A 57,671-nucleotide genomic window follows, 5' to 3' on the forward strand; every position below is an offset into this window, starting at 1 on the left:
GACCTGCTCGGCCGCGCCCGCAAGGTCGTCATCACCAAGGACGAGACCACCATCGTCGAGGGTGCCGGCGACGCGGACCAGATCGCGGGGCGGGTCAGCCAGATCCGCAACGAGATCGAGAAGTCCGACTCCGACTACGACCGCGAGAAGCTCCAGGAGCGCCTGGCCAAGCTCGCCGGCGGCGTCGCGGTCATCAAGGTCGGCGCGGCCACCGAGGTCGAGCTCAAGGAGAAGAAGCACCGCATCGAGGACGCCGTCTCGAACGCGAAGGCCGCGGTCGAGGAGGGCATCGTCGCCGGCGGTGGCGTCGCGCTCCTGCAGGCCGCGACCAGCGCCTTCGAGAAGCTCGACCTCTCCGGCGACGAGGCCACCGGTGCGAACATCGTCCGTCTCGCCCTGGAGGCGCCGATCAAGCAGATCGCGTTCAACAGCGGTCTCGAGGGCGGCGTCGTGGTCGAGAAGGTGCGCAACCTCCCGACCGGGCACGGCCTGAACGCGGCGACCGGCGAGTACGTCGACATGGTCGCCACCGGGATCATCGACCCGGCGAAGGTCACCCGCTCGGCGCTGCAGAACGCCGCGTCGATCGCCGGCCTCTTCCTCACCACCGAGGCCGTCATCGCGGACAAGCCGGAGAAGGACAAGGCCCCGGCCATGCCGGGCGGCGGCGGCGAGATGGACTTCTGAGTCCTCTCCCCCACGCTCTCTGGCGAGCACAGAAGGGCGGTTCCGGCCATGGCCGGGGCCGCCCTTCGGCGTTTCCGGGCAGCCCGGGGCCTCTTCCGCCGGCAGCCCGGAAGCTCGAGCGGGGACGGTGGTCCGGGGGCGTGGTGGTCCGGGGGGCGTGGTAGTCGGTCACCCAGCCGCCGGGTGGGAGGTGCCACGGCGGCGGGTGACCGCCCGCGGGATGCGCCGATTGGGGACGGAGCCGGCGCGGTCAGTTCCCGCGGTGCGAGGCGTCCCCCACGGAATCTCCCTCCAGCCGCTCCCAGGCGGCCGGAGAAGGGATACCGCAAAGAGTCGCCCCGGTCGGTCCCGGGCCGGATGAGCCAGCCCTGATCGACTGGACGTGAAGTTACCAGGGAGTAATTAGATCAACAAGAGGTCGGCGCTTCACCAGGACATAGATCACGGGTATGAAATCGACCTTTCTGGACTTAGGCCCCGTTATCGGACCGCTTCTCCCACACCGAAGGAGCCAGTGCGGCAAGCACCATCGGGTGCTCGGCGGTCCGAAGCGCCCGGCCCGGACGACCCGGACAATCCGTGGGCGTCCCAACCTCGCCGCGCGGCCGCAAGTCCGTCCACGGAGGATCATCGGGGGAGCACTGGCAGACGACAACCGGACGGCTGCGCCCCGGCGCGCCGACGTGCGTCATCGGCGGGTCGACACCCACACCTTCGACAGCGGACGGAGCAACAGGCACGATGAGCACTGTGGTTCAGGCTCCCACCCCACTGCGATCCCACCGCCCGACCCTTACGCTGCCGGCCCCACCGGTGTCCGTCGCGGATCTCGACGCGACGGCCCTGGAGGACGCGCGCGTCGAGGTGCTCGACGGGCTGTGTGTCACCCGCCCCTGGCCGACTCCGCTGCGGGCCCGGGTCACCGATCGGCTGCGGGCGCTGCTCGCCCAGGCGGCGACTTCGGGCGCACAGGTGTTCACCGGCGTCCAGGTCGAGCTGTCGCCCCGGTGCCTGCTCGTGCCGGACGTGGCCGTGGTCGCGGTCGGCGACCCCGACCGGCGGCGGATCACCGAGACGCCGTTCGGCGTGGTCGAGGTCGCCGACGCCAGCACCCGCCGCTATGACCGCACGCTGAAGCTCGACGTGTACCGGGAGCACGGGGTCCCCGTGTGCTGGCTCGTCGACCCGGATTCGGCGACGATCGAGGCGTTCGAACTGGTCGGCCGCGACTACGTGCCGGCCGGCATCGTGTGCGGCGACGAGGAGCTCAGCGTCCTGCGGCCGTTCCCGGTGACGGTGACCCCGGCCGAGCTCATCGACCCGCCCGACGACTGACCATCCCGGCCGTCAGGCCACGTCGGTCGGCCGACGTGGGTCAGGCCACGTCGTCGGCGTCGACGATGGTGTAGGCGTAGCCCTGCTCGGCCAGGAAGCGCTGACGGTGCGCGGCGTACTCCTGGTCGAGGGTGTCCCGGGAGACCACGGTGTAGAAGTGCGCGGAGCGGCCGTCCGCCTTGGGCCGCAGCACCCGGCCGAGGCGCTGGGCCTCCTCCTGGCGGGAACCGAAGGTGCCGCTGACCTGGATGGCCACCCCGGCCTCCGGCAGGTCGATGGAGACGTTGGCGACCTTCGACACGACCAGCGTCGTGATCTCGCCGGTCCGGAAGGCCTCGAAGAGCCGCTCGCGTTCCTTGTTGCGAGTGGAGCCCTGGATCACCGGCGCGTCGAGCAGGCGCCCCAGCTCGTCGAGCTGGTCCAGGTAGGCGCCGATGACCAGCACCCGGTCGTCGGCGTGGCGCTCGACGAGCCGGCGCACGACCAGGCTCTTGCTGTGCGCGGTGGAGCAGACCTTGTACCGCTCCTCCGGCTCGGCGACGGCGTAGGTCATCCGCTCGTCGTCGGTGAGGGTGACCCGGACCTCCGTGCACTCCGCCGGCGCGATCCAGCCCTGGGCCTCGATATCGCGCCACGGAGCGTCGTAGCGCTTCGGCCCGATGAGGGAGAACACGTCCCCCTCGCGGCCGTCCTCGCGGATGAGCGTGGCGGTCAGCCCCAGGCGACGGCGGGACTGGATGTCCGCCGTCATCCGGAAGACCGGGGCGGGCAGCAGGTGGACCTCGTCATAGACGATCAGGCCCCAGTCACGCGCGCCGAACAGCTCCAGGTGCAGGTACTCGCCCTTCCGGCGGGCCGTCATCACCTGGTACGTGGCGATGGTGACGGGACGGATCTCCTTACGCTCGCCGGAGTACTCGCCGATCTCGTCCTCGGTCAGCGTGGTCCGCCGCAGCAGCTCGGTGCGCCACTGCCGACCGGCGACGGTGTTGGTGACCAGGATCAGCGTGGTCGCGCCGGCGCGGGCCATCGCCGCGGCGCCGACGACCGTCTTGCCCGCGCCGCTGGGAAGGACCACGACACCGGAGCCGCCCTCCCAGAAGCCGGCCACCGCGCCCTTCTGGTAGTCCCGCAGGGACCACCCCTCCTCGCGCAGCACGATCTCGTGCTTCTCGCCGTCGACGTAGCCGGCGAGATCCTCGGCGGGCCAGCCGACCTTGAGCAGCGCCTGCTTGAGCCGGCCGCGCTCGGACGGGTGCACGATCACGGTGTCGTCGTCGACCCGGGCGCCGAGCATCGGGGCGACCCGCTTGGACCTGGTCACCTCGGTGAGGACGGCCCTGTCCAGCGCGCGCATCACCAGGCCGTGCACGGGGTCGTTCTCCAGCCGGAGGCGCCCGTAACGGTCCATCGTGTCGGCGACGTCGACCAGCAGCGCGTTCGGGACGGCGTACCTCGAGTAGCGGACGAGGGCGTCGACGACCTGCTCGGCGTCGTGCCCGGCCGCGCGGGCGTTCCACAGCGCGAGCGGCGTCACCCGGTAGGTGTGCACGTGCTCGGGCGAGCGCTCCAGCTCCGCGAACGGCGCGATCGACGCCCGTGCCTCCGGGGCGAGCGGGTGATCGACCTCCAGCAGGAGGGTCTTGTCCGACTGGACGATCAGGGGACCATCCGGCAAGCCGCCACCGCCTTCCGCGTGTTCCGCGCCACCGCGCCCGTCGGTACGACCGGCACCCGTCGATACAACCGGCGGCGGCAGGTACCCTCCGTCAGCCCGCCGCGCAGTCACCACGGGCCCGCCACCAGCGTACGGGTACGACCCGACCGGTCAGCGCGGGCCGGGCAGGTCGTCGGCCGCCGGCGGAACCACCCAGTCGCCGACGTCGGGCACCGGCGGGCCGCCGAACGGGTCGTCGATGTCGGCCACCCCGGTCACCCGGTGCAGGGCGAAGCGGCGGGGAGCCTCGCTGCGCTCGTCCCACGCGGTGAGCCAACCGCCCTCCAGCAGCGTCGGGCGCACGACCCGGTCGCTGGGAGTCCCCTGCTGGTTGACATAGCCGAGCAGGACGCGCCGGCGGTCCCGGACCGCGCCCTGCAGCATCACCAGGATCACCGGGGCGGAGCGTGCGAGCCCGAGCTGCGCCCCCGCGGCGTCCTGAGCCGCCCGCGCGGCGCGGGTGCTGTCGTCGCCCCGGCGCACCAGACGGACGACGTCGCGCAGCTGGTTCGACCTGGTCGGGACGGACTCCGCGGCGGGCGGGCGGGCGCGGGCGGGGGTGCGGTACGCCTCCGGGCGGGCCAGCACAATGCGCCCGTCCGGGGCCTCCGCCACCGGGGCGAAACCGGCCGCGCGCAGTCCTTCCAGCAGGTCGGACACCGGCAGGGAGGAGATGACGATCGTCGGGGCCACCCGGCGCATCGCGAGGGCCTGGGTGCGCCGGGACGCGACGACCTCGGTGAGCAGCGCGGTGTCGTCGCAGCGCAGGTAGGAGGCGGCCGGCCCGGACCGCAGCCGTCCGTGCCGGCGGGCCGTGTCGTCGATCAGGTAGGTCAGCGACTGCGGGACGCCGCCACGGGCGAGGTGGCCCAGCAGGTCGTGGAGGTCGTCGGCGGAGCTGCCGGCGTCCATCGCGCGCCGCAGCGAGCTCTCGGTGAAGCGGTACACGGTGGCCGCGCCCGCGGACTCGATGTCGGCCATCCGGGACAGTTCGGCGGCGACCCGCGGCACGAGCGGGCCGGGGGCGACGGCCGTCAGGTCGGTCTGGATGAGCAGTTCCTCGACGGGTTCGGGCAGCAGCGGGGCCATCGCGTCGGCGAGCAGGCGACACAGCCCCTCGTCGGCCGCCGGGGACCTGCCGGAGCCACGCCCCGGGTCGTCGGCCTCGGCGGCGGCGAGCCGGCGCGCGACGAGCCGCCCGAGGGTGCTGGGCGCGCCACGCCCGGTGAACCCGACCACCTCGGCCTCGGTGAGCGTCCCGCCGATCATCCCGTCGAGCAGCGGGCCCGTCCGGCGCGGGGAACGCCAGGCCAGGCGGGCGCGCACCGACTCGGGGGTGGGCGCGACGCCCTCCGCCGCGGCGGCGACGGCGCGCAGCACATCGGCGCGCAGGTCCGGGGCGCCGGGACGGCGGGCGTCGAGGGACATCGCGGCGATCTGCCGGCCGCGCTCGTCGCGCCCGCCGACCAGCCAGGCCGCCGACGGCGAGCGCAGCCACCCTTCGGCGAGGACGGCCCACCGCATGGCCACCGTCTCGGTGCACCACCGGTCGTAGACGTTGGTCGGCACGAACTGGACGTCGGTGCCGGGTGTCAGGTCGACCAGCCCGGCCGCGGCCGCCGCCTCGATGACGACGGCCGCCTCGGTCTCGGGGACGTCCATCAGCCGGGCGCTGTTCTTGAGGTCGCGCACGCTGAGCCCGCCGGTGCGCAGCGGGGTGACCGGGGTGCTCCCCCAGGCGGTGAGCAGCGTGGTGACCGCGCGGACCAGCGCGTCGGCGGCCAGCGCGGCGGCCGGGTCGACGGCGCCCGCCCCCACCTCGCGGCCGGTGACCTCAGGCGGCTCGGGATGCAGCGGCCCGGCCTGGTCGGCGCCGCGCAGCACCAGGCCGACCTCCCTGGGCAGCTCGACGGTGCCCGGCTCGATGCCGATGAGCAGCCCGCGGGCCAGCAGCTCCTCGACGGGGCTGCGGGCGGAGGACACACTCAGCAGACGTTCGGCGTCGCTGGTGGCACCCAGCGCCGGGCCGGCAGCGAGCCGTTCGGCCAGCCGCCGCGCCCGCGCCGAGCACCCGTCGAGCAGGGCGGCGACGCGGTGGGGGTCCGCGAAGGCGGCCGACACCATCTCGATCATGCTCTCGCGCCGGACGGGATGGCTGCCGGCACCAAGGTGGAATTCGGAGTCGAGATCGAGATCGGAGTCGTCCGAGTCGCCGAGGCCACCCGAGCTGGCGGACAACCCGTCGGACACCGCGTCGGGCAGCCCCACGGCCGCCGCCAGCCGGGCGAGCTGCGCCTGCCGGTAGCCGGCCAGGCACGCCCGCACCGGCCGCCCCAACCCGAGCGGACGCTCACCCAGCAGGTCGAAGGCGACGCCGACCAGGCGCAACGCCTCGTCCGGGCCCCAGACGACGAGTCGCTCCCGCAGGCTCTCGAGGGCGGCACGCAGGTCGAGCCCGCCGCAGAAGGCGGTCAGCTCGGCCACGGAGACCGGGCTCGGCAGCAGCGTCAGCGCCTGGACGACCTCGAGGGTGAAGGTGTCCAGCCGCTCCAGCGCCCGGCTCACGCTGCCGCGGATCTCCAGCCGCGCCGCGAGGATGTCGAAGTCCGGCGGGGGCGGGGTGGCGAGATCGGGCCGGAGTCTGAACAGCCGGACCAGGGTGTCGTCCGGCAGGGCGCGCAGCCAGTGGGCGAGCGTTCCGGGCGGGCCCGGGACCCGGCCTGTCGACGGGGACATCCTGATGACGGTAGCCGCCTCGCCGGACGGGGTGTAAGCGCGGACCTGCCCGGAGGCCGCCTGCCCGGAGCCTGGCGTGCCGACGGTTTCCCACAGCTCAGCGGCACTGTCGGTTGGATCGAGGGGGTCCGTTCGCGGATCGGTCACCGGAGGCGGTCGACCTGGTCCACGACGACCGAGAGGTGGTTGTCGCGGGCCCAGTCCGCCATGCGGGACAGGCTGCCCTGATCGCCGGGCAGCGCCAGCACACGGCCCACCGAGACACCGATGACGATCATCGCGCCGACCAGGACAATCTTGACCAGCGTCAGCACGGGGTTCCGGCGGCGCCGGGGGGCGGGCACGTCCGCCTCGTCGGGGTCGTGGTCGAACCGACGGGGCAGCTCGTGCAGTTCACCCGGCCGGCGGTAGCCCTCGTCCGGCACCCCGCGGTACCCCGCGCCCGGTACGGAGTACCCGTCGGGGAGATGATCGGCGACCCGCTCCTGGTAGCCCGTGGTGCTAACGGGCTCCAGCCCGGCCGCCCTCCGCGGCGCCGGCCCGGCCGCTCTCACGGGCCCCGGCCCGGCCGCTCTCACGGGCGCTGGTCCAGCCGCTCTCACGGGCGCTGGTCCAGCCGCTCTCACGGGCGCTGGTCCAGCCGCTCTCACGGGCGCTGGTCCAGCCGCTCTCACGGGCTCCAGCCCGGACGGCCTCGCGGGGCCCGGCGGCCGGCCCACCGACGGCCGCGTCGTGAGCTCGTCATCGTCCACCCCGGACGAGAAGGGCGGCGGCGTCCGGTCACGCCGGGGCCCGGGGGGCTGCGGCCTGACGGAGCGCGGGCCGGCGGGGGCCGGCCTTACCGGGCCGTCCGTAGCCGGCGCGGTCACCATGTCCGCGGGGTCGAATCCGGACGGATCGCCGCCGGTACGACCGGCTCCCGGAGAGCCGTAAACCGGCGGACCATAACCGACCGGACCGTGGCTTGGCGGGCCATCAGCCGGTGGGCCGTAACCCGGCGGGAAGCCGTCCGGCGAGAAGCGGGAAGAGCTCGGGGCGGCCGGTTGCGGCGGAACGGGCGGGGGTGCCGCGCCCGGGTCTGTTCGCGGGCCGCCGGTGCGCAGGTTCCCGAAGGTCACCAGGCGGGCGCCGGCCTGCCGCGGACGGCCCACCCCGACCGACTGCGTGGGATTACTGACAGCCCCCCCGGAACGGCCCGCCCCAGGCCGCGGATCGTCCTCGAAGGGGACGTGGTCCGTGCCGCCACCTGCACCAGCCCGGCCCGCACCGGGCTCGGCGGGAGAACCCCGGCCTTGAGCGACCACGCCCGCACCTTCCCGTCAGACGCCCCCCGACCTGGTCGATCCGTTCAACCTCGGCCGTGCCACGCCCACCACGCGAACCCGACAACGTAGCCACGACGACGAGACCGACGATGACGGCGACATCCACAACCATGACACTCAGGACAGGTTCTGCCGCACCCTGGGCAAGTCGAGCTACGCACGCCGTTGGTCGAGGTAGATCCGAGCAACCTCATCCCAGAGTAGCCCGGCCAATCACGCAATGGACAAGCGCCCAGGCAACAGCGAGTTACGGCCGGCGAAACCGGCGACGGAACCCGGCAGGGTCACCGCCGAAGTGAGCCGAAGTGAGTTGTCCGCTCAGTGGTCGCGGATTCGGCAGACGCGCTCGAGGACGAGCCCACCAGCCAGCAGGACCACCGTCGCGCCCAGGCCCAGGCCGGCGGCCAGCGCGTCCCCGCCCGCCGTGCCGAACTCGTCGGTCCGCGGGGCGGTGTAGGCGAGCAGGGCCGTCCACCCGCCGGCCAGCACCGCGGCGACGACCGACGTCGCCTTGGCGAGCGCCGCGAGGCGGGCGACGGTCAGCGGCAGGATCGGGCGGGTGCCCGGCCGGCCGGCGAGGCGGCGGCGGGTCAGCGACGCGGTCTGCAGCTCGATCAGCCCGACCAGCAGTACCGAGACGGACGCCGTCGCCGGCAGCTGCGGGAGCGACTGGTAGCTCCACCACAACAGCGCGTAGACGAGCGCCCCCACCGCCACCGCGATCGCGAGGAGATCACGGATGTGGGTCGGTCTCACCGACCGAGCCCGTGCGGGGTGCGCCGGAGCGCGGCCGCTCCCGGCACCGCTGAGAGGCGCGCGACCAGCTCCGCCACCCGGCCGTGCCCGGGCAGCATCGCGTCCGGTTCGACGTCCAGCCAGGGGACGCAGACGAACAGGCGTTCGTGCGCCCGCGGGTGCGGCAGCAGGATCTCCGGATCGTCGCTGAGGGTGTCGCCGCAGGCGATGATGTCGACGTCCAGCGTGCGGGGGCCCCAGCGGATGGTGCGCTCGCGCGCGGCGGTCCGCTCGGCGGCGCGGGCCGCGGCGAGCAGGTCGTGCGGCGGCGCGGCGCCGACCAGGACGATCGCGTTGAGGTAGTCGTCCTGCTCGGGGCCGCCGACCGGCTCGGTCTCGTACACGGCGGAGACGGCGAGCACGCCCAGCCCGGCGTCCAGGTCGCGGACGGCGCCCCGCAGGTGGGCGAGCCGGTCGCCGATGTTGGAACCGATGGCGACCACCGCGTGCCCCGCGCCCGCACCCGCACTCGCGCCCGCGGCGGACGGCCCGGCGGCCATGGCGACGTCCCGGGAGCGCGTCGCGGCCACCTCCCGGGAAGGGCCCGTGGTCACGGCGGCGTCCCGGGAGCGGGCCACCGTCACGGCGACGTCCGTGAACGCGACGGTGATCGGGGCGGCGGGCTTGTGCACGGTCACCTCGGCGGCGGCCACCCGCGGGTCGGCCGCCAGGCAGGCCCGGACCAGCCGGTGCGCCAGGGTCTCGATCAGCTCGACGGGCTCGCCGGCGACGATGTCGGCGAGGGCCTGCGCCAGCTCGCCGTAGTGCACGGTGAGGGTGAGGTCGTCGGTGGCCGCCGCCGGGCCGGTGTCCAGCCAGAGCGTGGCGTCGACGACGAAGAACTGCCCGAGCTCCCGTTCCGCGGGCAGCACCCCGTGCCGGCCGTGCACGCGCAGGCCGGTCAGGGCGATCCGGTCGAGCCGGGCCGCGTCTGCCGCTGCACCGCCCGCCGGGACACCGCCGGTCGGAGCGGTCATCGGGATGGTCCAGCCGCGGGGGCGCTACCGGACACGGCCGCGCGGGGCCGGCCGGCCCCGGAGGCGCGGGCGGCCTGCTGCCAGGCCCGCACCACGCGGACGGCGTCCACCGCGGGGCGGACCGCGTGCACCCGCACCGCCCAGACCCCGGCGTCCGCCAGCAGAGCGGTCGTGGCCTGGGTGGCGTCGTCGCGCTCGTCCGGCGGGCGGGGCAGCTCGCCCGGGCCGCTCACCGCCGCGCCGAGGAACGACTTGCGCGAGGTGCCGACGAGCAGCGGCCGGCCGAGGGAGGCGACGGCGCCGAGGTTCGCCAGCAGCGCCCAGTTGTGCGCCGGCGTCTTCGCGAACCCGATGCCCGGGTCGATGATCACCTTGTCCTCCGCCACGCCGGCCGCCAGGACGACGTCCAGCCGGGCGGCGAGCTCGCCCACCACGTCGGTCACCACATCGTTGTAGACCGCGTGGGCGGCCATGTCCGTGCTGGACCCGCGGGAGTGCATCAGCACGTAGTGGACGCCGCGGTCGGCGACGATGTGCAGCAGCTCCGCGTTCCGGCCGCAGGAGACGTCGTTGACCAGCAGGGCGCCGGCGTCCACGGCCGCGGAGGCGACCGAGGCGCGGCTCGTGTCCACGCTCACCGGGACGCCGGCCGAGGCGAGCTGGGCCACCACCGGGAGCACCCGGCGCAGCTCCTCGCTGGCCACCACGCGCGGCGCTCCGGGACGGGTCGACTCGCCGCCGACGTCGATGACGTCCGCACCCTGCTCGATCATGAGCTGCGCGGCCCGGACGGCGTCGTGCGGATCCGGGTAGGCGCCGCCGTCGGAGAACGAGTCCGGTGTGACGTTGACGACGCCCATCACCCGGGTCGGGGCGTCCGGGGCGAACAGGTTGTCATGGGGTCCGGTCATCGGCTGGCCGTCCCGCCGCCGGCTCGGCCGGCCGCAGGCCACGCCGATGCCACGTTTTCCGATGCCACGTTCTCCGTCGCCGCGCGGGGCGCCACGGCGCTGCGCTGGAGCCCGGACGGTGCCGGCAGTCGCCGGTAGCTGTACCCGTAGACGGGACGGAACCCGCGTCGGGCGTAGAGCCCGCGCGCCACCACGCTGTGCCGCTCGACCTGGAGGTAGGCGCGCTCGGCCCCCCGCGCCCCGGCCCAGTGCGCGAGCTCGGCGAGCGTGCGGCCGGCGACGCCCACGCCACGGGCGGCCGGGAGGGTGGCCATGCTGTAGATCCCGAGCCAGCTGCCGTCCAGGACCCCGCGCCCGACGCCGACCGGACGGCCGTCGACGAAGACCGTCACGTAGCGCTGGGGCAGCTCCATCGCGCGAACCACCGCGAGCGTGCCGACGCGCTGGCCGGCGAACGTGGCCAGGACGTCCCCCGCCACCGCGAGCCAGCGCTCGTCGGGCAGGTCGGCGGCGGCGGACTCGACGCGGCGGTCGGCGCCCGGCCCGCCCGCCGGCCCGGGGCGGTGCTCCGCGGCGTCCGGTCGGGGCGCGCGCAGGGCGGCCAGGGGAGCGACGCAGACGTCGGTCGGGCCGCCGTCGTCATAACCCGCGGCGTCCAGCGCGTCGAGCAGGCCGGCGGGCCGGACCACCGGGGTGATCTGGAACGTCGGCGGCAGGCCGGCCGCCGTGTAGAAGGAGTGGACCGCGCGCAGCGCCGCGGCCAGGTCGGGGACGTCGCCGCGGGCCCACACCGAGTTACCCCGGCGGGAGGAGCCCGCAGACTCCCGCAGCACCCACCCGCCGTGGGTCCGCTCGCGCAGCGGCGGCCAGGCGCGGTGTGCGACCTCCTCAAGCTCGCGGGCCAGCTCGACGTCCTCCGGGGGCAGCACGCGCTTCGGCGCGACCAGCGCATCGCCACCCGCGACACTCGCCGGATCAGCGGTCACGGGGCCCCCGGACGCGCAGCCACCCCGGCGCGCCCGCCACGCGACGGGTTCTCGTTTCCGGGTGGCCGGAGACACCGGACGGGCACGCCGGCACACCTCGGGGCCACCTCGCGGACACTTCGACCACGAGGATGAGGCTACCGAGCCGGCTCCCCCGAACGGGACCACCGCCGACGCGGACGGCATCATCGGCCCGCCGGCACGCCCCGGCGCCACGATGAGCGGCGACACGGCGACTCCGAGTGGCATCGCGGGGGTCCTGGACGGCACGAACGGCCTGGCAGGCCGCTCGGCCGGTGCCACCGAGCCCGCCCGCCCGCGCGAGGCCACCGGACCACGCGAAGTCGCCGCGCCGGCGGCCGCCGGCGCGGCGCGCGGGTCCGTCCGGAGACGACCGATCGCCATGCGTCCCACCCACACTCAGAAAACGGGAGCTTCGTCACTCCTGGACGAAAACGGGAGCTTCGTCACTCCTGGACACGCGCGAGCGGCCGGGGCGCCCAGTGGGCTCGACCGACCCGACCCAGCGACCGACCGACAGGCCGATCACGGACGAAGATAAAACGTTATAGATACCCCACAAGGGAAAGAACATCGCGCGGGGACCGATCCTCAGAGTAGATCCTTCGCCGGAAGCTTCCACGGCGGGCCAGCTCAACTCGCCCCACAAACTCCCATGTTTCGGACATTCCTCACACAAACTGACCAAGCCACATGTCTGTGACGCAAGGTCGTCACTTTCTGACACGCAAGCGCCGTAGCATCGGCATGTGCACCCGACAACCGCACCCGCCGTCCGGCGATGTCATCCGCACGACGCAATCGTTGGACGGCCATCCGCACGAGCATCGGCGTTCGCACGTGATGAGCACCAGCCCGCCGGCCACCCGGCCCCGGTTGATCGCGGCCCCGCACCAGGACGACGAGCACGATCACCGTGGTCCGTCCGGTGCCCTTGCATCGATGCCTCGCCGCGGTCGGTTTGCTGTCACTAGCTTGACAGTGCAAGGTCACGAACGCCCATCGTGACGCACAGGAGGGATCAGGGCATGCCGCAGTCGGACGGACTCCCACCGCTGGCAGCGCCGGCATTCGACGAGATCTTCATCCCCCCGGCCCGCACTCCCCCGGACGACCGGCCCGAGGACTACCCGGCCGAGCCCCCGCGCCGGCAGGTGCCGGAGGACACGACCGAGCACCCAGAGCACCCAGAGCTCCCCGGGCGCCTCCGCGCGGCCGCCCCGCCGCCCCCAACCCCCGCCCCAGCTGGCGATATCCGCTCCGCGGGCGAGGCCTGGTCCGCGGAGGAGATCCGCTCCGCGGGCGAGCGCGAGGTGGCGGGGGCCACCGCTGACCGCAGGCGGTTCCACCGGTGCGCGGGGGCCGCCGTCGTGGGCGCGCTGCTCGCCCAGAGCCAGATCATGGAGGTGGCGGACGTGCTCGCGGCCAGCCCGGTACAGCTCGCCCTCGAGCGCGCGAACGAGGCGCTGGGCGAGCTGGTCAACACCCACGAGGTGGTCCCCCCCGCCCACGTGCGCGCGCGCACGGCCCGGCTCCGGCGCGGCCTGGAGCGGCTCGGCCGCCGGTCCATGGCCACGGAGGACTCCCGCCGGCTGCTCGTGCTCGCCGGCCGGGTCGCGGTGCTCGGCGCCGACGCGGCCTTCAAGCAGGGCGACGTCGCCTCCGCCCGCCAGCTCACCGCCGACGGCTACGCGGCCGGCCTCGAGGCCGGCGACGGCCCGCTGTGCGGCTCCGCGCGCGAGGTCGGGGCCGTCAACGAGTTCTACGGCGGGCGTCCCGGCGAGGCCCTGCGCCTCGCCCGGGACGGCCTGCGGCACGTGGGCTCCGGCCCCGTCCGGGCCCGGCTGGTGTGCCAGGAGGCCCGCGCGCTGGCGGCGATGGGAGACGTCCGCGGCGCGGCCGGCAGCCTCGACCACGCCTACGACCTGGCCGACGCCATCCCGGCGGACCGCTGGGGCCGGCCTGGACCCAGCTTCGACACGTTCCACCCGGTCGAGGTCTCCTACAACGCGACCACCGCGCTCTGCCTGCTCGGCCGGCCGCGTGCCGCCCAGGAGCACGCCGAGCTGGCGCTGCCGAAGCTGGACGCGATGAACGCGCCCGGCTTCCGGTCGGTGATCCGGTTCGACCTCGCCCTGGCGATGGCCCGCCAGGGCCGGCTCGAGCTCGACGGCGTCTGCGAGCTCGCGACCGACGCGATCGGCATCTCCTGGGGGCGCACGGTCGCCTCGGTCTCCAGCCGGGCCGACCAACTGCTCGCCGCCACCACCCCGCACGGCGAGGTGCGCCAGGTCAGGGAGCTGGCCGCACTCGTGCGGGAATGGCAGCGCTCGGCATCGGGCCAGCGCCCTGATCCCGGCGCCGTCCCGGCACCGACACTGGATCTCTAGTACTGGTGCCGGGCGTGGCCGGCCCGCGCTCGGAGGCCGATCCGTGGATCCCGAACCAGGTGTCGCCGGGCGCTTCAGCGCGCAGCGGTCGCGGCGCGCGCTCGGTCGCATCTGTTCGAGCGTCGGCCTGGACGACCGCGACGCCGAGCCGATCAAGCTGACCGTGAACGCGGTGTACCGGCTGCCCCGCGAGGCGGCGGTCGTGCGCATCGCCAGCTCCACCGCGATGAACCACCGGGTCGAGAAGGTCGTGCGGGTCGCGCGCTGGCTCGCCGAGCACGAGATGCCGGCGGTCCGGCTGTTCCCCGGCCTGTCCGCCCCGATCACCGTGGACGGGCACGTCGCCACCGTCTGGGTCGACGCGGCCCCTCCCACCGGCGCGCCCGCGGCTCCCGGCGGGGCCGGTGGAGCCGCTGGCGCCCGGGATCTGGCGGCCATCCTGCGCCGGCTGCACGCCCTGCCACCGCCCGATCCGCCGCTGCCGGTGTGGGACCCGCTCGACGACGTCCGGCGGCGACTCTCCGACGCCGAGGGGCTCGGCGTCGACGACCGGCGGTTCCTGGAGAATCTCGCGCTGCGGGTGGACGAGGCGCTCGCGACCGTGCGGTACGCGTTGCCGCGCACCGTCGTCCACGGGGACGCGCACCTGGGCAACCTCATCCGGTCGGCGACGGGCGAGGTCGTGATCTGCGACTTCGACGCGACCTGCCAGGGGCCGGCGGAGTGGGATCTTGTCCCGGTGGCGGTGGGCACGCTGCGCTTCGGCCGCCCGCCCACGCCGCAGCTCGAGCTGGCCCGCGCCTACGGATTCGACGTCACCGCCTGGGAGGGGTTCGGGGTGCTGCGCTCCGTGCGCGAGCTGAAGCTGGTGACGAGCGTCGTCCCGATCCTCGCCAGCAGCCCGACGGCCGCGGCCCAGTTCGCGGTCAGGGTGGGCAGCCTCCGCTCGGGCTCCGACCAGACGGTCTGGACCCCTTATCGCTGACGTCAACGCCGGTGCCGGCGCTGGTGGAGGGCCTCGGAAGCGGCAACACGGCGCGGCCGCCCGCGGCCGACCGTCACCCGCAGCGGTCCGCCCCCGGCGGCGGACCGCTGCCCGCCGTTGCCCTGGCAGCATCGGCCCATGGACTCCGAACGCCTCCGGACGCTGCTGAAGGCCGTGTCGAGCGGCCAGGTCGATCCCGAGGATGCCGCCGCGGCGCTGATCGCGGGGCCGCTCGGCGGCGACGGCTCGGGTTTCGCCGACCTCGGCTACGCGCGCGTGGACACCCACCGCGGGATCCGCACCGGTGATCCTGAGGTGGTCTACGGCGCGGGCAAGACCGCGGCGGAGACGGTCGGCATCGTCGAGACGCTCCGCCGGGCCTCGGGAGTCGGGACGCCCACGCTGGTCACCCGGGCCGGAGCGGCCACCGTGGCGGCGCTGCGCGAACGCTGGCCCGACGCGCGGGTCAGCTCCTCGGCTTCGGCCTCGGCCTCGGCCTCGGGCGACGAGCGGCCGGCGACGGTGGTAGTCGGCCCGCTGCCGGAGCCCCGCGGCCGGGTCGTGATCGTCGCCGCCGGCACCTCGGACGCACCCGTCGCCGAGGAGGCCGCCATGACGGCGGAGGCCGCCGGCGCGGGTGTGGAGATGGTCCGCGACGTCGGTGTCGCCGGCCTGCACCGCGTCCTGGCCGCGCGGCCGGTCCTGGACAGCGCCGACTGCCTGGTCGTGATCGCCGGAATGGAGGGCGCCCTGCCGAGCGTGATCGGCGGGCTGGTCGGCGTACCCCTGGTGGCCGTGCCGACCAGCGTCGGGTACGGCGCGAGCTTCGGCGGGCTCGCGGCCCTGCTGGGAATGCTCACCTCCTGCGCACCAGGCATCGCGGTGTGCAACATCGACAACGGGTTCGGCGCGGGCCTGTTCGCCGCCCGGGTCGCCCGCCGGGCCTAGTACCGAGTCGGAACCGACTCGGCGCCACGACCACTCTCGCCTGTTCCTCTCGCCCCGGTGCCGAGCCGAGCCGCCGGGCCGGTGCCGAGGCCCAGGGCCGTCGGCAGCCCGCGGCCCGGACCCGGACCCGGACCCGGCGGGTGCGGCCCTGGGCAGGCGGGATACCGCCATCCGACGATGCGTGGCGGCTGGGTGAGTCCTGGCTGTCACTCAACCGCCGCGGTGGCTCGGCACCGTGCGCAGGGACCTGGCCGGCGTGCATATCTATCGCCTCCAGGGCCCCAGGACTCCTGCACACACCGCCGGCCCGACGACGCGGCCACCAACGGCGAGGCCCTTCGCAAATACCGACGCACTGCCGGCTCCCGAACGCGACCGTGACAGGCCGTGCCGTCACGACCCTCCGACTCATGTCATCCTGGACCGACTCTCGTCGTTGACGGCCCGAACGGAGGAGCCGGGCTGGACAGTGTGCCGGGGCAGGGTTGACCGTGTGATTTCGCCGCACGGCGGCCGTTCATCTCAGGCGGGATCATGAGTACTCGATCATGAACAGGACCGACGACATCGGTGGCGGGGACCGCCCGTCGCCTCGGGACGGCATGTCCGTTGTCGAGGTGACCGGCCCGCAGGACGCTCACCGACACGACGCCCACCGGCAGAGCGCTCACCGGCAGGACGCGGCCGCATCCTACGGAGGAGCCTCGTCCTACGACGTGTCGGCGATCCACTCACCGCCGCCCGGCAGCGGGCCGTACGACGGCGGACCGCACGACGGAGCGGCCCGGCACAGATCGCCGTACGGCAACCACTCGCGTGACGCCCGGCCGCAGGGGTGGTCCGTTGGTGGTCCGGACGACGCCATCGAGGTCGGAGGCCCGGAAGGCTTCAACGATCCGCCGCCGTGGGCACAGCGCCAGCACCAGACACCGGGCTCGCCGCAACACCAGACACCGGGCCCGCCGCCCGCCGTCGATCCCGGGCGACAGATCTGGGCCGGCGACCCGCCGCCGCCCGCGGCGGTGCCCGTCGATCCCTGGCGGGACGGCGCCGCTCCCGCGCCGTCGTACGGCCGGGAGCGCCCCGGATCATGGCAGCAGGCCCGCGGCGACCGCCCGGCGGCACCCATGCCGCCCGTGCCACCGCCCACCGAGGCCATGCGGCCCCCGCCTCCGCCCACCGAAGCGATGGGGCCCTCACCCGCGCCCACAGAGGCGGTGCGGCACTCGCCCCCGCCCACGGAGGCCATGCGGCCGCCACCCCCGCCCACCGAGGCCATGTCGCTCGGGCCGGCGACCGAGGCCATGTCGCTCCCGCCCCCCACGGGAGGACTGCCGCTCGGGTCGCTCCCCGGGCCGCCGGCGCCGGGGATCGACACCTGGCCGTCGATCCGCCCGGCCTTCCGCGACCCGACTCCTCCACCGCCCCCGGCGGAGCAGCCGCCCCGGCCGGGCCACGTGATCGACGGCGTGGCCACCCGGACGTTCGACCCGATCCACGACCGGTTTCCCCCGGCCCCCGGCACCGCTTCCCGACCCGGCCCCACCCCGGTCGAGACGACCGGGGAGTACCGACCGTCCACGCTCTACCCGGCTCCGCCCCCGCCGCCGGGCGCCACCGGGGCCTCGCCGATCCCGCGAACCGACCCGCACACCTCCGGCCGGGTCGCGTCCTGGTTGCGCGATCCGGTGGGGCCACCCGCGCTGCCGCCGGCGCGCCCGCAGTCGGCCCCGCCGCCCGGCCCGGCGGGCACCGGCCCCGGGCTGTACCACGACGACGCCCCGGACCAAGCCGGCCGCGGCTGGGGCCACGGGTTCCACAGCGGCCCGGCCTACGGTGCCGGGATGCCCGGCTCCGAGATCCACGGCTCCGAGATCGACAGCGCCGGGATCAACAGCGCCGGAATGCGCGGCGTCGACGTGCGCAGTGCCGAAATGCACGCTGCCGAAATGCACGCTGCCGAGATGCACGCTGCCGAGATGCACGGCATCGAGGTGCGCCATGACCCGATGCCTGGTGACCGGGTCGACGCGGACGACGTCCACGACAGGTCCTGGCCGCGGGAGCAGACCTGGCCACCCGACGAGTACGGGCCGCGCGGTGACCCGCGCTACGACGACCCGCGGTCCGGCACGGGGCTGCCCCCCGCCGCCCTGTTGCCGGCGTCGCCGGACACCGCGTCCCGTGGCTGGCGGCGACTGGTCTACCAGGTGTCGGCCGGCGCGCTCAATCCCGGCCCGTCCCCGGACGAGGCCCGCTACCGGCGTCTGCTCGCCCGGATCCGCACCCCCCTCGACGACTGCCACCGCATCGCGGTGCTGTCCCTCAAGGGCGGCGTCGGCAAGACCACGACGACGGTCTCGCTCGGGTCCACCCTGGCCAGCCTGCGCGGCGACCGGGTCGTGGCGATCGACGCGAACCCCGATCGGGGGACGCTCGGCGTCCGGGTCGAGCGGACGACCCGGCACACCGTCCGCGATCTGCTCGCCGACGCCGATCAGCTGCACCGTTACGTGGACGTCCGCCGGTACCTGTCGCAGTCGGCGTCACGGCTGGAGGTGCTCGCCTCCGCCAGCGATCCGGAGATCTCGGACGCCTTCGCAGACGAGGACTACCGGGCGGTCGACGACCTGCTGCAGCGGCATTACTCGATCCTGCTGACCGACTGCGGCACCGGCATGCTGCACAGCGCGATGCACGGGGTGCTGGAGCTCGCCGACACGCTGGTGATCGTGAGCAACGCGAGCGCGGACGGCGGCGCGAGCGCCAGCGGCACCCTGGACTGGCTCGACGCGCACGGCTACAACGACCACGTCAGCGAAGCCGTGACCGTGATCTCGATGTTCCCCCAGCAGGGTGAGACGGTGGACGTCGACGCGCTCGAGGACCACTTCGCGTCACGGACCCGCCAGGTCGTCCGGGTGCCGTTCGACCCGCATCTCGCCAGCGGCGGGCACATCGTCCTCGACGAGCTCCGGCGGGAGACCCGCCGGGCCTACGAGGAGATCGCCGGAGCGGTGGCCGAGCGCTTCGGCTGACCCGTCCGGTGGCGGGCCACCCGGAAGCCGTCCGGAGCGCCGCCGGGTGGGGGCCACCGTGAGAGCCGCCGGTCAGGCCCGCCGCCGTCGTGACGGGCACCGTGTGGGACGCCCTGCCGGGCGTCAGCGGCCCAGCGCAGCGATGACGGCGGCCATGCCGGGCCGGCGCAGCTGGCGGGCGATCGTGGAGCGGCCCTCGATGATCCGGCCGAACAGCCCGAACGTGCCCGGTACCCGGGTCATCATCGTGTGCATGAGCGCCGGACGGCGGGTGAACACCGCCAGCACCGACCTGCCCGCGGCGATCTCCGGCCCGAACACGCCCTCGATCCGCGCCGGGTACCGGTCGAGGGCCGTCGGGTCACCGGCCGCGCCGGCGGCGGCGCTGATGCCCGCGAGCCGGCCGGAGCGCAGCGCGAAGGAGATCCCTTCCCTGGTCCACGGGTCGAGCAGGCCCGCCGCGTCGCCGGCGAGAAGCACCCGGCCGCGCCGCAACGGTGAGCCGGCGGCCCGCACCCGCGTCAGGTGGCCGGAGTCGTGCAGCCGGGGGGCGGCGGTGAGGCCGAGCCGCTCGACGAGCGCGTCGTAGTAGCGGCGCAGTGCGGGCCCGTGCTCCCGGGCGCCGATGACCCCGACCGTGAGCACGTCGCCCTTCGGGAAGACCCACCCGTACGATCCGGGCACCGGGCCCCAGTCGAGCAGCATCCGGCCGGACCACTCGCCGGCCACCGGGGCGGGCACCTCGAACTCGCCCTCGAGGCCGACGTCCACCTGGTCGCAGGTGACGCCGACGTGCGTGCCGGCCCGGCCCGAGGTGCCGTCGGCGCCGACCACCACCCGCGCCCGCACCGCCGGCCCGGACCGCACCTGGACGACCACCTCACCACGCCCGGGCTCGGCCGTGCCCTCCTCGCGCAGCCCGGTCACGTGCACACCGGTGCGGACCTCCGCACCGGCCGCCTTCGCCGAGTCGAGCAGCGCCGCGTCCAGCTCCGAGCGCATCACCATCGACAGCAGCGGACGGCCGTCCTTGCTGCGCCGGGTGACCGGGTGCCGGCCGTCGAGGGTCATCGTGAGCGCGTCCACCCGCGACCGGACGAGTGGAGCGAGATCGATCCCGGCGTGGTCGACGGACAGGCCGACCAGGCCGCCGCCGCAGGTCTTGTACCGCGGCACGGCCATCCGCTCGAGCACGCACACCCGGGCGCCGGCCTCGGCGGCCGCGCGCGCCGCGCTCGTGCCGGCCGGCCCGGCACCCAGCACGACCACGTCAAAGACCGGCGATGGTGGCTCCGGTGGCACGGCCGTCCTATCGGAGGGTGAGCGTGCGCCCGACCACGCCGGCGCGGACCCGCCGCTCCTGCGCGGTCAGTTCCCGCTGATCGTCGAGGGTCTCGCGCAGCGCCGTCCACAGCTGGGCCGCGGGCTTCTCGCAGGAGTCGGCGTCGGCGCCCGGCGCGAGATCCCACACCGGGACCACAAGACCGTCGGCGCGGAACGACCCGACGAACCGCGAGCCCTCGCCGACGCTGAGGCTGCCGGCGGCGGCGAGACGGGCGAGGGCGTCGAGGAGGGCCTCCTCCGTCCGGTCGGCGTCGAGCGGCAGCACCCAGCGCAGGTGCAGCCGGTCGCCGGGGCTGCACCAGTAGGCGGCCGGGACGGAGGCCAACCGGGTCGTCGGCACGACCGTCGCGTTCGCCCGATCCAGGGTCGCCACGACGTCGGCGCTCGGCTCGGCGTCCTCCGACGACGGCACCCACCAGGTGAACCCGGGATGCACGGTGATCTCGAGCGGCGCCGGGTCGAGCAGGTCGGCGAGGCGGGGCAGGTCCGCCAGGCCCCCGGGCAGCCGCTCCACCGCCTGCGGCGCGGACGCCGGCCCGCCGTCCACCACCGTGCCGGGCTTCGCCTCGAGCGCGGCGATCAGCGCGCCGGCGACGTCCGCCGAGGCGTCGAGACCGCCGACGAGGGTCTGCATCGCCAGCAGGATCTCGCCGTCGTCACGGACCACCGCGGGCGCGGCCTGCGGCAGCAGCGTGCCCAGGATGATCCGCCGGTCCGCGTGGCCGGGATGGGCGGCCAGGTGCTCCGCCGACAGGGTCAGGGGCGCGGTCGCGCTGGGGACGAACTCGCGCAGCGCGACCAGGTCCGGCTCGTCCGCGCGGCCCGCGAACGGGCGCAGCACCGGGGCCGCCCGGCGGCGCTCCCCATGGCAGGCCTTGTACCGGCGGCCGGAGCCGCACGGGCAGGGCTGGCGGGGGCCGACCGCCGGTACGTCAGCGAGAGCGGTGGCGGTGGCGGATCCGGGACGGCTGGGTGTCGTTCGGCGGGCGATCGCGAGCCTCCGGGGTCGGGCCCGAGGCGCCGAGCGCCGTGCGGGGCGGGTCGATGACGATGTCGGTGCGTTTGCCTGGTGCGTTTGCCTGCACCTGGCGCTTGCGCCTGGTGCGTGTGTGCTGGTGCGTGTGTCGGCGCGAGCGCCGGCGCGGCCGGCGCGGCCGGCGCGGCCGGCGGCGAGGATCGCCGACGGTTATTCGTGCGGTAAGGCTAGGGCATGCACGGCCGGTGTCACGTTCGACATGCGCCGCCGGTGCGCGACTCCCACCCAGCAGCCATCACCGGCGACATTCCGTGTGCGTGCCGACGCGTTCACGCAGACAGGCCCGCTGCGCTGACGTTCCACCCGAACGGCATCAATCCAGGTATTCAACTGGTCGCTTTAGGTGACCAACATGGGGGTTCAACCCCTACTCCTCCGAGTTAACCCTCTCCGACCTGGGAGTTTTCCCTTCGATCAGCATGCGTGGAGGTGGTTGCGAGGTCTCGGGCCGGCCCGGTGAGGGCACGATGGAGGCACAGGCCCTCCAACGCGGATCGCCGGACCGGACGACCAGCGTCCATATGAGGCACACAGGCGAACCACACAGGGCGGTTGACGGGTGGCGAAGGTCATCGTTGCAGGTGGCGGGATCGCGGGTGTCGCGTGCGCGCGCGAGCTGCGGGCGCGGGGCATCAGTGTCGAGGTGCGCGACCGCGGCCGGGTGATCGGCGGCCGGATGGCCTCGCGCTGGATCGACGGCCGGATCGTCGACGCCGGGGCGTCGTACTTCACCGCGCGCAGCCCAGAGTTCATCGAGGTCGTCGACGATTGGCTCATCCGTGGTCTCGTCCGCCCCTGGACGCACCGCTTCCCGGTGATCGACGGCCCGTCGGCGACGCTGTCCGAGCCGGTGCCGGGCCCGCTGCGGTACGCCGCCCCGCACGGCATCCGCTCGCTGGTCGCCGACCTCGCCACCCGCGGCGGCCTGCGGGTCTCGCAGTCGTCCCCGATCAGCATGGTGCGCCCGGGGCCGGTGGTGGACGGCGAACCGGTGGACGCCGTCGTCCTGGCGATGCCCGATCCGCAGGCCCTGCGCCACCTCGACCCCGATCTCGACACGGAGCGCACGGAGCTCATCGGACGGCGGTGGTCCCCGGCGCTCGCCCTGCTCGCGGGCTGGGAGGCCCGAGGGTGGCCCCCACTGGACGGCGCCTTCGTCCACGGCGACCCGACCCTCGCCTGGATCGCCGACGACGGCCGCCGGCGCGGCGACAACGCGCCCGTTCTGGTGGCGCACTCCACCGCGGAGTTCGCCGCCGGCCGGCTGACGGACCCGCGAGCGGCCGCCGGCGACCTCACCGCGGCCCGCCGCCGGCTCCTCGGCATCCCCACCGACCCGGCCTGGACATACGTCCAACGCTGGACGTTCGCTCGCCCCGAGCAACCACGGGAGCGGACCTACTTCCTCGGCCAGGCTCGGGTGGGGCTGGCCGGCGACGGCTGGGGCGAGCCCCGGGTCGAGTCCGCCTGGCGGTCGGGCACCGAGCTCGCCCGGGCGATCGCCGAGGAGGTCGGATGATCCCGCGTGACGCCCGGCCGGGTCGCGCCGGCGGAATGCCTCCGATTGATGTCCGGTAGGCGGGGTACACCGAGCGATATGGAGATCAAACTCAGTCTGTCGCTCCCCCGTGATGAGATCTCCATTCCGATCGTCCGCCGTATTTGCACACAGGCACTGAAGGTTCTCGGTGTTTCACAAGAATGCATCGACGATGTCGAGCTTGCATTGACCGAAGCGTGTGCGAACGTGCTCCTCCACGCCACGGCGGACGACGAGTACGAGGTGTCGGTCGGCGTGGACAACCAGGTCGCGGCGATCGAGGTCGTCGACCACGGCGGGGGCTTCGACGCCCTGGCGGCCTTCGACGGCAGCGGAATCCCTGTCCGGGAGGATGTCGACGTCGCGTTTCACAACGGCGTTGACCCGGATGAGGCGAATCCCGGCGACGCGAATCCGGACGGGGCGGTTTCACGCACCGGTGCCTGGGTAACGCGCACCAGTCCCGGCCAGCCGCGGCAGGACCAGTCGAATCCCGACCAGCCGTATTCCGACCAGCAGTGGCTCGAACAGGTGCCCACCGACGCCGTCCCGGAACAGGGCCGTGGGATCTTCCTGATGCGCGCGCTCATGGATCACGTGCAGTTCCACACCGTGGACGGACCACACCCGGGCACCCGGGTGCATCTTGAGAAATTGCTTACCTGGGATGAGAGCGCCCCCGGCGCCCAGCTCGGCCAGGTGCGCTCGAGCCGTGGGCCCTGGTCGGGCCAGCACCGCGACCCCGCCCCGGACGGCGCCTGAGGAGGCACGCTGCCGGTAGGTTGAGACCCCGGCCGCGGCGCGGATCGCGCGGCACCAGGCGCGCGCCACGGCAGATCATCGCGGTGCGTCACCGCGGCTGCCTGGCGGGCGGGTCGAGGACGGTGGTGGGCAGATGGTGGGAGCAGCTGCCGGCGGCGGCGGCGCGGCACGCGCCCCGCGAGTCGGTGTGGTGACCTTCCCGGGTTCGTTGGACGACCGGGACGCCGCGGCGGCCGTGCGCCTCGCCGGCGCCGAGCCGGTGCCGCTCTGGCACGGCGACGACGAGCTGTCCGGGGTGGACGCGGTCGTCCTCCCCGGCGGTTTCTCCTACGGCGACTACCTGCGGGCCGGGGCGATCGCCCGGTTCTCGCCGGTCGTCGGCGCCGTCGTCGAGGCGGCCCGCGCGGGCCTGCCCGTCCTGGGGATCTGCAACGGGTTCCAGGTGCTGTGCGAGGCCGGGCTGCTGCCGGGCGCGCTGACCCGCAATGCGGGGTTGCACTTCGTGTGCCGTGACCAGCGGCTGCGGGTCGCGACCACCAGCACCGCCTGGACCAGCGCCTACTCCCCCGGCGAGGAGATCGTCGTCCCGGTCAAGCACGGCGAGGGCCGCTACGTCGCCGACGCCGCGACCCTGGCCCAGCTCGCCGCGCAGGACAGGGTGGTCGTCCGCTACGTGGGTGGCAACCCGAACGGCTCGGTGGACGACATCGCCGGAGTGTGCAGCGAGAACCGGCGGGTGGTCGGCCTGATGCCACATCCGGAGCACGCCGTCGAGGAGCTCACCGGTCCGGGCACAGACGGCCTGCGGATGTTCACCTCGGTACTCGGCGCGCTGCTCCGCCCCGCCGCCTAGCCCGCCGGCCCCGGCTGGCGGCCCGACTCCTCAACCGTTCTCCTGATCGGCGGCCAGCGAACGCCGCAGGGCGGCGTGCAGGGTGGATGGGGTGAGCACGCCGACCGGCGTGCCGCGCTCCCGTACCTCGACTCTGCCGTCCCCGGTGGCGAGCATCACCGCGAGCGCCTCCCGCAGCGAGGCACCGACCTCCACCCCCGCCAGGGCGTTGGCCCACTCCGCCGGATCGGCCGGATCCGTCAGGTCGGCGCGGCGCAGCGGGGTGACGGACAGGCGCAGCAGCATGCGGTCCGCGCCGGTGAAGTCGGCGACGAACGGGCTGGCCGGGGCACCCAGCACCTGGGCCGGGGTGTCCAACTGCTCCAGGCGGCCGCCCTGGCCGAGCACCGCGACCCGATCACCCAGCCGGACGGCCTCGGCCAGGTCATGGGTGACGAACACGACCGTCTTGCGGATCTCCCGCTGCAGGCGGAGGAACTCCACCTGCAGCCGGTCGCGGGCAATCGGGTCGATCGCGGAGAACGGCTCGTCCATGAGCAGGACGGGCGGGTCGGCCGCGAGCGCCCGGGCGACCCCGACCCGCTGCTGCTGACCGCCGGACAGCTCCCGCGGATAACGCACCGATACGGTGCCGGGATCGAGCCCGACCAGCTCGAGCAGTGCCCGGACCCGCTCCCGGGTCCGCGACCGGCTCCAGCCCAGCAGCCGCGGCACCGTCGCCACGTTGGCGAAGACGGTCTGGTGCGGGAACAGCCCGACCTGCTGGATCACGTAGCCGATCCGCCGCCGCAGCCGCACCGGGTCCGAACGGACGACGTCCTCGCCGTCGACGGTGATCCGCCCGGACGTCGGCTCCACCAGACGGTTGATCATCCGAATGACGGTTGTCTTGCCGCACCCCGACGGCCCTACCAGGCACATCAGCTCGCCGGTGGCGACCGCGAAGGACAGGTCCGCGACGGCGACCGTGCCGTCCGGGTAGCGCTTGCCGACCCCGTCCAAGGTGATCATCGGTCGGGCCGTCGTCTCCACACGCGCTCCGTCCCACAGCCCCCACCGTGTCACCGGAGCAAACAGCGCCGCTCCCGCACCTCATCCCGCTCCCCCGGGTTTTCTACCGGTGGACGGCTACCGTGCAGTGGTGGCACTCCTCGCGGACGGCTGCCTGGAACGCAACGCGTGGATCTGTGGCGACTACGTGTCGTCCCGCTTGGACGAGATCATGGCCGCGTTACGCGAGCACGTCGGCCTCACCGTGAGCGCGGTCGGCTACGGCACGCTGATCGCCGCCCCGCTCGTTCTGGCCGCCCGCCGCCGGCCGGCGCTGGCCGCCTGGATCAGCGCCGCCACCAGCGCCCTGTACACGGTGCCGTCGCTGGCGTTCTTCGCCATCCTGCTGCCGTTCACCGGCCTGTCCCGGACGAGTGTGCTGATCGGCCTGGTCGCCTACACCCTGGTGATCCTCTTCCGCGGGTTCCTCACCGGGCTGGGCTCCGTCCCGCCCGAGGTGCGGGCGGCGGCGGTCGGGATGGGGTACGGGCCGGCCCGGCTGCTGGTCACCGTGGAGCTGCCGCTCGCGCTGCCGTCCATCATGGCCGCGCTGCGCGTCGCCACGGTGTCGACGATCGCCCTCACGACGGTCGGGGCGACGATCGGGCACGGCGGGCTCGGCGACCTCATCTACGACGGGCTGGGCAGCACGTTCAGGGCCGAGGTGCTGACCGCGTCCGTGCTCTGCGTTGCCCTGGCCGTCACCGCGGACCTGCTGTTCGTCGCGGCGCAGTGGCTGCTCACCCCGTGGCGGCACGGCGCGCACGGGGCACACACGGCACACGGAGCACACAGGACGCACAGGACGCACGGGCCGCGCGGCGGATGAGCCCGACATGAGCATGATCACCAAGACGGCGTCGTGGCTGTCGGACGGCGCCAACTGGTCCGGCCCCGAGGGGATCCTCGCCCGGCTCGGCGAGCACCTCGTGCTCAGCGGCGCGTCTGTCGGGATCGCCGCCGCCCTGGCGCTGCCACTCGGAGCGGCCCTCGGCCACGCCGGCCGCGGCGGCACCCTGGCGATCAACATCTCGAACATCGGACGCGCGGTGCCCACCTTCGCCGTGCTCGTGCTGCTGGCGATCGGACCGCTCGGCATCGGCGACACGACGACGATCGCGGCGCTCACCCTCTTCGCGCTCGCCCCGCTGGTCACGAACAGCTACGTGGGCGTCCGGGAGATCGACGGTGACGCCCGCGAGGCCGCCCGTGGGATGGGCATGTCCGGCTGGCAGATCCTGCGCGGTGTCGAGCTCCCGCTGGCCGCGCCGATGATCATAATCGGGCTGCGGCTGGCGGCGGTGCAGGTCGTCGGGACGGCGACCATCGCCGCGCTGATCGGCGGCGGCGGCCTCGGCCGGTTCGTGGTGGACGGCCTGGCCCAGCACGACGATCCCAAGGTCGTCGGCGGCGCGGTGCTGGTGGCCGTGCTCGCGCTGGCGGTGGACGCCGTCCTGCTGTGCGCGCAGCGGCTCGTGGCCCCCCGCGGCGGCTCCACCGGGCGGGTCCGCGCCGGAGCGTGACGGCCCTGGCCCACACGGACGTCCGGCAGGTCGCCGTCGGCCGGGGTTTCCGAGTTGCGGTCGTCCTGGTGACAACGGCCGGTCTGGGTTGCACTGGCAACTGGTCGCACGGCAGGGTGACCCGGGGCGGGGCCGGGCCGCACGCCAACGACAACGGCGACAGGACGAGGGATGGGGTCGGCGAACGTGAGCGAACCAACGTCGGTGGCGGCAGAGGCTGGGCAGGCCGTGCGCCGGCGCACCCGGCGCACCCGACGGATCCGCCCGTGTCCGCGCCGTGCCGGCCGGCGCCGGGTGGGTGCCGCGGCGGCGGCCATGCTGGCTCTCGCGCTGACCACTGCGGCCTGCGGCGACGGCTCCGGCGGCGCCAGCCTTGGTTCACTCACCGTCGCCGACGCCGGCTTCACCGAGAGCAAGATCCTCGCCGACATGTACGGCGAACTGCTCACCAACGCCGGCTACAAGGTCGAGCGGACCTCGGTGCAGAGCACCGAGATCGCCCAGTCCTCCCTGGAGAGCGGGCAGATCGACGCCATGCCGCAGTATGTGGCGACCTACGCCGACCTGCTGAACTCCCAGGTCAACGGCTCCGGAGCCGCCTCGGTCTCGTCGTCGGACCTGAACGCGTCGCTGGCCGGGCTGCGCCGCCTCGCGAAGGGGCTGGGCCTGAGCGTGCTCGAGCCGGCCGACGCGGTCGACCAGAATGCCTTCGCGGTGAGCAGGTCCTTTGCCGCGGAGCACCACCTGACGACCCTGACCGACCTGGGTGCCAGTGGCCTGACAGTGAAGCTCGCTGCGGGCGCCGAGTGCGCGACCCGCCCGTTCTGCCAGCCCGGGTTGGAGAAGACCTACGGGATCGAGATCTCCGAGATCGTCGAAACCGGTGTGGCGACCGCCCAGACCAAGGCCGCGGTACGGGACAACACCGCGCAGCTCGGCCTGGTGCTCACCACCGACGCCACCGTCAACGACTACAACCTGGTCGTGCTGACCGACGACAAGAAGCTCCAGAACGCCGACAACCTGGTGCCGATCGTGAACACCGACTCGCTCGCCCCGGAGATCACCTCGGCACTGAACGCGCTGGCGCCGGTGCTCACGACGGCGGACCTGGCCGAGCTGAACAAGAGGGTGGACGCGGAGCGGGAGAAGTCCGAGGAGGTCGCGCACGACTTCCTGGCCGAGAAGGGCCTGCTGGACAGCTGACCGGTCACCGACCAGCGGCCGACCAGCCGCGCGCCCAGCCGGGCCTCGGCGGGACGAGCCGCCGTCCCTTCGGTGGGCTCTGTGGTGGGCCGGGGGTGGCGCCCGCGGCGTCGCCGCCACCCGACCGGCGCGCATCCGCCAGGATGGGGGCGTGACCGGAACGCCTTCCGCCCCCACGACCAGCCCCGACGACCAGGCCGACGGCCCGGGCGAGGGCACCGTCGACCGCCAGCCCTACCGCGAGCTGGGCCTGACCGACGACGAGTACGAGCGGATCGTCGCCACCCTCGGCCGGGTCCCCACCGACGCCGAGCTGGCCATGTACTCGGTGATGTGGAGCGAGCACTGCTCGTACAAGTCGTCCAAGGTGCACCTGCGCCAGTTCCGGGACACTCCGGCCACAGACCGGCTCCTGGTCGGCATGGGTGAGAACGCCGGCGTGGTGGACGTCGGCGAGGGCCTGGCCGTCACCTTCAAGGTCGAGTCGCACAACCACCCGAGCTTCGTCGAGCCGTACCAGGGCGCGGCGACCGGTGTCGGCGGCATCGTCCGCGACATCCTGACCATGGGGGCCCGGCCGATCGGGATCCTCGACCCGCTGCGCTTCGGCGCCGCCGACGCCCCCGACACCGCCCGGGTGCTGCCCGGCGTGGTCGCCGGCATCGGCGGCTACGGCAACTGCCTGGGCCTGCCGACCATCGGCGGCGAAGTCGTCTTCGACCCGGTGTACGGCGGGAACCCGCTGGTCAACGCCCTGTGCGTCGGCGTGATGCCGGTCGGGCGGGTGCAGACCTCCGCCGCCACCGGGGTCGGCAACGCCGTGGTGCTGCTCGGCGCGAAAACCGGCCGGGACGGCATCGGCGGCGTCTCGGTGCTCGCCTCAGCCACCTTCGACGAGGGCGGCGGCCCGGCCCGGCGGCCGTCCGTGCAGGTCGGGGACCCGTTCACTGAGAAGATCCTCATCGAGTGCTGCCTGGAGCTGTTCGACCGCGGCCTGGTCACCGGCATCCAGGACCTCGGCGGGGCCGGCCTGACCTGCGCGCTCACCGAGACGACCGCCGCCGGCATCGCCACCGGCCAGCCCGGCGGCATGGAGGTCGACCTCGACCTCGTACCGCTGCGCGAGGCGTCGATGGCGGCGCACGAGGTCCTGGCCAGCGAGTCCCAGGAGCGGATGCTGGCCATCGTCACCCCGGACGCGCTGCCCGAGGTGCTGGCGCTCGCCGAGCGGTGGGGCGTGATCGCCACCAACATCGGCACGGTGACCGACAGCGGCCGCCTCGTCGTCCGCTGGCACGGCGAGGTCGTCGTGGACGTCCCGCCGGGCTCGCTCGCCGACGACGGGCCGGTCTACGAACGCCCGATGCGCCGCCCGGTCGACCTTGACGTGCTGCGGGCGGACACGCCGTCCGCCCTGGAACGGCCGCGCACCGGCGACGCGCTGCGGGCGACCCTGCTGCGGATGATCGCCTCCCCGAACCTGTGCTCGCGGGCCTGGGTGACCGAGCAGTACGACCGGTACGTGCAGGCCAACACGGTGCTGGCCCAGCCCGAGGACGCCGGCGTCCTGCGGCTGTCGGCCTCCGGGCTCGGCATCGCGCTGGCCACCGACGGCAACGGCCGCTACGCCCGGCTGGACCCGTTCGCCGGGGCGCAGCTCGCCCTGGCCGAAGCGTGCCGCAACGTCACCGCGGCCGGCGCCGAGCCGATCGCGGTGACCAACTGCCTGAACTTCGGCTCCCCCGAGGACCCGGAGGTCATGTGGCAGTTCGCCCAGGCCTGCGCCGGGCTCGCCGACGCCTGCCGGCGGCTCGGCCTGCCGGTCACCGGCGGGAACGTGTCCTTCTACAACCAGACCGGCTCGGCGCCGATCCATCCGACGCCGGTCGTCGGCGTGCTCGGCCTGTTCGACGACGTCACTCGCCGCACCCCCATCGGCTTCACGGACGAGGGCGACGCGCTGCTCCTGCTGGGCGACACCCGGGACGAGTTCGGCGGCTCCGAGTGGGCCTGGGCGACCCACGGCCATCTCGGCGGGACGCCGCCGGCCGTCGACCTGGAACGGGAGAAGCTGCTCGGCGAGATCCTCGTCGGGGGCTCCCGCGAAGGGCTGCTCACCGCGGCCCACGACCTCTCCGAGGGCGGGCTCGCCCAGGCGCTGGTCGAGTCCTGCCTGCGAGGCGGGCACGGGGCACGGATCGAGCTGCCCGCCGGGGCGGACGCGTTCGTCGAGCTGTTCAGCGAATCGGCCGGACGGGCGGTCGTCGCCGTCCCCGCCGCCGAGCAGGACCGTTTCGCGCGGCTGTGCGCGGACCGGGGCCTGCCGTGCCGGCAGATCGGCGTCGTGACCGACGGCGAAGCCGACCGCGGCAGCGGAAACGGCGTTGGCAACGGCAACGGCGGAGGCGGAAGCCTGAACGTCGCCGGCGAGTTCGCCATACCGCTGGACGAGCTGCGGGCGGCCCACGAGGGCACGCTGCCCCGCCTGTTCGGCCGCGGAGCCTGAGGCCACGGAGCCTGAGGCCACGGCCCGAACGCGGGTCGGTGCGGGCCCGGACGCGGCGCGGTCGATGTCCGGTTAAACAATTGAATTGAGCCTTACAAAACAATCAGAAACGCGCCCACAAGCCCCTTCCTGGCGACCAACAGCCGCCACCCACACCCAAGCCAAGCCAGCCCGACAAATCATCGGCTTCCGGACACCCAAAAACAACCGTGGCGATTGAGTGAGTCCATGGACTCACTCAATCGCCACACATCATTTCGCCCGGCCCGACAGCAGGTGCCCGACCAGATCAGGAGTGGCCGTAGGGCTCCGGGCCGGCGTCGGCGTCGGCGGTGCCGGGGGGCTGGTCCGGGACTGAGCCCGGGGAGTGCGCGGCCACCCCGACCAGCTCGATGTCGGTCGGAGTCAGGTCGGAGGGGTCCTCGTCGAAGGGGACCGGCTCCGGATGCGCCGAGGGCGCGATCAGCGCCTCCGAATGGGCTCCGCAGCCGTGGTCGACGGCTGTGACCCGGCCGTCATCCGGGGCGAGCTCGTTCGCGCACACCCCGAACAGGCGGCCGAGCGCACCGACGAGCCGGACATGGAAGCCGCAGGTCAGGCAGGCCGCCGGCGCGACCTTGGCGATGGACGCGTCCGGCCCGGAGTCACCGCCGTACCAGCGCTCGGCGGCTTCCTCCCGGCCGAAGGTCGACAGCATCCGGGGGCGGCCGATCCCGAGCCCCATCCAGGCCTCGGGGTCGTCGATCTCCTCCGCGTCACTCGCCCGCAGCGCCAGCCGGGGGTCGTCCACGGCCGTCGGGAGCAGGTCGCCCACGCCGACGTCACCCGGCCGCAGGCGCTCGGACCAGGGCACCCAGGCCGGGGCGAGCACCGCGCCCTCGCCCGGCGTCAGTATGACGTCGTTGACGGTCGCCTTCCGGATGCGCGACGCACGCGCGACGACGACGGTCCAGGTCCAGCCGACGTAGGCGCGGGAGAGGCACTCGAACCGGTGCAGGACGAGCCGCTCCGCCTCGGCCTCGACACCGAGGTGCCTGCCGACCTCTGCGGGCGAATCGGCCTCCTCCTCGGCCGCGGCACGGGCGAGGTCCACCGCGCCGGCGCACACCGCGTCGAGGACGGGCTCCCGCAGCAGACGTCCCGTCCGCGCGATCCGCGCCCGCACCGCCGGCGCGGGGGTTTCGGGCTCGGATGTCCCGGGCACCGCCCTTTCGTGCCCCGACACCGCACCAGCCGGAACGTCGACGGACGCATCAGCCGGCCCACCGGCGGGCGGCCCACCGGCGGGCGGGTCACCGGCGGGCGGGTCACCCGATGCGTCGGCGGCGGAGGCTGGCGCGTCAGGTGACGTCGGGGGAGTGGGCTCGGCCGCTGCCGCCCGCGTACGGCGCGACGACCGGCGCACGGGCCGGCGTGGCTTCTCGTCCGCGGGGGACGGCGCCGTGGCCTCACTGTGATCCGTCGCAGTGTCAGCGGGGGGAACGCCGGCACCATCCGACGAACCCCGGGACCCACGGGCCCCAGCCGACTCGGAACGAACTTCTAGTGCTTCCACGGCACGTATTCTCACCCAACGACGGTCGCCCCGCCCGATGTGGTCGTGGTCTCGAGCGGTACTGGCGAGGACACTCGGCAGAGTGAAGCCGGGAAGCACGCTCACCGAAGGACTCAACCGCCTGCGTGCGACCATTCGCCGCGACGGCGCGCAACAGTCCGGGCTGTCCTCGCTGACCGAGTTGTCTTTCGTCAACGCGGCGGGCGACGCGCTCGTCACGGTGGCGCTGGCCGGCTCGCTGTTCTTCGCGGTGCCGACCGGCGAGGCCCGGTCCAAGGTGGCACTTTACCTACTGATCACGATGGTGCCGTTCGCCCTGCTGGCCCCGGTCGTGGGGCCGCTGCTGGACAGGGTGGCCTACGGGCGGCGCACCGCGCTCGCGGCCATCTGCCTCGGGCGGTGCCTGCTGGCCTGGCAGCTGGCCGGCGCGCTGGACGGGCTCGCGGTCTACCCGCTCGCCCTCGGGCTGCTCGTCCTGTCGCGGGCGTTCGGCGTCGCCCGCAGCGCCGTCGTGCCGCGAGTCACGCCGCCGGAGATGACCCTGGTCAAGGTCAACTCCCGGATCTCCCTGGTCAACATCGTCGCCGGCGCGATCGTCGCCCCGGTCGGCCTCGGGCTGGCCAACATCCCGTTCGTCGGCTATCCGTGGGTCCTGCGGGTGTGCGCGCTGATCTACATGGCCGGGGTGCTGCTGGCCTTCAACCTGCCCGGCCACGTCGACTCCGCGGCCGGTGAGCGGACGCTGCGCGAGCTCACCGGCCCGCGCCGGCGGGGCAACCTGCGCACCCGGTTCGCCGCGGCGCTCGGCGCGCTGCCCGTCGCGTTGCGGGCGACGCTGGTCCTGCGCGGACTGGTGGGCTTCCTCACCTTTTACCTGGCATTCCTGCTGCGGACGAACGGCGGCAACAACCTGTGGCTCGGCGCCCTCGCGGCGACGGCGGGATTCGGCAGCGGAATCGGCGTCCTCATCGGCGGGCGGCTCGGGCGCCGGCGTCCCGAGGGAATTCTCATGCTGGGCCTGCTGCTGGCGGCGAGCGGATGCCTCGTCGCCGCGGTGACGTACACCCGGTTCACCTCGCTGGTCGCGGCCCTGCTGGCGATGACGGCGGGCTCGATGGCCAAGCTGGCGCTGGACGCCATAATCCAGCGCGACATCGTCGAGGACACCCGGGGCTCGGCCTTCGCCCGCTCCGAGACTGCGCTGCAGCTCGGCTGGGTGACCGGCGGCGCGTTCGGGCTGATCGAGATGCCGGGCACGCTCGGCTTCGCGCTCGCCGCGGCGGCGGTCGGGCTGGCCCTCGTCCTGCAGTCCCGGGCGCTGCGGGAGGCCCGCCGCCAGGCCCGCGAGCGCCACCGGCCCACGGCCCGGGAGACCACCGGCGCCAAGCCGCCGTGGGCGGGCCCGCAGGCACCGGCGCAGCCGTCCGCGCCCGTCGCCGACACCGTTCCCGCGCCGGCCGGCTACGCGACAACCGACCACGCTGTCGCCGATCCCACAGCGACCGACCCCACCGCGGTCGGTCCCCCACCGGTCAGCCCCGCACCCGCGGGTGCAGTGCCCACGGGTTCCATGAACGGCTGGTACGCCCCCGATCCGCGGGCTGACGTCCCGGTCAGTTGGCGGGGGCCCGTCGGCGGCGGGCAGTGGGCCGGCGGCGATCCCGACGCTACGAACCCGCTGGGGCACCCGCTCGTCCCCGGGCCGGCGGCGGCCGAGGGCACGGGCGGCGCGTACGGCCCGGCACCGCAGCTGCACCATGCCTACCAGCAGCCCTACCATCTGGACTCCGGGCAACCGGGCCACCAGCAGAACGGCTACCGGCAGGGCCGACAGCAGTCGTACCAGCAGGAACCGGTCCAGGACAGGCCGCCGGGGCCGGACGCGGGCGGGACACCCGGGCCGGGTACGGCGGGGCAGGAGCAGCCCGGTGTGCCCACCCCCGCGGTGCCGCGGACGCTGGAGGATCCCGACCCTCCGGACGGCTCCGCCCGCCGTGGCCGCTGGCGCCGCGACCGGCCACGATAGCTCCCACAGGGCAGGCCGCCCGCCACGCCTGGAGATAACCGTGAGCGCCAGATCACAGCGGGTGCTCGGAACCACGGAGGGTCGATCGCGGTGCTAGGGTCCGTCAACTAAGTCCGGTTTGCACCACATCACAGGGATCGTGCCGTCACTGCGCCGTCCGGCACGGTGGCCTGGTCGCAGACCGGCGCCCCAACGGCGCGACGGAAGACGAGGACACGTCCAAACCATGATCTTGAGCAGGTCATGACCCGCACCCTCATCGTCACCGCGGTGAACGCCGAGGCGGACGCGGTGTGCGCCGGTCTGATGGGGAGTTGGTCGCGCGGCCGCTCGCGCACTCCGTCCGGGCCCGGCGGCCTGGTCTCGCCCGACTGGGACCGGCAGTTGCTGACCACCTCGACCCTCGGGCCCTACGTCGGGCGCCGGCGCGGTCCGGTGACCGTTCTCGCCGCCGGCCCGGCTGGTCCGGCGTCCGCGGCCGGGACGGCCGTCGCCCTGGCGGTCGCGAGCGCGGCCGGCGAGCCGTTCGGGCTGGTCATCTCGATGGGGATCGCAGGCGGTTTCCGCGGCTGGGCTGAGGTCGGCGACCTGGTGATCGCCGACCGGATGGTCGCCGCGGACCTCGGTGCCGAGTCCGGACTCGACGAGCCGGCCGAGCCGGCAGCCCCGGTCCGGATCAACGAGATGGACCGCAACCTGGGCTTCCACCCCACCGGGGCACCCCCGTACCAGCCCGGCCCGCCACCGGGCCCGGTGGCGGCGGGCGCGTTCCTGACCATGGACGACCTGGGCCTCGGCTCGTCGACCCTGCAGCCCGACGCCGACCTCGTCCGGCGGCTGACGACCGTTCTCGACATCACCGGGCGCAGAATCGTGAGTGGCACCGTCCTCACTGTGTCGACCGTGACCGGGACGGAGCGGCGGGCCGCGGCGCTCACAGCACGGCTGGACCCGGTCGCCGAGGCGATGGAGGGGTACGCCGTCGGGATTGCCGCGGGCGCGTTCGGTGTTCCGGTGACGGAGATCCGCGCGGTCAGCAACCCGGTCGGCCGGCGGGACCGCGCGGCGTGGAACACGCAGGCCGCGCTGAGCAGCCTGCGCACCGCGGCGGCGGCGCTCGTGGCACACCCGGAGGGCCTGGTACCCGCCCCCCGCGCGGAGAAGGAGTCGGGGCCGACGGGCTAGCCCGGGCCCTCGGGAGGCAACGGACCAGGAGGTCGCGCATGAGTACACCGCCGATCGGAAGCGAGGGCGGAGCCCCGGCGCCGGACCAGCTGACGCTCGCCATCTCACCGTGCCCGAACGACACCTTCGCCTTCCACGCGCTCATCCACGGGTTGGTCCCGGGTGCCCCGGCGGTGTCGACGACCTTCGCCGACATCGACGTGCTGAACGCCCGCGCCGCCGACGGCCGGGACGACCTGGTCAAGGTCTCCTACGCGGCCCTGCCGTGGCTGCTCGACCGCTACTCGCTGCTCACCGCCGGCGGCGCGCTCGGCCGCGGGTGCGGACCGCTCGTCCTGACCGCCGGGCAGACGGACCTGCGCGGCGCCTCGGTCGCCATCCCGGGCACCCGCACCACCGCCTACCTGCTGTTCCGGCTGTGGGCCGAGCAGCTCGGCATCGGCTCGATCAACGTCGTGCCGTTCGACCGGATCATGCCCGCCGTCCGGGACGGCCAGTACGACGCCGGGCTGGTCATCCACGAGTCGCGGTTCACCTACCCGTCCTACGGACTGACCGCGGTGGCGGACCTCGGTGACTGGTGGGAGGGCCGGACGGGGCTCCCGATTCCGCTCGGCGCCATCGTGGCCCGCCGCGGGCTCGACACCGCCGCGTTGTCGGCCGCCGTGCGGGCCAGCGTGGCCGCGGCCTTCGCCGACCGGGCCGCCAGCGCGACCTTCGTGATCGAGCACGCGCAGGAGATGGCCCCCGAGGTCGCGAACGCCCACATCGAGCTCTACGTCAACGACTTCACTCTCGATCTGGGGGACGAGGGCTTCGCCGCCGTCCGGGAGCTGCTCGGGCGCGCCGCCGCCGCCGGCCTCGTCCCGGAGCTGCCCGCCGGCGCCCTGACCGCCACCGCCCCGACCGCCAGCACTCTGACCACCGGCGCGTAGCCAGAGCCGCGCCGGGCCCGTTAGCAGGGCCGGGAGTGTCACACTGACGTTCATGCCGGCGACGAGGTCGGCCAGCTCCACGAGGCCGTCACCGGCGTGCTGCGCGATGCGGAGCGTGCCGCGCAGGGCCTGGCCGCCGGCGACCTCAAGGCGGAGAAGAAGCTCGGGCTGAACGTGCACGGCCAGGCCGGGCTACCCTGCCCGCGCTGCGGGGACACCGTCCGGGAGGTGTCGTTCACCGATCGCTCGCTGCAGTACTGCCCCACCTGCCAGACCGGCGGGCGGGTTCTGGCCGACCGGCGGATGTCAAGGTTGCTCAGGTGAGCGCCACGCCGCATCCGCCCAGCCCCGCGGCGGGTGGCAGGATGGCACTGTGAGTCCCCAGCAGATACCGACCGTGAACGTGACGGAGCTTCCCGTCCACCTGCCCGCCGAGGGTGGCCCGCTGCTCGTCGACGTACGCGAGCCCGACGAGTGGGCCGCCGGTCACATCGACGGCGCGGTCCACATCCCGATGGGCGACTTCCTGGCCCGCATCAGCGAGGTCCCCCGGGAGCGGGAGATCGTCGTGGTGTGCCGCTCCGGCAGCCGGTCGGCCGCCGTCACCGCGCACCTGGCCCGTGAGGGCTGGCAGGCCCGCAACCTCGTGAACGGGATGATCGGCTGGCAGGCCGCCGGCCGCCCCATGATCAGCGAGACCCCGCTCGCCCCCACCGTGCTCTGACCGTGCTCTGACCGCCGCCGCCGCGGCTCACCGCGGCGGCGCGGCTCCGCCTAGTCGGCTTCCACCCGCGCTGGTTCCACCCGGACGACATAGTCCTCGATCACCGGGTTCGCCAGCAGCGTCGACGCGAGGTGCTCGATGCGCGCCAGCGCCTCGGCGTCGGCCTCGCCGTCCAGGTCCAGCTCGAAACGCTTGCCCTGGCGAACGCCGCTGATCCCGGCCACGCCGAGGCGCGGCAGCGCCGTGAGCACCGCCTGGCCCTGCGGGTCGAGGATCTCCGGCTTGAGCATCACATCCACCACAACCCTGGTCACACCCGCGGACCTTACCGGCTTTCGGCGGCCCGTCCGCCTGGCTGGTTAGGCTCGCCGGGTGTCCCCCTGGAGAACATCCACCCTGGTCGTCGGTTTCGACCTGGACATGACCCTGCTGGACGCCCGCCGCGGGATCGTCGCCACCTTCGCCGAGCTGGCCACCGAGACCGGCGTCACGATCGATGGCGAGGCCGCCGTGCGCCGGCTCGGCCCCCCACTCGAGGACGAGATCGCCCGCTGGTTCCCGGCGGACGAGGTGGCCCGGCGGGCCGCCCGCTATCGCGAGCTCTACGCGGTGCACGCGGTGCCCGTCTCCGTCGCGATGCCGCACGCCACCGAGGCCGTCGAGGCGGTCCGCAGCGCCGGTGGGCGGGTCGTGGTCGTGACCGCGAAGAGCGAGCCGCTGGCCCGGGCCAGCCTGGAGCACATCGGGATCACAGCGGACCACGTCGCGGGCTGGCTGTTCGCCGAGACCAAGGGCGCGGCGATCGAGGAGCACGGCGTGGACGTCTTCGTCGGCGACCACGTCGGGGACGTCCACGGCGCGCGCGCGGGCGGGGCGGCCTCCGTCGCGGTGCCCACCGGCCCCTGCCCGCCGGACGACCTGACCGCGGCCGGGGCGGACGTCGTCCTGCCCGACCTGGCGGCCTTCCCGGCCTGGCTGGCGGACGAGGTGCTCCGCCGGCGCCTGGACACGCTCAGCGCACGGCTGGGTGAGCTCGGATCGGTGCTGGTCGCCTTCTCGGGCGGCGCGGACTCCGCCTTCCTGCTGGCCGCCGCCGCGCGGGAACTCGGCCCCGACGCCGTGGTCGCGGCCACGGCCGTGTCGGCGTCCCTGCCCGCGGCCGAACTCGACGCGGCCCGCCGCTTCGCCACCGGCCTCGGGGTGCGCCACCTGTTCCCGGCGACCGACGAGATGAGCCACGAGGGCTACCGCGCCAACAGCTCCAACCGTTGCTACTTCTGCAAGTCCGAGCTCGTCGACACACTCGCGCCGCTGGCCGTCGAGCTGGGTCTGGCGCACGTGGTCACCGGAACCAACGCCGACGACGCGCGTGCGGGGTTCCGGCCCGGCATCGGCGCGGCGGCCAGCCGGGGCGCGCGCACGCCGTTGCTGGACGCCGGTCTGACCAAGGCCCAGGTGCGCGCCGCGTCCCGGGCCTGGGGGCTGCCCACCTGGGACAAGCCGGCGGCGGCCTGCCTGGCGAGCCGGATCGCCTACGGGGTGCGGGTCAGCCCGGCCCGGCTCGCCCGGGTGGAGCGTGCCGAGACGGCGCTGCGGGTGGCCACGGCAGCGGCCGGCCTGCACATCCGCGACCTGCGCGTGCGCGATCTCGGGGACGTCGCCCGGATCGAGGTGGATGCCGACCACGTGGCCGGACTGGTGGCCCGTCCCGATCTGGTCTCGGTGGTCGTCGAGTCCGGTTTCGCCCACGCGGAGGTCGATCCCCGGGGCTTCCGGTCCGGCTCGATGAACGAGCTCCTTCCCGCCCCCGGGCGCCAGACCGAGCCGGCCTGACACCCGGATCGGGATCAGCGCCTCAGAAGGTCGGGGCGCCCTCGCCCTGCTGCCGGGCGCCCCGCTCGACGTGCTCGCGGTAGGCGGCGGCCTCACTCGGCGTCGCCGAGAGGCCGTCGGCCTCCCGCATCGCCGCGGCGTCGGCGGTACCTCCGTCGGCGTGCGCGTTCTCGTCGCGGCGACGGCTGTCCTCGGCCTCGGCGAAAGCGTCCGCGTCGCGGAAGTCGAGATCACGGTCGGGCTTCGACATGGAGCTCACTCCTCCGAACGATCGATTCTTTCTGGTTGCGCGTTGTGTGCTCCTGCTGGTGCGTCCGCTGGTGCGCGCCGTGTGCGCTTGTGTCCTGCAGCGCGACCGTTCCGCGTCACGCGCACGGCGGTCCTGCCCCGGATGCGTCTTCTGTAACGTCCTTGGGCTCCGGAAGAACTCGCCTTACCGGACAGACGCTCCATATTCCGCAGTCAGCCACGAAGTGTCCGGTGTCGGACGAACATCGGCGTGGTCATCCGGGGACGATGTCGGGCCCCGGCCACGCGGTGTCATCGTCCGCGAAGGGGCTACACATGAGGCGGGCGCCGGATAGCCTGGGAATCCGTCACCGCGTGTCAATCCGCCGATCCGCAACGCAGAACGAGGTCGCCCGTGCCCACCGGCAAAGTCAAGTGGTTCGACGTCGACAGGGGTTTCGGTTTTCTCAGCCGTGATGACGGCGACGCCGACGTCTTCGTCCACAAGGCCGCTCTGCCGTCCGGTGTGGATCGCCTCAAGCCCGGCGATCGGGTCGAGTTCGGCATTGCCGCCGGCCGGAAGGGCGATCAGGCGCTCTCGCTGCGCATTCTGAGTGCTCCTCCGTCCGTTGCCAAGGCCGCCGCGAACGCCTCACGGCGCAGCCCCGACGAGCTCCACAGCATGGTCGAAGACATGATCAAGGTCCTCGACGACGTCCAACGCGACCTGCGCCGCGGGCGCTACCCCGACCGCAGGGCGGCCCAGAAGGTGGCCAAGGTCGTCCACGCGGTCGCCAACGAGCTCGAGCGCTGACAGGCGCGACCCCCGGTCAGGCCCGGGGGTCGTCCGGCGGGGTGATCGTCACCCGGCGTCCGCAGCCCGCGCAGACCGCGACCACGGCGCCGGGCTCCTCGTCCGAGGGCACCAGGTGCGCCAGCGGCACCTGCCCACCGCACCAGGGGCAGGCCAGCCACGGCCCGGCGGTCTCGGTCATCAGCGGTGCTCCCGTCCGGGGTGTCGCGATGCGGACTGGTCCGGGGCGCACCGCTGCGCCGTCCGCTCTGGTATCGACGACTCTGACACCGACGACACCGACCCGCCGGGCGTTCCGCGCCGTGGCCGGAGAATCCGGCCATAGCTTCGGCACGCGCGGAGCCGTCGCCACGTTGGTGCAGACTGCGAACAGGCGTAGAGCCGCGACCCCGGGCACCGAAGGTGGAACATCATCGTGGATCACAACGGGGAACGCGTCGCTCCGGCGGCGCGCGGGCAGCCGGGTGGCATGGCGCCACCCGGTGAGGTCCTGCACCCGCACGAACCCCGGGCGATCGGCCCGTACCGCCTGCTGCGCCGCCTGGGCGCGGGCGGGATGGGCACGGTGTACCTCGCCGAGTCCGCCGGCCGCCGGGTCGCGGTGAAGGTCGTCCGGCCGGACCTGGCCGCCGACGAGGAGTTCCGGCGGCGGTTCCGGCAGGAGGTCGACGCCGCCCGCCGGGTCGCGCCGTTCTGCACCGCCGAGGTGCTGGACGCCGACCCCGACGCGGCCGCCCCCTACCTGGTGACCGAGTTCATTGAAGGCGTCCGGCTCGACCACGCGGTGGAGAACGGCCCGATCAGCGGTTCCACGCTGACCGGGCTCGCCGTCGGCGTGGCCACCGCGCTGACCGCGATCCACGGCTCCGGTCTCGTCCACCGTGATCTCAAGCCGAGCAACGTGCTGCTGTCGATGTCCGGCCCCCGGGTGATCGACTTCGGCATCGCGCAGGCGCTCGAGGGCGCCAAGGCGAAACCCACCGCGTGGGGCTTCGGGTCCGCCGGCTGGATGGCCCCCGAGCAGGTGAACGGCCAGGCCATCGGCCCGGAGGCCGACGTGTTCACCTGGGGCATCCTGGTCGCCTACGCGGGCACCGGCCACCACCCGTTCGGCACCGGGACGGACCTGGAGCTCAGCACCCGTATCGTCGGCTCCCGCCCGGCCCTGGACGGCCTGCCGCACGATCTGAAGGCGCTGGTCGCGGCCGCCCTCGCCAAGAACCCCGACGACCGCCCGAGCGCCCGGGACCTCCTGCTGAACCTGATCGCGCTGCCCCCCACCCGGTCCGACGACGGCACCGGGCAGCCGAGCGCCAGCGCCGTCGGCCAGGCCGAGGAACTGCTGAACCTCACCAGGGGCACGACCCTGCCCGGCCTCGCGCCGACCCGGGTCGCCCCGGGGACGTCCGGTGAGCGGGCCCCGGCCAGCCACGGCGGCCCCCCAGGTCACGGTGGCGGGGCGGGGCCGTCCGGTGTCGCTGTTCCGGCGCCGGCGGGCGCGCCGGCCTTCTCCGGGGCCCCCGGAGTGGCACGCGGGCCGGCTCCCGGCGGCGGCCCCGCGGGATTCGGGCCCTCCGGCTTCCGCCCCGCCGGTGCTGGCGCGGCACCGCACCCACCCACGCACGGGCCAAACCCGCCGGTGCAGGGCCCGTACCCGCCCGTCCCCTCTGGGACCAGCCAGCCTCGCTCCACGTGGCACCGCGTGCTCCTGTTCGGCGCTGCCGCGCTCGCAGTCGTCCTGGCCGCCTGGCTGATCAGCTCGGTCGCCGGCGGCTCGGACGATCCGGGAGCAGCCTCGGGAGCCGGCGACCGGCCCGCGGCGTCCCAGCAGCCGACGACTCCGCGCAGCGGGGGCCTGAACACACCCGTCCGCGACGACCAGCTCGAGTTCACCGCGAGCAAGATCAGCTGTGGCGCCGACCGCGTCGGCGACGGGTTTCTGGCCCGCCGCCCGAACGGCCAGTTCTGCCTGGTGGACATGAAGATCACTAATGTGGGAACGGCCGAGCGTGTTCTGAGCAACTCCAACCAGTACCTGCACACCTCGGACGGCGGCCGCCATGCCGCCGACTTCCTGGCCCGCTACTGGATCAACGACGGGATCTGGGACACGATCTCCCCCGGCGCCACGGTCACGGGCACCTTCGTCTTCGACATCCCCGTGGACGCGGAGGCCGAGGAGCTCGAGCTGCACGAGCGGCCGGAAAGCCAGGGCGTCACGATCCAGCCGTAACGACCCGGGCCAGCTGCGACGGCCCCCGGGGGCGTCAGACGAGCGGCCTGGCCGCCGCCGAGATCGCGAGCGCGTCGAACGGCATCGGCCCGACGTCGAGGACGGCGTTGCCGGAACAGGGCCGCAGGCCGTCAAGCAGGAGATCGAGATGGCGCCGCCAGACCTCGGGTGCGAAACCGTCGGTCAGGTCCAGCACGACCCGCATCGACCGGACCAGCACGATCAGGTCGGAGAGCACGACGTCCGACCGCACCGCCCCGGCCTGCTGCGCCCGGGTGAACATCTCGCCGATCAGCGGGACCACATCGGCGAACAGCAGCTTGTTGGTCCGCCCGCTCCACAGCCGGCTCGACAGGAAGGCCCACTGGCAGACCTCGGTCGTGATCGACCGGATGAAGAACGACCGCAGCGCCACCGTCGGTGGCTCGGTGGCCAGCACGTCCTCGGCGATCGAGCGCAGATGATCGACGACCGTGCCGAGGATCGCCTCGATGAGCGCGTCCTTGTTCGGGAACCGCCGGTACAGCGTGCCCATCCCGACCCCGGCCCGCTTCGCGATCTCGTCGACGCCGACGTCGAGGCCCTGCTCGACGAACAGCTCACGGGCGGCGGCGAGCACCCGCTCACGGTTGCGCTCGGCGTCGCGGCGCAGCGGCCGCGGCGAGCCGGGCGGCCGGGAGACCGGCCTCGCCCGCGCCGGCCCGGGTGGCACCGGGATCGAGCTCAGGTGCCGGGCGGGCGCGGTCTCCGCACCGGCCCGGCGCGAGAACACCGGCTCGGCACGCGGCCGGCCCAGATCATGGTCAGTCGTCCCGCCACCGGTTGGCCCGCCGTACATGCCAGAACACTGTATGGGCATCGGCCCGCCCATCCGGCCATTTCCCGGAGCCCAGCCGACGGGACCGGACACGGATCCGCATCGACGCAGGCTACGGTGGCCGTCACGGACGCAAACGGCCGTAGACGGACGAAACCGGACGTGCGAAGCGGGCCGGCCACGCCGAGCAGATCGGGGACAACAGTGGGCGAGAGCACGGCCGGCGCGGGGCCCACGAGCGCCACTGGCGCCAGGCGCCGCCGCGGAACGGGCCGTGGCGGAGCCGGCCTCGGCGGCGCGGGACGCGGGCGACTGGTCCGCGCCGCCGGCGCCCTGTGCGCGGTCGCGATCATCCTGCTGGTCGGCGGGTGCGACGAGGTCCTCGACGCCACGGCGGGAGACCCGACCGCCGCGCCCGCACCCGGCGGCGGGGTGAGCGGCGCGGGCGCCCCGCCCGGCGCAGGCTCGGCCCTCCAGGTGCTCGGCACGCTGTCGATCCGCGCCGAGGACAACTCCCCGCCCTACAAACGCAACGAGTTCGGGACGGCCTGGAGCGATGTCGACCACAACGGCTGCGACACCCGCAACGACATCCTGCACCGCGACCTGCGCAGCATCACCACCCGCAGCAACGACGACTGCATCGTCCTGACCGGCGAGCTGCGCGACCCGTACACCACCCGAATCATCCGGTTCGACCGCGGGCGCAACTCGTCGGCCGTCCAGATCGACCACGTGATCCCGCTGGCCGACGCCTGGCGCACCGGCGCACTGGAATGGACCGCGAAGGAACGCCTCGGCTTCGCGAACGACCCGGAGAACCTGCTGGCCGTCGACGGCCCGATCAACCAGCAGAAAAGCGACCAGGACGCCTCCGAATGGCTCCCACCGAGCCCCGGAATCCGCTGCGCCTACATCGCGCGCCAGGTCGGATTGAAATCCCGCTACGGCCTCTGGGTCGAACAGGCCGAGGCGGATGCCATGCGGCAGGTGCTGCAATCCTGCCCGCAGCAGCCACCGCTCGGAATGGCCGCGGCCTCCGGCTGAACACCGAACACCCGTCCGGCCGGCGACCCGCCACTGCGCGGGCCACCGGCCGGACGGCGAACGACTCCGGTCAACGCACCGGCGGGTACCCGGCGCGCCCGTCCACGTCATAGTCCGCCGGGACGTCCACCTGCCGGGTGGTGCGGCGGTGCACCCGCAGGGCCTGGGCCGGGGGCTCCTCGTACGCCCCGGCCTCGGGGTAGACGTCCACATCCGACCGCGTCACGAGGGCGCGCCGCCGCCGGGGCGCGAACACCGCGAGCTCCAGGACGAGCCCGACCGCCCCGGCCAGCATGAGGATGATCCCGACGACCGCGATGTCGAGCCCGGAGATCGTCACGTCGACCGCGAACGTGAGGATCGCGCCGAGCGCCATCAGAAATACTCCGGCACCGATTCCCATTGCGTTACTCCCTCCGAGGGCCTGTCCGGCGGAGGACGCTGACGAGGTGACCTCCGACCTTCGTGATCGGGGTCGGAGTACCCGGTGCGCCGACCGGTACTCATCCCGATGTGGGAGACATTCCGGACCGCCAACCGGTCCACCCCCCATGGCCGCCCGCCCTGACCACGGTTTTGACCCTGGCTTGTGCTGGTTAAGGGACCGAATCCCGCTTCGCACGATCTCGGGGGTTTGCTTCGCCTAAAACCGGGCATCGGGGCGTCAGCCGCTTCTCCGGGGTGAAGCGCGCCACTGGGCCGGGCCGTCAACTTGAGTCGCTGCTCGCAGCCCCAGTCATTCCGCACGCCGCAGAGGCGGCAACGGGATCAGCGGTGCCCGGCTTCACGCCCGCCACCCGTGGCCGACCGGCTGGCCGCGTCGGCGCCCTCTGCCCTGGACCCGGACTCGAGCTGGCGGGCCGGGATGCCAAGCATGTTTCCAGACCAGCAGAGAGAGGCTGAAACAACACGCTCCGGAGCAAGACCCACGCCCCCGAGATCGAGCGAAGCGAGACCGAGCCCCCCGGCCAGCCCCCAACCGAAAACCAGCCTTTGGGCCCCACGCACAGGAAGCCGAAGCGTTCGGAGCCACCGCACCCCAGCCCTCCGGGGGGTCTCGGGGGGTCACCCCCCGGAAAGCGTCGCGGCCCGCCGCGCAGCCAACCCGAAGGGGCTGGCAAGCACGACGGGCCGGCTCGTGGGCGAGGGGGGAGTTGAACCCCCACGTCCGTTAGGACACACGGACCTGAACCGTGCGCGTCTGCCATTCCGCCACTCGCCCGAGTGGGACTATCTCCTTGCCGTGGGACACGCTATCACGCTGGAGACGGTAGCTTGCGCCGCCCCCCCGGCCGGCCGCGGAGGCATGTCAAGCTGCCGAGCCGAGGGTTGGACCGGCCTGGGGGCATACGATCTCACAGACCGGGAGAAGGGAGGTCGGGCATGGGCGTGCTGCAGCGCTTCGAACGGCGCCTTGGCGGCCTCGTCGAGGGTGCGTTCGCGAAGGTCTTCAAAGGCGGGGTCGAACCCGTCGAGATCGCCAGCGCCCTGGCTCGCGAGACCGACGACCGGCGTGCGAACAGCTCGAACCGTGTCCTCGTCCCGAACGAGTTCGCCGTCGAGCTGGCTGGTGGCGACTTCGCCCGGCTGGCCCCCTACACCCGGGCGCTCTGTGACGAGCTGGCGGAGATGGTCCGTGAGCATGCCGCGGAGCAGCGCTACACCTTCGTCGGCCCGGTGACTGTCCGACTCGCGGAGGCCGCCGATCTCGACATCGGCGTCTTCCGGATCCGCAGCAGTGTGGCCTCCGCGGATCCCGCGGTGGTCGGTGGCCGCCGGCCGCGGCCGGCGGCGCCGGGTACCCCGCATCTACTGATCACGACACGCGCGCCGGGCGGGTCGGGCAGCGGCGAGCGGGAGTACCCGCTGGACGCGGAGACCACGGTGATCGGGCGCAGCGTCGAGTGCGACATCCGACTGAACGACACGGGCGTCTCGAGGCGGCACGGCGAGATCCGCCGCCTGCCTGACGGGCAGTTCCTGTACGTGGATGCCGGCTCCACGAACGGCAGCCTGGTCAACGGGCGCGCGGCGACGCAGGTGAAGCTTGTCAACGGCGACCGGATCGAGTTGGGGACCGCGGTCGTGGAGTTCCGGCGTGAGGAGGCCCGCGGCGCAACCGGCCCGCGTGGGCCGCGCACGCCGGTCCCGGCGCGCTCGTCACCGCCGCCGGGCCGCCCGACCCCGCCTCCGGCGGATCACCGCACGCCGCCGCCGTTCGACCCGCGCCAGCCGACTCCGTCGACCCGCCGGGGTACTCCGTCGCCGGACGACCGCTATGCCCGCCCGGAGCCGGGTGGTCCGGGCGGCCGCGAGCCCGGTTACCGCGACCGCCCCGGCCGGGATCCACGCGATGGCGACTACCGCGAGGGGCCGTCTCCGCGTTTCCGGGACGACCCGCCCGGCCGGCCCGCCGGCGACCACCGGCCGGACGCGTACCGCGAGGGGCCGTCGCCCCGCTTCCGCGACGATCCGGGCGCGCCGCCCGACGGTTACCGCGAGGGGCCGTCCGCGCGTTTCCGGGACGAGCCGCCCGCCCGCCCGCCCGCCCGGCCGCCGGCCGGGCCCCGGCCGGACGGCTACCGCGAGGGGCCCTCGCCCCGCTTCCGCGATGACGGGGCTCCCGCCCGGGGCCGCCCCGGGCCGACGCCGCCGCCGAACGCGCGCCAGGGCGGGGAGCGGGGTGACGGCGGCCGGCGGGCCCCCGGGCCGGGCCGGGAGCCCGAGTACGGGCGGGCCGGCAGGCCCGATCCGGGCCGCGGTCACCGCGGGGAGCCACCGCGTGCCGGCGCGCGCGGCGCGGGCGGTCCCGCCGACGAGATGTACCGCTCGTCCACCGATCCACGCCAGCGCCCGCCCGTGCGCGCCGACGACGGCCTCGAGGCGCTGGAGCCTCTCGACGGCTTCGACGACGCCGAGACCCGCCTGCCCAGCCGGGCGGCGAACCATCCCGGCGACGACCGCCGGCGCAGGGGCTGGTAGCCGATGGATCCCACCGCGCCGAGCGAGCTCGTCCTCCTGCTGGTGAAGATCGGCTTCCTGGCGCTGCTCTGGGGGTTCGTCCTGGTCGCCATCCGAGCTGTCCGCCTGGACATGTTCGGGCCGACCAAGCGCCAGCAGCGACGCCAGCCAGTAGTCGCGAGGGCACCGTCCCCCACTCCCGGGGGGCGTCCCGAACGTGTCAGATCGCCACGCCAGAGCCCACGCCCAGCCCCCGCGCCACCCATCAACCCGGCTCCGAGCCGGCTCGTGGTCACAAAAGGGCATCTTGCCGGCACAACAATCCCACTAGGTCCCGAGGCAATCACCATCGGACGGGCACCGGACTCGACTCTGGTCCTCGAGGATGACTTCGCGTCAGGACGGCATGCGAGACTCGTTCCTCACGACGGACAGTGGTTCGTCGAGGACCTCGGCTCGACCAATGGCACATTCCTCAACCGCACGAAGGTGACGAGTCCCATGCCGGTACCTCTCGGCGCGCCGGTCAGGATCGGGAAGACGGTCCTGGAGCTTCACCGGTGAGCCTCAGGCTTCACTTCGCCGTCCGCTCGGATGTCGGGCACGTCCGAGAAGGGAACGAGGACTCCGCCTACGCGGGTGCCCGCCTGCTCGCGGTGGCCGACGGTATGGGCGGCCACGCCGCCGGGGAGGTCGCGAGCTCGACCGTCATCTCCCGGCTGGCCGAACTCGACGAGCACCTCGACGCGACAGACCTGCTCGAGGAGCTGTCCGACGCCGTCCGGGACGCCAACCGTCGCCTGCGCGACATGGCGATGGAGAACAGCTCCCTGGACGGGATGGGCACCACGGTGACCGCGATGCTGTCCTCCGGGGAGCATCTCGGCCTGCTGCACGTGGGCGACTCCCGCGCGTACCTGTTGCGCGACGGCGTGCTGACGCAGATCACCCATGACCACACCCTCGTCCAGGACCTGGTCGACCAGGGTCGGATCACCCCGGAGCAGGCGAACACCCATCCGCAGCGGTCGCTGCTGATGCGGGCGCTCGACGGCCGCGAGGTCGAGCCGGACGTCTCGATGCGCCAGGCCGTCGACGGGGACCGCTACCTCCTGTGCACCGACGGCCTGTCCGGGGTGGTCAGCGAGGAGACGATCCTGGAGGCGCTGCTGCTTCCTGCGCCGCAGGATGTGGTGGACCGCCTGGTCGAGCTCGCCCTCAAGGGCGGCGGCCCGGACAACATCACGGTGGTGGTCGCGGACGTCATCGACGACGACCTCGACGACGACGCCCCGCTCGTGGCGGGCGCGGCCGCGGAGAAGCGCGTGGTCCCCGGGGCGGCGGCGGCCCGCACCGGACCCAACCCGCGCAACACCGACTCCGAGTCGGCGGCGGCGAAGGCGGCCCGCATCGGTCGGCCGGGCTTCCACCGCCGGGGCTCCGGCGACCGCCACGACGATCCCGACGACGACCCCGAACGAGGCACGGCCCACGGCGGCCGGCGCCGCCTGTTCATGTCGACGGTCGTGCTCGTCCTGGTGGTCGCCGGCGCGGCAGCCGGCTGGACGTACGTGCGCGGCCAGTACTACGTGGGCGTCGACGACGATCACGTGGCGGTCTTCCAGGGGCTGAAGGGGAGCATCGCGGGCATCTCGCTCTCGACGGTGCGCTCCCGCCACCAGCTCCTGTCCGAGGTCAACGAGCCCTTCCAGGACACCGTGCGCCAGGGCATCGAGGCCGACGGCCTCTCCGAGGCCCAGCGCATCGCGGCCGACCTGCCCACGGCGTCCCCGGCCGCCTCGACCACCGACACCGCGCCGACCACGTCCCCCACCCGGGCGCCGGATGCGAAGACGTCCAGGTCGGATCCGCTCCCGACCGTCGACCCCACGTGCCTGGGCGCGGTGACCGGCGCCGCGCCGCCACCGGGCTGCCCCGGGGTGGGCGTGACGCCGTCCCCGTGAGTCCGGACGCGCAATGACCCTTCCCCCGCTGCGCCGGCCGAGGTCGGCGGACCTGACGGCGACGTTCGCCGGGTTCCCGCTGCCGAGCGGGCTCGAGCTGCCGCCGTACCGCCGCCGGGAGCTGTTCCTGCTCGGTTACGCCGGCGTGCTGGCGACGGGCGCGTTGGCCGCGCTGATGCTGGCCCACGACGGGACGATCGGCTTCCAGGTCTTCACCTACGGTCTCGGCTTCTTCTCGCTGTGGGCGCTGGGGCACCTGGCCGTCCGCCGGTTCGCGCCGGCGGCCGACCCGGTGCTGCTCCCGGTGGTGGCGGCGCTCAACGGGATCGGCCTGGTCATGATCTACCGGCTGGACCTGGCGAAGGCCGACAGCGCCCGGCGCGCCGGCAACCCGATCCCGACCGGCGCCGCGCAGACCCAGCTCGTCTGGACCCTGCTGGCGATCGTCGTGTTCGTAATGGTTCTGGCGGTCGTGCGCGATCATCGGGCGCTGTCCCGCTACGCCTACACGCTGGGCCTGGCAGGCCTGGTCTTCCTGGTCCTGCCGATCGCGCCCGGCATCGGGGCCACCATCAACGGGGCCCGGCTGTGGCTGCAGGTCGGGCCGTTCTCGTTCCAGCCCAGCGAGGTCTCGAAGATCGCCCTGATGATCTTCTTCGCCGCCTACCTGGAGAACAAGCGGGACGTCCTCTCCCTGGCGTCGCGGTCCTTCCTCGGCATGAAGATCCCGCGGGCACGTGACCTCGGGCCGGTGCTCGTGGCGTGGCTGGCCAGCCTGGGCGTCCTGGTGGTGCAGAAGGACCTCGGCTCGTCCCTGCTGTTCTTCGGGATGTTCCTGGTCATCCTGTACGTGGCGACCCAGCGCGTGTCGTGGGTCGCGATCGGCCTGGGCCTGTTCATGCTCGGCGCCGTGGTGGCGCACAGCCTGTTCAGCCACGTCCAGGTCCGCGTCGACGGCTGGCTGCACGCCTTCGACGGCAACAACCCGTCCAGCACGTCGTTCCAGCTGGTCCAGGGCCTCTACGGGTTCGCCGCGGGCGGGCTGACCGGCACCGGGATCGGCCAGGGCAGCCCGCAGCGGGTTCCGTTCGCCAACACCGACTTCGTCATGGCCAGCCTGGGCGAGGAGTTCGGGCTGACCGGCGTGATGGCGATCCTGCTGCTGTACGCGCTCGTGGCGGCCCGCGGCATCCGGGCGGCGCTCGGAGCCAAGGACCCGTTCGGCAAGCTGCTGGCGACCGGCCTCTCCGCGACCGTCGCGCTGCAGGTGTTCGTGCAGGTCGGAGGCGTCATGCGGCTCATCCCGCTGACCGGCCTGACGCTTCCGTTCGTCTCCTACGGCGGTTCGTCCATCGTCGCGAACGCCGCCATCATCGCGCTGCTGCTGCGGATCAGCGACGCCGCGCGGCGCCTGGAGGAGCCCGTCCCGGACGCCCCGCTGTTCGACCCGAACGCCGTGGCGGAGAGTCCCACCCAGGTGGTGAAGACCACGTGAACACCCCGGTTCGCAAGGTCGCCCTCGCCTGCATGGTGCTGTTCGCCGCGCTGCTGGTGAACGCCAACTGGATCCAGGTGGGCCAGGTGGACCGGCTCAAGACCGAGCCGACGAACGCCCGCCAGATCACCGAGCGCCTCGAGCGCCAGCGCGGCGGGATCATCGCCGGCGAGACCGTGCTGGCCACGTCCGTCCCGGTCGACGACGAGTACAAGTTCCAGCGGCAGTACCCGAACGGGCAGCTCTATGCCAACCTGACCGGCTACTACACGCTGTTCACGGCCTCGGGCCTCGAGCGCTCCGAGGACGTCTTCCTCTCCGGCGACGACGACCGGCTGCTGGCGAGCCGGGTCACCGACCTGTTCACCGGGGAGGAGCGGCGCGGCGGCACGGTCGTGACGACCATCGACCCGCACGTCCAGCAGGCGGCCATGGACGCGCTCGACGGGCGCCGGGGCGCCGTCGTCGCGCTCGACCCGTCCACCGGGGCGATCCTGGCGATGGTCACGACCCCGTCGTTCGACCCGAACACGCTCGCGACCCATGACGAGTCGGCGGCGACCGACGCCTACCAGCAGCTGTCCACCAACAGCGACCAGCCGCTGCTCAACCGCGCCGCGCAGCAGACCTATCCGCCCGGCTCGACCTTCAAGCTGATCACCGCCGCGGCGGCGCTCGCGCACGGTACCGAGCCGGAGACCCGGGTCGCCGCACCGGATGAGCTCACCCTCCCGCAGAGCACCACAGTGCTACCCAACTTCGGGGGGGAACGCTGTGGGGACGGCCGGACCGATACCCTGACCCACGCATTGACCATCTCCTGCAACACAGCGTTCGCCCAGCTCGGGATCGATCTGGGCGACGACGTCCTCCGTGCCCAGGCGGAGGCGTTCGGTTTCAACTCGACGATCGAGGACTTCCCGCTCCAGCAGGCCCGCAGCGTCTTCCCGTCCGACCTCGACGGCGCGCAGACCGCGCAGTCGGCGATCGGCCAGTTCGACGTCCGGGTCACCCCGTTGCAGATGGCGGAGGTGGTGGCGGCGATCGGCAACGGGGGTGTCCGGATGAAGCCCTATCTCGTCTCCGAACTGCGCGGGCCGGATCTCAAGCGGCTCGACCACACCGAACCGACCGAACTGAACAAGCCCGTCTCACCCGAGGTCGCCGCCAAGCTCACGACGATGATGGAAAGTGTCGTGACGTCGGGCAGCGGCCGCAGGGCCCAGATCGACGGAGTGGACGTCGCCGGCAAGACGGGCACCGCCGAGCACGGCACCGGCGAGCCACCGCACACCTGGTTCGTCGGCTTCGCTCCCGCCAGTGCCCCGAAGGTCGCGGTGGCGGTGATCGTCGAGGATGGCGGCGGCGAGTTCGCCACCGGCGGCGCCGTCGCAGCACCCGTTGCCAAGGAAGTCATGCAGGCCGCATTGGACACGCAACGATGAGCACATCCGCCAACAGCCCGTCGCCGTCGCAGCCGTTCGCCGGCGCCGCCTCCCCCAACACCGTGCTCGACAACCGCTACCGCCTGGACGGCCGCATCGCGACCGGTGGGATGGGCGAGGTCTGGCGTGGCCTCGACCAGACGCTCGGCCGTCCCGTCGCGGTGAAGCTGCTGCGCCCCGAGTACGCCAGTGACGAGTCGTTCCTGGTGCGCTTCCGCGGCGAGGCCCGGCACGCTGCGCGGCTGTCCCACCCCGGTGTGGCCTCCGTGTACGACTACGGCGAGGTCTCCACCGCCGACGACTACCCGACCGCCTACCTGGTGATGGAGCTGGTGGAGGGCGAGCCGCTCTCCGCGCTGCTGCACCGGGAGAAGCGGCTGAGCCCCGACCGGATGCTCGACATCCTCGGCCAGTCCGCCGACGCGCTGCAGGCGGCGCACGCCCTCGGCGTCGTCCACCGCGACGTCAAGCCCGGCAACCTGCTGCTCCGGACCGACGGAGCGGTGAAGGTGACCGACTTCGGCATCGCGCGCGCGGTCGACGCGGCCCCGCTGACCGCGACCGGGATCATGATGGGGACGGCGTACTACGTCTCCCCCGAGCAGGCGTCCGGGCGCCCGGTGACCCCCGCGAGCGACGTGTACTCGCTCGGCGTGGTTGCCTACGAGTGCCTGGCCGGGCGGCGGCCGTTCGACGACCGCAACCCCATCGTCGTCGTCATGGCCCACCAGCAGGACACGCCACCACCGCTTCCGTCGGACATCCCGTACCAGGTCAGGGCCCTGGTCGAGTCGGCGATGTCGAAGGACGCCTCGCGCCGGCCGAGCTCGGCGGGCGCGTTCGCCCGCTCGGCGGCCAGCATCCGGCGCAGCCTGTGGAACTCCGACGCCGGGCGGTGGAGCGGCACCCCGGGTGCCGGGGACGCCACCGCGCGCCATCCCGCGCCACCCGCGCCACCGCACCTGGGGCCGGTGCCCCCGCGGGCGCCGACCGCCCCGCGCACGCCGTCGTGGAACCGCTCCGGCGGCGCGTCCTGGACCCAGCAACCTCCACCGGCGGACCCGACCGCCGCGGCACCCGGCATGCCGGCCACCGCCCTGCAGCCCTCCCCGGGGCAGGGCGGCTCCGGGCCGGGCGCCGGGCGCGGCGGCGGCCCGGGACGGCTCTACGGGCCGGGCGACTACTCGTCCGACCCCCGCAACCCGTCCGACTACCGCAATCCCTCCGACTACCGCAACGACTATCCGCCCGGCGGCGAGCACGGCCCGGGGTGGCACGGCGGCCGGGACGACGGCGGGCACCGGGACGGCAGCGGGCACCGGGACGGCGGGCCCGGCGATCCGGCCAACACGCTTTACCAGCCGTCGCCGTCCTGGTCGGACCCGCCGGGCGACGGGCCGGGTGGCCGGGTCGCGCACCGCCGGCCGGGCGCCGCGGCCCAGCGCCGGCGGCTCCCGCTGCCGGTACTCATCGCGCTGCTGATCCTCACCGTGTTGGTGGTAGCAGTGATCACTCGCACCGTCGCCGAGGCGGGCGGCTCCAAGGACGGGGCAGCCGCCACGTCGAATGTGCTATATCTCACACCCGCGGAGGGTGAGATCGTCGGCCCGGCCGGCGAGGCGGCTGGCACGGTGGTGGCCGGCGCTGCAGAGCCGACGACGGGTGACAACCTGTGACGGATGTAACTGACAGGTACGAAGCTCAACCGAGACTGGTCGGTGAGCGCTACGAGCTCGGTGGCTGCATCGGCTACGGCGGCATGGCCGAGGTCTACCGGGGCCGCGACATCCGGCTGGGCCGCGAGGTAGCGGTCAAGACGCTGCGCGCCGACCTCGCCCGCGACCCGACCTTCCTGGCCCGGTTCCGCCGGGAGGCGCAGTCCTCGGCCTCACTGAACCATCCCGCGATCGTCTCGGTGTACGACACCGGCGAGGACGTCATCAACGGGACCCAGCTCCCGTACATCGTCATGGAGTTCATCGAGGGCCAGACCCTGCGGGACGTCCTGCAGGCGCAGGGCGCCCTCGACGAACGGCACGCCATGCAGGTCACCGCGGAGGTCTGCGCGGCGCTGGACTACAGCCACCGGATGGGCATCATCCACCGCGACATCAAGCCCGCGAACGTGATGCTGGCCTCCGACGGCTCGGCCAAGGTGATGGACTTCGGCATCGCCCGCGCCACCACCGCCACGACGTCGAACATGACCGCGACGTCCGCCGTGATCGGCACGGCGCAGTATCTCTCCCCCGAGCAGGCCCGCGGCGCCCGGGTGGACACCCGCAGCGACGTCTACTCCACCGGCGTGCTGCTCTACGAGCTGCTGACCGGCGAGCCGCCGTTCCGCGGCGACAACCCGGTCGCCGTCGCCTACCAGCACGTGCGGGAGATCCCGCCGCCGCCGTCGAGCCACGACTCCCGGATCTCCCCCGAGGCCGACGCGGTCGTCCTGAAGGCGATGGAGAAGGACCCCGACGACCGGTACGCCACCGCCGGCGAGATGCGTGACGACCTCGAGCGCGCGCTGAGCGGGCACCGCGTCCACGCCATGATGATGGGCGCGGGCGACGAGACGATGCTCGGCGGTGCGGGAGCGGGCACGGCCGGCACGGCGCTGCTCGGCCGCTCCCGCGGCGGCTACGACGACCGGTACGAGGGCGGCGGCTACCAGGGCCGCTACGACGACGGCTACGACGAGCCGGGCGGGTACGACGACGGCTACGGCGAGCAGACCCGCGTGCGCGGCGAGCCCTACGACCGCTACGACCAGACCGGCCCCGTCGACCGCTACGGCAACGCCGGCCCCCCCGGTCACCGCGCCGGCGACGACCGGGACCGCGAGGGCTCGTCGACCTGGAAGTTCGTCCTCGCCGGGCTCGGCGCGGTCGTCGTCTTCGTGGTGGTCGCGCTGCTCGCCTCCTCGCTGCTCGGCGGCGGGGGCGGCGGTGACGACACGGCCGCGGCCGAGATCACCATCCCGTCCGGGCTGAAGGGCCAGCCCTACGACGCCGTCGTGGGCCGGTTGCAGAGCGAGGGCTTCACCGGGCGCTTCGACAAGCAGACCCAGGAGAGCACGGACGTCGCCCCGAACTCTGTGCTGGAGATCTCCCCGGGCGAGGGCCAGACCATCGCGGCGGACGGCACGATCTCCATCACGGTGGCGATCGCGCCGGGCCAGGTGACCGTCCCGCAGGGCCTCGCCGGCATGACCCAGCAGGCGGCGACGGACGCGCTGACCGCCCTCGGGCTGCAGGCGTCGCCGATGCAGTACTACGAGGCGGCGAACCAGGGCGTGGGCAAGGTCGAGAAGACCGAGCCCGAGGCCGGGCGCCCGGTCGACTCCGGTAGCTCGGTCACGATCTGGGTGGTCAGCTCGACGGTCAACGTGCCCAACGTGACAGGCAAGGCAGCGCAGGCGGCCATCTCCGAGCTGCAGCGGTACGGCCTCACCGCCGTCCAGGAGACCGTCGTCAACAACGCCCAGCAGCCAGGCACTGTCACTGACCAGAGCCCGTCCGGCGGCGCCGTCAACCGCGGCTCGAAGGTGAAGATCTTCATCGCGGCGGAGAACCAGCAGCCGACCACCCCGCCGGCGACCGCCACCACGGCGCCGCCGACCGATACTCCACCGGTCATCATCGATCCGACGACCCCACCGGCGACGACCCCGCCGGCGACCACCACGCCGCCGACCGGCGGCGGGACGCCGACGAACGGCCAGCAGCCCGGTGCCGCCGGGCCCCTGCGGGGAGCGCTGAACCGATAGCGCTCCTCTGAGTAACGGCTGATCCCCCGCCCGCCCAGCCCGCCGCGAGGGCGGGTGGGGCCGGCGGAAAGGATCAGGCGAAGGCGGCCAGGCGGAGGGTCTCGACCTCAGCCGCCAGGGCGGGGGCGAGCCGCATGGCCGCGCCGCCGTCGCCGCAGATCTCCAGCCAGCGGGCGAGCATCAGGTGCCCGCCCTGGGTCAGCACCGACTCGGGGTGGAACTGGACACCCTCCAGCGGCAGCTCGCGGTGCCGCATCGCCATGACCACCCCGCTGTCGGTGCGCGCGGTCACCTCGATCTCCGCCGGCAGCGTGCTCTCCTCGACCGCCAGCGAGTGGTAGCGGGTGGCGGTGAACGGCGAGGGCAGATCCGCGAGCACGCCGACGCCCTCGTGGTGGACCACCGAGGTCTTGCCGTGCAGCAGCTCGGGCGCCCGGTCGACCGTGGCCCCGTGGGCGACACCGAGTGCCTGGTGGCCCAGGCACACGCCGAACAGCGGCAGCCGCCGCGCCGCGCAGGCCCGCACCATCGCGATGCTGACCCCGGCCGCCTCGGGGGTGCCCGGCCCCGGCGAGAGCAGGACGCCGTCGGCCCCCAGCTCGTCGAGGTCGCCCGGCTCGACCTCGTCGTTGCGGCGCACCACGCACTCGGTGTCGAGCTGGCCCAGGTACTGCACCAGGTTGAACACGAACGAGTCGTAGTTGTCGACGACCAGGATCCGCATCGGGCCTCCCCGGAGCACGGCACCCGGTGAGGTCATCCGCCTGGGCGGGGAGCCGGACACCGGGCGCGGCGCGCCCTCGGGTGCTGGCTCCATCCTGCCTGACCCCACGGGACAACCGAAACGATCACTCGATCAGATGATCACTGGCCGCCGGGCGCCGACGGGGTACCGGACGCGGGCCGGGCCACCGCCCCGGGCCCCGCCAGCAGACTCCCGGCGTACGCGGGCAGGACGACGTCCGTGCCGGACGTCACCTGGTACCCCAGACCATAGGCGTCGACGTACTCCCGGTAGAGCAGGACGCCGGGGTCGGTGTCCAACGCGGCCTGCAGCACGTCGGGGTCACCGATCGCGCTGATCCGGAACGGGGGTGAGTACACCTGCCCCTCCAGCAGCAGCGTGTTCCCCACGCACCGCACGGCCGTCCGCGGGGTCACCCGGTGATCCATGATGGCCATGGCCTCGGCGCCACCGGCCCACAGCGCGTTCACGACCGCCTGGACGTCCTGCTGGTGCACGACGAGGTCGTTCGGGCCGGGCGGGGGGACGCCGGGGGGCAGCGACCGGCCCCGGCTCTCCCGCGGCGCGTCGTCCAGCTCGACCGTGACCGCCGGCCCGCGCATCGCGGTGAGCCCCACCTGGGCCGCGAGCGCGGCACGACGGTCGAGCGGATCATCCACCGCCGGCTTGGGAAGTGTGGGCGTCGTGGCCGGCGCGGCCGGGACCGCCGACGATGCCGGGTTCGCCGCCAGCGCCTCGCGCTCGGTCTGGAGCCGGTCAAGTTCCGCGTCCACCCGGCGGCGGTCCTGGGCGACCAGCCCGGCGACGCTGACGACCCCGGCGCCCCCGACGCGCCCGCCCGCCGATGGCCGCACGGCCGCCGCGGTGAGCAGCGCGGCGCAGGCCACGACCAGGCCGACCAGCGCGATCCGCCAGGCCGTGGCCCGCCGCCGCGCCGCCGGCGTGGGCGCCGGCTCTTCTGTCTCGTCCGTCTCGTCCGTCGTGCTTCCGGCCTTCCGTGCCGGGCCACCGCCGGGCAAGGCCCGGGTGCCGCGATCGTCCCCCGCCGCAGGGTACGCCGCGGACCACGCTCCGCTGCCAGGGCGGTCACTCGCGGCGCGCCGGGGCGCGGCGGGAGCGCCCGTCACCACGTCCGTGGCGGTGCACTGTCTACGCTGGTGGTGAACATTTGGACGGTGCCGGCCCGGCGGCCTGGTCGGCGCACCGTGAGAACCTGGTCACGAGGAG

Annotated in this window: 46 protein-coding genes, 1 tRNA gene and 1 pseudogene; 29 read left to right on the forward strand and 19 right to left on the reverse strand. The window is 73.9% G+C overall.

The features are described 5' to 3' along the window. Together E0504_RS27435 and E0504_RS27440 are read left to right on the forward strand one after the other, a co-directional pair. On the forward strand, positions 1 to 687 hold a 687-nt coding region (locus E0504_RS27435), incomplete at its 5' end, for a TCP-1/cpn60 chaperonin family protein (RefSeq protein ID WP_306769273.1). Positions 688 to 1,428: 741 nt separating this feature from the next. Then, a complete protein-coding gene (locus E0504_RS27440) occupies positions 1,429 to 2,022 on the forward strand; it encodes a Uma2 family endonuclease (RefSeq protein WP_012157618.1) in 594 nt (197 codons plus the stop codon). 40 nt (positions 2,023 to 2,062) lie between these two features. Here the strand turns inward: E0504_RS27440 and E0504_RS27445 are convergent, their stop codons facing one another. The 7 genes from E0504_RS27445 to E0504_RS27475 all read right to left on the reverse strand — a co-directional run bounded on the left by E0504_RS27445 (position 2,063) and on the right by E0504_RS27475 (position 11,469). Beyond that, the gene (locus tag E0504_RS27445; protein WP_112109129.1) at positions 2,063 to 3,700 is read right to left on the reverse strand and encodes a DNA repair helicase XPB; all 1,638 of its coding nucleotides are present in this window, start codon (positions 3,698 to 3,700) and stop codon (positions 2,063 to 2,065) included. A gap of 150 nt (positions 3,701 to 3,850) precedes the next feature. After that, on the reverse strand, positions 3,851 to 6,475 hold the full coding sequence (locus tag E0504_RS27450; RefSeq protein WP_131626138.1) for a helicase C-terminal domain-containing protein: 2,625 nt from the start codon (positions 6,473 to 6,475) through the stop codon (positions 3,851 to 3,853). A gap of 143 nt (positions 6,476 to 6,618) precedes the next feature. Continuing rightward, positions 6,619 to 7,029 carry a hypothetical protein gene (locus tag E0504_RS27455; protein WP_112105143.1) on the reverse strand — a complete coding sequence of 137 codons (411 nt, stop codon included), beginning with the start codon at positions 7,027 to 7,029 and terminating at the stop codon, positions 6,619 to 6,621. 1,089 nt (positions 7,030 to 8,118) lie between these two features. Beyond that, entirely contained in the window at positions 8,119 to 8,556 is a 438-nt protein-coding gene (locus E0504_RS27460) for a DUF3180 domain-containing protein (RefSeq protein WP_071063927.1), read from the reverse strand. After that, positions 8,553 to 9,572, reverse strand: coding sequence for a 2-amino-4-hydroxy-6-hydroxymethyldihydropteridine diphosphokinase (gene folK, locus E0504_RS27465; protein WP_131626080.1), 1,020 nt, complete (start codon positions 9,570 to 9,572; stop codon positions 8,553 to 8,555). The genes E0504_RS27460 and folK overlap by 4 nt, the downstream gene beginning before the upstream one ends. Next, positions 9,569 to 10,483, reverse strand: a complete 915-nt coding sequence (gene folP / locus E0504_RS27470; protein ID WP_071064015.1) for a dihydropteroate synthase — start codon at positions 10,481 to 10,483, stop codon at positions 9,569 to 9,571. Before folP ends, folK begins: the two co-directional genes overlap by 4 nt. Then, entirely contained in the window at positions 10,480 to 11,469 is a 990-nt protein-coding gene (locus E0504_RS27475; RefSeq protein WP_131626081.1) for a GNAT family N-acetyltransferase, read from the reverse strand. The genes folP and E0504_RS27475 overlap by 4 nt, the downstream gene beginning before the upstream one ends. 1,049 nt (positions 11,470 to 12,518) lie before the next feature. Here E0504_RS27475 and E0504_RS27480 point away from each other — a divergent pair. The 4 genes from E0504_RS27480 (at position 12,519) to E0504_RS27495 (ending at position 18,851) form a co-directional block, all read left to right on the forward strand. Next, positions 12,519 to 13,880, forward strand: a complete 1,362-nt coding sequence (locus E0504_RS27480; protein ID WP_131626082.1) for a hypothetical protein — start codon at positions 12,519 to 12,521, stop codon at positions 13,878 to 13,880. 43 nt (positions 13,881 to 13,923) lie between these two features. Then, positions 13,924 to 14,865 (forward strand): aminoglycoside phosphotransferase family protein, encoded by a 942-nt coding sequence (locus E0504_RS27485; RefSeq protein WP_112105636.1) that lies wholly within the window; start codon positions 13,924 to 13,926, stop codon positions 14,863 to 14,865. A gap of 138 nt (positions 14,866 to 15,003) precedes the next feature. Beyond that, a complete protein-coding gene (gene larB / locus E0504_RS27490; RefSeq protein WP_112105637.1) occupies positions 15,004 to 15,813 on the forward strand; it encodes a nickel pincer cofactor biosynthesis protein LarB in 810 nt (269 codons plus the stop codon). Between the two features lie 548 nt (positions 15,814 to 16,361). Then, positions 16,362 to 18,851 carry an AAA family ATPase gene (locus E0504_RS27495; protein ID WP_243657637.1) on the forward strand — a complete coding sequence of 830 codons (2,490 nt, stop codon included), beginning with the start codon at positions 16,362 to 16,364 and terminating at the stop codon, positions 18,849 to 18,851. A 123-nt stretch (positions 18,852 to 18,974) separates the two neighbouring features. On the opposite strand, the gene E0504_RS27500 is transcribed toward E0504_RS27495, so the two are convergent. Both E0504_RS27500 and E0504_RS27505 read right to left on the reverse strand, forming a co-directional pair. After that, a complete protein-coding gene (locus tag E0504_RS27500; protein ID WP_131626083.1) occupies positions 18,975 to 20,153 on the reverse strand; it encodes a geranylgeranyl reductase family protein in 1,179 nt (392 codons plus the stop codon). Between the two features lie 7 nt (positions 20,154 to 20,160). Next, positions 20,161 to 21,186, reverse strand: coding sequence for a DUF5926 family protein (locus E0504_RS27505; protein WP_112109384.1), 1,026 nt, complete (start codon positions 21,184 to 21,186; stop codon positions 20,161 to 20,163). A 604-nt stretch (positions 21,187 to 21,790) separates the two neighbouring features. Here E0504_RS27505 and E0504_RS27510 point away from each other — a divergent pair. The 3 genes from E0504_RS27510 (at position 21,791) to purQ (ending at position 24,386) form a co-directional block, all read left to right on the forward strand. Continuing rightward, entirely contained in the window at positions 21,791 to 22,750 is a 960-nt protein-coding gene (locus E0504_RS27510; RefSeq protein WP_131626084.1) for an NAD(P)/FAD-dependent oxidoreductase, read from the forward strand. Positions 22,751 to 22,756: 6 nt separating this feature from the next. Further along, complete coding sequence (locus tag E0504_RS27515) at positions 22,757 to 23,533, forward strand: ATP-binding protein (protein WP_243657638.1); 777 nt, start codon at positions 22,757 to 22,759, stop codon at positions 23,531 to 23,533. A gap of 133 nt (positions 23,534 to 23,666) precedes the next feature. Then, positions 23,667 to 24,386, forward strand: coding sequence for a phosphoribosylformylglycinamidine synthase subunit PurQ (purQ, locus tag E0504_RS27520; protein WP_112109381.1), 720 nt, complete (start codon positions 23,667 to 23,669; stop codon positions 24,384 to 24,386). Between the two features lie 30 nt (positions 24,387 to 24,416). On the opposite strand, the gene E0504_RS27525 is transcribed toward purQ, so the two are convergent. Continuing rightward, entirely contained in the window at positions 24,417 to 25,397 is a 981-nt protein-coding gene (locus E0504_RS27525) for an ABC transporter ATP-binding protein (RefSeq protein WP_071064021.1), read from the reverse strand. 187 nt (positions 25,398 to 25,584) lie between these two features. Between E0504_RS27525 and E0504_RS27530 the strand changes: the two genes are divergently transcribed. The 4 genes from E0504_RS27530 (at position 25,585) to purL (ending at position 30,671) form a co-directional block, all read left to right on the forward strand. After that, positions 25,585 to 26,265, forward strand: a complete 681-nt coding sequence (locus tag E0504_RS27530; RefSeq protein WP_373693946.1) for an ABC transporter permease — start codon at positions 25,585 to 25,587, stop codon at positions 26,263 to 26,265. A 7-nt stretch (positions 26,266 to 26,272) separates the two neighbouring features. Next, on the forward strand, positions 26,273 to 26,959 hold the full coding sequence (locus E0504_RS27535; RefSeq protein WP_112109379.1) for an ABC transporter permease: 687 nt from the start codon (positions 26,273 to 26,275) through the stop codon (positions 26,957 to 26,959). A gap of 171 nt (positions 26,960 to 27,130) precedes the next feature. Further along, positions 27,131 to 28,165 carry an ABC transporter substrate-binding protein gene (locus E0504_RS27540; RefSeq protein ID WP_131626085.1) on the forward strand — a complete coding sequence of 345 codons (1,035 nt, stop codon included), beginning with the start codon at positions 27,131 to 27,133 and terminating at the stop codon, positions 28,163 to 28,165. Between the two features lie 151 nt (positions 28,166 to 28,316). Continuing rightward, on the forward strand, positions 28,317 to 30,671 hold the full coding sequence (gene purL / locus E0504_RS27545) for a phosphoribosylformylglycinamidine synthase subunit PurL (protein WP_112109377.1): 2,355 nt from the start codon (positions 28,317 to 28,319) through the stop codon (positions 30,669 to 30,671). A gap of 289 nt (positions 30,672 to 30,960) precedes the next feature. On the opposite strand, the gene E0504_RS27550 is transcribed toward purL, so the two are convergent. Further along, the gene (locus tag E0504_RS27550) at positions 30,961 to 31,875 is read right to left on the reverse strand and encodes a DUF3027 domain-containing protein (RefSeq protein ID WP_373693941.1); all 915 of its coding nucleotides are present in this window, start codon (positions 31,873 to 31,875) and stop codon (positions 30,961 to 30,963) included. A gap of 433 nt (positions 31,876 to 32,308) precedes the next feature. Here E0504_RS27550 and E0504_RS27555 point away from each other — a divergent pair, with 433 nt between their 5' ends. From E0504_RS27555 to E0504_RS27575, 5 genes and pseudogenes are all read left to right on the forward strand, one after another. After that, positions 32,309 to 34,252, forward strand: coding sequence for an MFS transporter (locus E0504_RS27555; protein ID WP_112109375.1), 1,944 nt, complete (start codon positions 32,309 to 32,311; stop codon positions 34,250 to 34,252). 243 nt (positions 34,253 to 34,495) lie between these two features. Then, positions 34,496 to 35,437 carry a futalosine hydrolase gene (gene mqnB, locus E0504_RS27560; RefSeq protein ID WP_112109374.1) on the forward strand — a complete coding sequence of 314 codons (942 nt, stop codon included), beginning with the start codon at positions 34,496 to 34,498 and terminating at the stop codon, positions 35,435 to 35,437. A gap of 38 nt (positions 35,438 to 35,475) precedes the next feature. Further along, the gene (locus tag E0504_RS27565) at positions 35,476 to 36,372 is read left to right on the forward strand and encodes a 1,4-dihydroxy-6-naphthoate synthase (protein ID WP_112109373.1); all 897 of its coding nucleotides are present in this window, start codon (positions 35,476 to 35,478) and stop codon (positions 36,370 to 36,372) included. Between the two features lie 60 nt (positions 36,373 to 36,432). Beyond that, a pseudogene (locus E0504_RS27570) lies at positions 36,433 to 36,696 on the forward strand (zinc finger domain-containing protein); the annotation flags it as partial. A gap of 49 nt (positions 36,697 to 36,745) precedes the next feature. Continuing rightward, positions 36,746 to 37,096, forward strand: a complete 351-nt coding sequence (locus E0504_RS27575) for a rhodanese-like domain-containing protein (protein WP_071063959.1) — start codon at positions 36,746 to 36,748, stop codon at positions 37,094 to 37,096. Between the two features lie 50 nt (positions 37,097 to 37,146). Here E0504_RS27575 and purS read toward each other — a convergent pair whose 3' ends face one another. Continuing rightward, positions 37,147 to 37,410, reverse strand: coding sequence for a phosphoribosylformylglycinamidine synthase subunit PurS (gene purS / locus E0504_RS27580; RefSeq protein WP_012157592.1), 264 nt, complete (start codon positions 37,408 to 37,410; stop codon positions 37,147 to 37,149). Positions 37,411 to 37,468: 58 nt separating this feature from the next. On the opposite strand from purS, the gene larE reads away from it, so the two are divergent. Next, positions 37,469 to 38,929, forward strand: coding sequence for an ATP-dependent sacrificial sulfur transferase LarE (gene larE / locus E0504_RS27585; protein WP_255565782.1), 1,461 nt, complete (start codon positions 37,469 to 37,471; stop codon positions 38,927 to 38,929). A gap of 22 nt (positions 38,930 to 38,951) precedes the next feature. Here larE and E0504_RS27590 read toward each other — a convergent pair whose 3' ends face one another. Further along, positions 38,952 to 39,179 carry a hypothetical protein gene (locus E0504_RS27590; RefSeq protein ID WP_112109371.1) on the reverse strand — a complete coding sequence of 76 codons (228 nt, stop codon included), beginning with the start codon at positions 39,177 to 39,179 and terminating at the stop codon, positions 38,952 to 38,954. A 393-nt stretch (positions 39,180 to 39,572) separates the two neighbouring features. Here E0504_RS27590 and E0504_RS27595 point away from each other — a divergent pair, with 393 nt between their 5' ends. Next, complete coding sequence (locus E0504_RS27595) at positions 39,573 to 39,971, forward strand: cold-shock protein (RefSeq protein ID WP_012157590.1); 399 nt, start codon at positions 39,573 to 39,575, stop codon at positions 39,969 to 39,971. A 16-nt stretch (positions 39,972 to 39,987) separates the two neighbouring features. Here the strand turns inward: E0504_RS27595 and E0504_RS50525 are convergent, their stop codons facing one another. Next, complete coding sequence (locus E0504_RS50525) at positions 39,988 to 40,152, reverse strand: hypothetical protein (RefSeq protein ID WP_165938627.1); 165 nt, start codon at positions 40,150 to 40,152, stop codon at positions 39,988 to 39,990. 234 nt (positions 40,153 to 40,386) lie between these two features. Here E0504_RS50525 and E0504_RS27600 point away from each other — a divergent pair, with 234 nt between their 5' ends. Then, a complete protein-coding gene (locus E0504_RS27600; protein WP_112109369.1) occupies positions 40,387 to 42,204 on the forward strand; it encodes a serine/threonine-protein kinase in 1,818 nt (605 codons plus the stop codon). Positions 42,205 to 42,238: 34 nt separating this feature from the next. Here E0504_RS27600 and E0504_RS27605 read toward each other — a convergent pair whose 3' ends face one another. Beyond that, entirely contained in the window at positions 42,239 to 43,042 is an 804-nt protein-coding gene (locus E0504_RS27605; RefSeq protein WP_235015108.1) for a TetR/AcrR family transcriptional regulator, read from the reverse strand. 183 nt (positions 43,043 to 43,225) lie between these two features. Here E0504_RS27605 and E0504_RS27610 point away from each other — a divergent pair, with 183 nt between their 5' ends. Continuing rightward, the gene (locus E0504_RS27610) at positions 43,226 to 44,068 is read left to right on the forward strand and encodes an HNH endonuclease family protein (RefSeq protein ID WP_112109367.1); all 843 of its coding nucleotides are present in this window, start codon (positions 43,226 to 43,228) and stop codon (positions 44,066 to 44,068) included. 70 nt (positions 44,069 to 44,138) lie between these two features. Here the strand turns inward: E0504_RS27610 and E0504_RS27615 are convergent, their stop codons facing one another. Next, a complete protein-coding gene (locus E0504_RS27615; protein WP_071063968.1) occupies positions 44,139 to 44,471 on the reverse strand; it encodes a DUF6458 family protein in 333 nt (110 codons plus the stop codon). Positions 44,472 to 45,207: 736 nt separating this feature from the next. After that, positions 45,208 to 45,290 (reverse strand) — tRNA-Leu (locus tag E0504_RS27620). A gap of 161 nt (positions 45,291 to 45,451) precedes the next feature. Between E0504_RS27620 and E0504_RS27625 the strand changes: the two genes are divergently transcribed. From E0504_RS27625 to pknB, 7 genes are read left to right on the forward strand one after another with little or no spacing between them, the layout of a single operon-like run. Then, the gene (locus tag E0504_RS27625; protein ID WP_131626087.1) at positions 45,452 to 47,050 is read left to right on the forward strand and encodes a DUF3662 and FHA domain-containing protein; all 1,599 of its coding nucleotides are present in this window, start codon (positions 45,452 to 45,454) and stop codon (positions 47,048 to 47,050) included. A 3-nt stretch (positions 47,051 to 47,053) separates the two neighbouring features. Next, complete coding sequence (locus E0504_RS27630; protein WP_083391044.1) at positions 47,054 to 47,593, forward strand: FHA domain-containing protein; 540 nt, start codon at positions 47,054 to 47,056, stop codon at positions 47,591 to 47,593. Continuing rightward, the gene (locus E0504_RS27635; RefSeq protein WP_112108761.1) at positions 47,590 to 48,993 is read left to right on the forward strand and encodes a PP2C family serine/threonine-protein phosphatase; all 1,404 of its coding nucleotides are present in this window, start codon (positions 47,590 to 47,592) and stop codon (positions 48,991 to 48,993) included. The genes E0504_RS27630 and E0504_RS27635 overlap by 4 nt, the downstream gene beginning before the upstream one ends. 13 nt (positions 48,994 to 49,006) lie before the next feature. Then, a complete protein-coding gene (locus E0504_RS27640; RefSeq protein WP_112108762.1) occupies positions 49,007 to 50,488 on the forward strand; it encodes an FtsW/RodA/SpoVE family cell cycle protein in 1,482 nt (493 codons plus the stop codon). Next, positions 50,485 to 51,933 carry a penicillin-binding protein 2 gene (locus E0504_RS27645; RefSeq protein ID WP_112108763.1) on the forward strand — a complete coding sequence of 483 codons (1,449 nt, stop codon included), beginning with the start codon at positions 50,485 to 50,487 and terminating at the stop codon, positions 51,931 to 51,933. The genes E0504_RS27640 and E0504_RS27645 overlap by 4 nt, the downstream gene beginning before the upstream one ends. Continuing rightward, the gene (locus E0504_RS27650; protein ID WP_131626088.1) at positions 51,930 to 53,609 is read left to right on the forward strand and encodes a serine/threonine-protein kinase; all 1,680 of its coding nucleotides are present in this window, start codon (positions 51,930 to 51,932) and stop codon (positions 53,607 to 53,609) included. The genes E0504_RS27645 and E0504_RS27650 overlap by 4 nt, the downstream gene beginning before the upstream one ends. Then, on the forward strand, positions 53,606 to 55,699 hold the full coding sequence (gene pknB / locus E0504_RS27655; protein WP_112108765.1) for a Stk1 family PASTA domain-containing Ser/Thr kinase: 2,094 nt from the start codon (positions 53,606 to 53,608) through the stop codon (positions 55,697 to 55,699). Before E0504_RS27650 ends, pknB begins: the two co-directional genes overlap by 4 nt. A 73-nt stretch (positions 55,700 to 55,772) precedes the next feature. Here the strand turns inward: pknB and E0504_RS27660 are convergent, their stop codons facing one another. Both E0504_RS27660 and E0504_RS27665 read right to left on the reverse strand, forming a co-directional pair. After that, positions 55,773 to 56,423, reverse strand: a complete 651-nt coding sequence (locus E0504_RS27660; RefSeq protein ID WP_071064030.1) for an aminodeoxychorismate/anthranilate synthase component II — start codon at positions 56,421 to 56,423, stop codon at positions 55,773 to 55,775. Positions 56,424 to 56,563: 140 nt separating this feature from the next. Then, complete coding sequence (locus E0504_RS27665; RefSeq protein WP_373693942.1) at positions 56,564 to 57,571, reverse strand: DUF881 domain-containing protein; 1,008 nt, start codon at positions 57,569 to 57,571, stop codon at positions 56,564 to 56,566. Positions 57,572 to 57,671: the final 100 nt, after the last annotated feature.

This window comes from Parafrankia sp. BMG5.11 (assembly GCF_004337455.1).

What these genes read in the sequence shown, in the direction of transcription:
- folK (WP_131626080.1), bottom strand. Translation starts at nt 9,572, where the DNA reads ATGACCGCTCCGACCGGCGGTGTCCCGGCGGGCGGTGCAGCGGCAGAC.
- E0504_RS27640 (WP_112108762.1), top strand. Translation starts at nt 49,007, where the DNA reads ATGACCCTTCCCCCGCTGCGCCGGCCGAGGTCGGCGGACCTGACGGCG.
- E0504_RS27495 (WP_243657637.1), top strand. Translation starts at nt 16,362, where the DNA reads ATGAACAGGACCGACGACATCGGTGGCGGGGACCGCCCGTCGCCTCGG.
- E0504_RS27605 (WP_235015108.1), bottom strand. Translation starts at nt 43,042, where the DNA reads ATGTACGGCGGGCCAACCGGTGGCGGGACGACTGACCATGATCTGGGC.
- E0504_RS27535 (WP_112109379.1), top strand. Translation starts at nt 26,273, where the DNA reads ATGAGCATGATCACCAAGACGGCGTCGTGGCTGTCGGACGGCGCCAAC.
- E0504_RS27525 (WP_071064021.1), bottom strand. Translation starts at nt 25,397, where the DNA reads ATGATCACCTTGGACGGGGTCGGCAAGCGCTACCCGGACGGCACGGTC.
- E0504_RS27625 (WP_131626087.1), top strand. Translation starts at nt 45,452, where the DNA reads ATGGGCGTGCTGCAGCGCTTCGAACGGCGCCTTGGCGGCCTCGTCGAG.
- E0504_RS50525 (WP_165938627.1), bottom strand. Translation starts at nt 40,152, where the DNA reads ATGACCGAGACCGCCGGGCCGTGGCTGGCCTGCCCCTGGTGCGGTGGG.
- E0504_RS27440 (WP_012157618.1), top strand. Translation starts at nt 1,429, where the DNA reads ATGAGCACTGTGGTTCAGGCTCCCACCCCACTGCGATCCCACCGCCCG.
- E0504_RS27615 (WP_071063968.1), bottom strand. Translation starts at nt 44,471, where the DNA reads ATGGGAATCGGTGCCGGAGTATTTCTGATGGCGCTCGGCGCGATCCTC.
- larB (WP_112105637.1), top strand. Translation starts at nt 15,004, where the DNA reads ATGGACTCCGAACGCCTCCGGACGCTGCTGAAGGCCGTGTCGAGCGGC.
- E0504_RS27450 (WP_131626138.1), bottom strand. Translation starts at nt 6,475, where the DNA reads ATGTCCCCGTCGACAGGCCGGGTCCCGGGCCCGCCCGGAACGCTCGCC.
- E0504_RS27630 (WP_083391044.1), top strand. Translation starts at nt 47,054, where the DNA reads ATGGATCCCACCGCGCCGAGCGAGCTCGTCCTCCTGCTGGTGAAGATC.
- E0504_RS27650 (WP_131626088.1), top strand. Translation starts at nt 51,930, where the DNA reads ATGAGCACATCCGCCAACAGCCCGTCGCCGTCGCAGCCGTTCGCCGGC.
- E0504_RS27480 (WP_131626082.1), top strand. Translation starts at nt 12,519, where the DNA reads ATGCCGCAGTCGGACGGACTCCCACCGCTGGCAGCGCCGGCATTCGAC.
- folP (WP_071064015.1), bottom strand. Translation starts at nt 10,483, where the DNA reads ATGACCGGACCCCATGACAACCTGTTCGCCCCGGACGCCCCGACCCGG.
- E0504_RS27660 (WP_071064030.1), bottom strand. Translation starts at nt 56,423, where the DNA reads ATGCGGATCCTGGTCGTCGACAACTACGACTCGTTCGTGTTCAACCTG.
- E0504_RS27540 (WP_131626085.1), top strand. Translation starts at nt 27,131, where the DNA reads ATGGGGTCGGCGAACGTGAGCGAACCAACGTCGGTGGCGGCAGAGGCT.
- E0504_RS27590 (WP_112109371.1), bottom strand. Translation starts at nt 39,179, where the DNA reads ATGTCGAAGCCCGACCGTGATCTCGACTTCCGCGACGCGGACGCTTTC.
- mqnB (WP_112109374.1), top strand. Translation starts at nt 34,496, where the DNA reads ATGACCCGCACCCTCATCGTCACCGCGGTGAACGCCGAGGCGGACGCG.
- E0504_RS27565 (WP_112109373.1), top strand. Translation starts at nt 35,476, where the DNA reads ATGAGTACACCGCCGATCGGAAGCGAGGGCGGAGCCCCGGCGCCGGAC.
- purQ (WP_112109381.1), top strand. Translation starts at nt 23,667, where the DNA reads ATGGTGGGAGCAGCTGCCGGCGGCGGCGGCGCGGCACGCGCCCCGCGA.